The sequence below is a fragment of the Gardnerella coleohominis genome, assembly GCF_002896555.1.
GTDB classification, from domain to species: Bacteria; Actinomycetota; Actinomycetes; order Actinomycetales; family Bifidobacteriaceae; genus Bifidobacterium; species Bifidobacterium vaginale_F.
The window spans coordinates 403700-458962 of the sequence record NZ_MNLH01000001.1 but is presented as its reverse complement, the minus strand read 5'-3'; the positions used below and the strand labels follow the sequence as shown (position 1 = coordinate 458962).

43 protein-coding genes (1 of these 43 running past the window's edge) are annotated in these 55263 nt (G+C 41.1%); 11 read left to right on the top strand and 32 right to left on the bottom strand.

The genetic code is table 11. The features are described 5' to 3' along the window. The first annotated feature begins 1150 nt into the window (after positions 1 to 1150). Together BFS05_RS01795 and BFS05_RS01790 are read left to right on the top strand one after the other, a co-directional pair. Complete coding sequence (locus tag BFS05_RS01795) at positions 1151 to 1516, top strand: hypothetical protein (protein ID WP_146026724.1); 366 nt, start codon at positions 1151 to 1153, stop codon at positions 1514 to 1516. A gap of 180 nt (positions 1517 to 1696) precedes the next feature. Then, positions 1697 to 2716, top strand: coding sequence for a hypothetical protein (locus tag BFS05_RS01790; protein ID WP_103084323.1), 1020 nt, complete (start codon positions 1697 to 1699; stop codon positions 2714 to 2716). A gap of 113 nt (positions 2717 to 2829) precedes the next feature. Here BFS05_RS01790 and BFS05_RS01785 read toward each other — a convergent pair whose 3' ends face one another. The 3 genes from BFS05_RS01785 to BFS05_RS01775 form a co-directional block, all read right to left on the bottom strand. Beyond that, positions 2830 to 3867, bottom strand: a complete 1038-nt coding sequence (locus BFS05_RS01785) for a class C sortase (RefSeq protein ID WP_103084322.1) — start codon at positions 3865 to 3867, stop codon at positions 2830 to 2832. A gap of 642 nt (positions 3868 to 4509) precedes the next feature. Then, positions 4510 to 6495 (bottom strand): SpaH/EbpB family LPXTG-anchored major pilin, encoded by a 1986-nt coding sequence (locus BFS05_RS01780; RefSeq protein ID WP_103084321.1) that lies wholly within the window; start codon positions 6493 to 6495, stop codon positions 4510 to 4512. Positions 6496 to 6737: 242 nt separating this feature from the next. Beyond that, positions 6738 to 9242, bottom strand: a complete 2505-nt coding sequence (locus BFS05_RS01775; RefSeq protein ID WP_103084320.1) for a hypothetical protein — start codon at positions 9240 to 9242, stop codon at positions 6738 to 6740. Positions 9243 to 10340: 1098 nt separating this feature from the next. Between BFS05_RS01775 and BFS05_RS01765 the strand changes: the two genes are divergently transcribed. Together BFS05_RS01765 and rpiA are read left to right on the top strand one after the other, a co-directional pair. Further along, positions 10341 to 11414: a ribonuclease H family protein gene (locus tag BFS05_RS01765; protein ID WP_103084318.1), complete on the top strand. Its 1074-nt coding sequence runs from the start codon at positions 10341 to 10343 to the stop codon at positions 11412 to 11414. Positions 11415 to 11621: 207 nt separating this feature from the next. After that, a complete protein-coding gene (gene rpiA / locus BFS05_RS01760; RefSeq protein ID WP_004105437.1) occupies positions 11622 to 12320 on the top strand; it encodes a ribose-5-phosphate isomerase RpiA in 699 nt (232 codons plus the stop codon). A gap of 344 nt (positions 12321 to 12664) precedes the next feature. Here the strand turns inward: rpiA and BFS05_RS01755 are convergent, their stop codons facing one another. Continuing rightward, positions 12665 to 12754, bottom strand: a complete 90-nt coding sequence (locus BFS05_RS01755) for a 30S ribosomal protein bS22 (protein WP_004268639.1) — start codon at positions 12752 to 12754, stop codon at positions 12665 to 12667. 259 nt (positions 12755 to 13013) lie between these two features. Beyond that, positions 13014 to 13628, bottom strand: a complete 615-nt coding sequence (locus BFS05_RS01750; protein WP_103084317.1) for a hypothetical protein — start codon at positions 13626 to 13628, stop codon at positions 13014 to 13016. Between the two features lie 87 nt (positions 13629 to 13715). Here BFS05_RS01750 and radA point away from each other — a divergent pair, with 87 nt between their 5' ends. Beyond that, positions 13716 to 15239, top strand: a complete 1524-nt coding sequence (gene radA / locus BFS05_RS01745) for a DNA repair protein RadA (protein ID WP_103084316.1) — start codon at positions 13716 to 13718, stop codon at positions 15237 to 15239. A gap of 161 nt (positions 15240 to 15400) precedes the next feature. Here radA and BFS05_RS01740 read toward each other — a convergent pair whose 3' ends face one another. The 5 genes from BFS05_RS01740 to nusA all read right to left on the bottom strand — a co-directional run bounded on the left by BFS05_RS01740 (position 15401) and on the right by nusA (position 23805). Then, complete coding sequence (locus BFS05_RS01740) at positions 15401 to 16771, bottom strand: riboflavin kinase (protein WP_103084315.1); 1371 nt, start codon at positions 16769 to 16771, stop codon at positions 15401 to 15403. A gap of 76 nt (positions 16772 to 16847) precedes the next feature. Beyond that, complete coding sequence (locus tag BFS05_RS07190; protein ID WP_103084314.1) at positions 16848 to 18350, bottom strand: tRNA pseudouridine synthase B; 1503 nt, start codon at positions 18348 to 18350, stop codon at positions 16848 to 16850. A gap of 319 nt (positions 18351 to 18669) precedes the next feature. Continuing rightward, positions 18670 to 19254 carry a 30S ribosome-binding factor RbfA gene (rbfA, locus tag BFS05_RS01730; protein ID WP_103084313.1) on the bottom strand — a complete coding sequence of 195 codons (585 nt, stop codon included), beginning with the start codon at positions 19252 to 19254 and terminating at the stop codon, positions 18670 to 18672. A gap of 2 nt (positions 19255 to 19256) precedes the next feature. Then, complete coding sequence (gene infB, locus BFS05_RS01725) at positions 19257 to 22475, bottom strand: translation initiation factor IF-2 (protein WP_103084312.1); 3219 nt, start codon at positions 22473 to 22475, stop codon at positions 19257 to 19259. 286 nt (positions 22476 to 22761) lie between these two features. Continuing rightward, positions 22762 to 23805 (bottom strand): transcription termination factor NusA, encoded by a 1044-nt coding sequence (gene nusA, locus BFS05_RS01720; RefSeq protein WP_103084311.1) that lies wholly within the window; start codon positions 23803 to 23805, stop codon positions 22762 to 22764. 289 nt (positions 23806 to 24094) lie between these two features. Here nusA and BFS05_RS01715 point away from each other — a divergent pair, with 289 nt between their 5' ends. Further along, complete coding sequence (locus BFS05_RS01715) at positions 24095 to 25513, top strand: hypothetical protein (protein ID WP_103084310.1); 1419 nt, start codon at positions 24095 to 24097, stop codon at positions 25511 to 25513. 291 nt (positions 25514 to 25804) lie between these two features. On the opposite strand, the gene BFS05_RS01710 is transcribed toward BFS05_RS01715, so the two are convergent. From BFS05_RS01710 to BFS05_RS01645, 12 genes are all read right to left on the bottom strand, one after another. Beyond that, a complete protein-coding gene (locus BFS05_RS01710) occupies positions 25805 to 26626 on the bottom strand; it encodes a nucleoside phosphorylase (protein ID WP_103084309.1) in 822 nt (273 codons plus the stop codon). 397 nt (positions 26627 to 27023) lie between these two features. Then, complete coding sequence (locus tag BFS05_RS01700; RefSeq protein ID WP_103084307.1) at positions 27024 to 27863, bottom strand: nucleotidyl transferase AbiEii/AbiGii toxin family protein; 840 nt, start codon at positions 27861 to 27863, stop codon at positions 27024 to 27026. After that, on the bottom strand, positions 27864 to 28469 hold the full coding sequence (locus BFS05_RS01695; RefSeq protein WP_103084306.1) for a type IV toxin-antitoxin system AbiEi family antitoxin domain-containing protein: 606 nt from the start codon (positions 28467 to 28469) through the stop codon (positions 27864 to 27866). A 392-nt stretch (positions 28470 to 28861) separates the two neighbouring features. Further along, positions 28862 to 30124, bottom strand: coding sequence for an ATP-binding protein (locus BFS05_RS01690; protein WP_180978555.1), 1263 nt, complete (start codon positions 30122 to 30124; stop codon positions 28862 to 28864). A gap of 528 nt (positions 30125 to 30652) precedes the next feature. Continuing rightward, complete coding sequence (locus BFS05_RS01685) at positions 30653 to 31858, bottom strand: hypothetical protein (protein ID WP_103084305.1); 1206 nt, start codon at positions 31856 to 31858, stop codon at positions 30653 to 30655. Between the two features lie 12 nt (positions 31859 to 31870). Beyond that, entirely contained in the window at positions 31871 to 33979 is a 2109-nt protein-coding gene (locus tag BFS05_RS01680; protein ID WP_103084304.1) for a hypothetical protein, read from the bottom strand. 449 nt (positions 33980 to 34428) lie between these two features. Further along, positions 34429 to 36249 carry an ABC transporter ATP-binding protein gene (locus BFS05_RS01675; RefSeq protein ID WP_103084303.1) on the bottom strand — a complete coding sequence of 607 codons (1821 nt, stop codon included), beginning with the start codon at positions 36247 to 36249 and terminating at the stop codon, positions 34429 to 34431. A gap of 170 nt (positions 36250 to 36419) precedes the next feature. Next, positions 36420 to 36842: a GNAT family N-acetyltransferase gene (locus BFS05_RS01670; protein ID WP_103084302.1), complete on the bottom strand. Its 423-nt coding sequence runs from the start codon at positions 36840 to 36842 to the stop codon at positions 36420 to 36422. Between the two features lie 92 nt (positions 36843 to 36934). Beyond that, the gene (locus tag BFS05_RS01665; protein ID WP_103084301.1) at positions 36935 to 38239 is read right to left on the bottom strand and encodes an MFS transporter; all 1305 of its coding nucleotides are present in this window, start codon (positions 38237 to 38239) and stop codon (positions 36935 to 36937) included. A gap of 400 nt (positions 38240 to 38639) precedes the next feature. Further along, on the bottom strand, positions 38640 to 39593 hold the full coding sequence (locus BFS05_RS01660; protein ID WP_180978554.1) for a hypothetical protein: 954 nt from the start codon (positions 39591 to 39593) through the stop codon (positions 38640 to 38642). Positions 39594 to 39603: 10 nt separating this feature from the next. Then, on the bottom strand, positions 39604 to 40110 hold the full coding sequence (locus BFS05_RS01655) for a GNAT family N-acetyltransferase (RefSeq protein ID WP_103084300.1): 507 nt from the start codon (positions 40108 to 40110) through the stop codon (positions 39604 to 39606). Between the two features lie 410 nt (positions 40111 to 40520). Then, positions 40521 to 41492, bottom strand: coding sequence for a DUF6788 family protein (locus BFS05_RS01645; RefSeq protein WP_103084299.1), 972 nt, complete (start codon positions 41490 to 41492; stop codon positions 40521 to 40523). A 242-nt stretch (positions 41493 to 41734) separates the two neighbouring features. Between BFS05_RS01645 and BFS05_RS01640 the strand changes: the two genes are divergently transcribed. Next, positions 41735 to 41983 (top strand): prevent-host-death protein, encoded by a 249-nt coding sequence (locus tag BFS05_RS01640; RefSeq protein ID WP_004128496.1) that lies wholly within the window; start codon positions 41735 to 41737, stop codon positions 41981 to 41983. Next, positions 41980 to 42123 carry a hypothetical protein gene (locus tag BFS05_RS01635; protein ID WP_258004179.1) on the top strand — a complete coding sequence of 48 codons (144 nt, stop codon included), beginning with the start codon at positions 41980 to 41982 and terminating at the stop codon, positions 42121 to 42123. The genes BFS05_RS01640 and BFS05_RS01635 overlap by 4 nt, the downstream gene beginning before the upstream one ends. Before the next feature lie 63 nt (positions 42124 to 42186). Here BFS05_RS01635 and BFS05_RS01630 read toward each other — a convergent pair whose 3' ends face one another. Continuing rightward, positions 42187 to 42789, bottom strand: a complete 603-nt coding sequence (locus tag BFS05_RS01630; RefSeq protein WP_103084298.1) for a hypothetical protein — start codon at positions 42787 to 42789, stop codon at positions 42187 to 42189. 469 nt (positions 42790 to 43258) lie between these two features. On the opposite strand from BFS05_RS01630, the gene BFS05_RS01625 reads away from it, so the two are divergent. Then, on the top strand, positions 43259 to 44533 hold the full coding sequence (locus BFS05_RS01625; RefSeq protein ID WP_219726413.1) for an ATP-binding protein: 1275 nt from the start codon (positions 43259 to 43261) through the stop codon (positions 44531 to 44533). Positions 44534 to 45004: 471 nt separating this feature from the next. Here the strand turns inward: BFS05_RS01625 and BFS05_RS01620 are convergent, their stop codons facing one another. Beyond that, complete coding sequence (locus BFS05_RS01620; protein ID WP_103084296.1) at positions 45005 to 46342, bottom strand: ATP-binding protein; 1338 nt, start codon at positions 46340 to 46342, stop codon at positions 45005 to 45007. Positions 46343 to 46909: 567 nt separating this feature from the next. Between BFS05_RS01620 and BFS05_RS01615 the strand changes: the two genes are divergently transcribed. Continuing rightward, entirely contained in the window at positions 46910 to 47215 is a 306-nt protein-coding gene (locus tag BFS05_RS01615; protein ID WP_103084295.1) for a type II toxin-antitoxin system RelB/DinJ family antitoxin, read from the top strand. Continuing rightward, on the top strand, positions 47212 to 47544 hold the full coding sequence (locus tag BFS05_RS01610; protein WP_103084294.1) for a type II toxin-antitoxin system RelE/ParE family toxin: 333 nt from the start codon (positions 47212 to 47214) through the stop codon (positions 47542 to 47544). The genes BFS05_RS01615 and BFS05_RS01610 overlap by 4 nt, the downstream gene beginning before the upstream one ends. Before the next feature lie 523 nt (positions 47545 to 48067). Here BFS05_RS01610 and BFS05_RS01605 read toward each other — a convergent pair. The 8 genes from BFS05_RS01605 to BFS05_RS01565 form a co-directional block, all read right to left on the bottom strand. Next, on the bottom strand, positions 48068 to 49195 hold the full coding sequence (locus BFS05_RS01605) for a hypothetical protein (protein WP_258004178.1): 1128 nt from the start codon (positions 49193 to 49195) through the stop codon (positions 48068 to 48070). A 740-nt stretch (positions 49196 to 49935) separates the two neighbouring features. Next, a complete protein-coding gene (locus BFS05_RS01595; RefSeq protein ID WP_258004177.1) occupies positions 49936 to 50418 on the bottom strand; it encodes a Fic family protein in 483 nt (160 codons plus the stop codon). A 223-nt stretch (positions 50419 to 50641) separates the two neighbouring features. Then, entirely contained in the window at positions 50642 to 50905 is a 264-nt protein-coding gene (locus tag BFS05_RS01590) for an integrase (protein WP_103084292.1), read from the bottom strand. A gap of 136 nt (positions 50906 to 51041) precedes the next feature. Next, complete coding sequence (locus BFS05_RS01585) at positions 51042 to 51629, bottom strand: DUF7010 family protein (protein ID WP_103084291.1); 588 nt, start codon at positions 51627 to 51629, stop codon at positions 51042 to 51044. Between the two features lie 377 nt (positions 51630 to 52006). Further along, complete coding sequence (locus tag BFS05_RS01580; protein ID WP_103084356.1) at positions 52007 to 52492, bottom strand: NUDIX hydrolase; 486 nt, start codon at positions 52490 to 52492, stop codon at positions 52007 to 52009. Positions 52493 to 52797: 305 nt separating this feature from the next. Next, positions 52798 to 54375 (bottom strand): recombinase family protein, encoded by a 1578-nt coding sequence (locus BFS05_RS01575; protein ID WP_103084290.1) that lies wholly within the window; start codon positions 54373 to 54375, stop codon positions 52798 to 52800. 1 nt (position 54376) lies between these two features. Further along, positions 54377 to 54787, bottom strand: coding sequence for a serine integrase family protein (locus BFS05_RS01570; RefSeq protein ID WP_103084289.1), 411 nt, complete (start codon positions 54785 to 54787; stop codon positions 54377 to 54379). Continuing rightward, a protein-coding gene (locus BFS05_RS01565; protein WP_103084288.1) for a recombinase family protein crosses the window boundary here: on the bottom strand, positions 54757 to 55263 show its 3' end. It continues 1089 nt past the right edge of the window; the window shows 507 of its 1596 coding nt (coding positions 1090–1596); the start codon falls outside the window, past its right edge — the gene reads right to left on this strand; the stop codon is at positions 54757 to 54759. The genes BFS05_RS01570 and BFS05_RS01565 overlap by 31 nt, the downstream gene beginning before the upstream one ends.

Sequence of the window (55263 nt, the reverse complement as noted above, 5' to 3'; positions counted from 1 at the left end):
ATCTGACGGCGTGAACTACGGGATGCTGGGTGGGGGTATGTTTGAGGTGCTGTTTGGCGGATGGATGTTTGATGCGATGTTTGGCGGAGGTATGTTTGGCGTACTATTGGGTTGTCTGAAGTTTGAGATGATGTCGAGAGCGATGTCAAGTTAGATGAAGTTTGAGATGATGTCGAGAGTGATGTTGCGCACTCTGCTTGAGGCGAGGCGGATACGCTTAAATCTTGGGATACGCGAGAGAAAAAACTAGCAACGAACGACGCGAATACGCGGAACTTAGCTGGTAGCATTCTCTCACCTTTCTAACTCACCATTGCGCAAAATACGCAGTCTAATCCAACTAACGTGACAACTACAGATAGTGAGCATAACATACCTGTATCCCCTATATGAAATTGCACTTACTGGTAAAAGGCCTCTAATGCCTATACCCCCACAATAGCGAGAAATCTCAAGTAATCTATGCGAATTTTGTACATCTTGAAAAAATTTGCCAAATAACCAATATAATTTTAAAAAATATGAAACAACGCTGTTTTTTCAGAAGATTTTTAACAAATTAAATGTTTATTTTCTATGCTTGTCATGTCTTAAATATATGAAAAAAATACGATATATTGTTATAATGTATTTACAATTCCACTATATATTGTGATTATTATCACACTAGTACACGCCGAAAAAACTTCATTTTTGCACAGCATCTATCACTCATCAACTGAGCCTAAGTAAACAAAAGCAAGAACCTACTCTTGCATTTGTTTACTTCTCCCCGACTTTGTTTACCAACACGCACACTAAGTAAACAAAACCAAGAACACTACCCCGAAATTGTTTACTTATCAGGCATATAAGTCCACAAAACTAAGCGCGACGAAAAACAAAATCGCCACAAAACCATAAACAAAATCCGATGCAAAAATACGCGAAATAAGCATGGAATATATAGGAATCGCGTAGTAGCATTTATAAAATAATCCACTGATCAATTAATAGAGAGCAAAGAGAGAACAAAATGAATAATGATTATTTGGGAATCATTGCAGTCATTATTATCGTCGTAATGTTTATTCTCGCAGGTTTATATAGGGCATACAAATTTAACGAGCTCAAATCAGAAGGTAAGATTATAAAACGCAAGAATAATTTCATGAAATACACAGAAGTATTCATATTAAAAGCTATGCCATTTGAAGATATTTGCGATGCAATCGTGAACGCTGAATACTACGGCACAGCCAAAGTCTATGGAAGTACTCTACTTGGTTCTATTACGGTTGAAGGCAATAATTGGCTTGGGGCATTTTCGCCGGTTGACTTAGACGAGCCTATTTACAACGATGGTAAATTAATGCAGGCTTATCAGTTTGCGTTCTTGCAATGGAACCCTAGAGGATCAAATAGCTTTGATATGAATATTGCTTTGACGGCCTTGGAGAAGACGCTGTTGCACTTGGATCCAATGACGCAGGTGGCAATAAAGCGCAACTCAGTGAACACAAAAACGGAATTCTAAAATTCACAAATCCAAAAATTCTAAGATTCCTAAATTTCAAGATTCTAAGATTCCTAAAATCAACGAATCCTAAAATTCTCCGAATACTTATATAAGCAGAATACTTAAATTCACAAATAATGAAATTCACAAATCATAAAATCGTCGAATCATTAAATAATAAAATTTAAGGAGCTTCAAATGAATGATAATCAAGGACTGGGCGTAATTGCTGTTATTGGATTAGTTATAGCTCTTATTGCCATAAGGTATATTCTCTCGTATTTGGTTAATTTTCTATTCAACAAAGGTAGCGATGTTATTTCGAATGGAATAGCACAAGTTCGCGGCGAGATGGAGCTTTCCGATTTCGAATATCTCGCAAACTGGTATGCCGACATGTACGACGTAAGATACGTTGACGCTGAAAATGGCGATAACGCGTATAATCCGAATCAGCCTTACGTGAATCCAAATAATACGAATCCGACTTATGTTGATCCTAACTACGTGGATCCGAACAACACAATCACAAGCGGTACGAACGCTGACACAAACTCAAACGCGGACACAAACGCAAATAATGCAAATCCGACTTACGTGGATCCAAACTATGTAGATCCAAATTATGTAGACCCAAGCGCGAACACAAACGACGCAAATAACGCAAATACGCCTTACGTGGATCCGAATTACGTAGACCCTAACTATGTAGACCCGAACTACATGAATCAGAATAACCAGAATTGGAACAGCCAAAACTACGAATATTCAAATCAGAACTACAATAACTACAATAACTACAATTATTCAAACGATCAAAACTACGCAAATCAAGGTTACGTGGATCCGAATTATGTAGACCCTAATTACGCAGGCGAAAATTACACGAATCAAGGTTACGTGGATCCTAACTACGTTGATCCATACTATCAGAATCCGAACTACACAAATGCAAATGCACAATATGTAGACCCAAATTATGTGGATCCAAACTATCAGAATCCAAACTACACAAATGCACAATATGTGGATCCGAACTACGTAGACCCAAACTATCAGAATCCGACTTATGTAGACCCGAATTACGTAGATCCGAATAGTCAGAATTATAACTATCCGAATAACCAGAACTACTCAAATTATCCGGATAACAACCCAAACTATCCGAACTATCCGAACAATTACCCAAATAATCCGAATTACCCAAATTACAACTAGTATTATTGCATAAAATACAGTTTGAAAATGGAACATGGGTGCAACCGCGCATACACACCTGAGCGCAGCCGCATCACAACATTCGATTGCACACAACCGCGCTATAGCCAGCGTTAGTTTAAATGCCTTCCATGCGGCGCAATATTCTTACGATGCATGCGGACCGCGGCAATAATCATCGTGGCAAGGATTACGAAACACCCTATAAGCGCGAGCACGAACATCGTCATCCAAAGCGGCCACTGCAACTTGTCCCCCGGAGCAGAAACAGGATCCGGTAGCACGCGATACCCAGTAACAAGCAGCCTCTGCGTATTCACACCATACGGAGTACACGTAAGCAGCGTCGCCAAATCGCGCCCCTTCTCACGTTGAAGCAACCTAATATCATGCGGATCAACCACGCTAATGCGGAACACCTTGTAACGCAGCGTCCCCCCCTGAACGTCAAAGTAGAAGAAATCACCCTTCTTCAACTCCACTAAATCATCAAACATGGTCGCATTAGGCAAACCAGTATGCGCTGTAACCACCGAGTGACGAGTTTTACCACCAACCGGCAAATCCGTGCCATACAAGTGCCCAGCGCCATATGCCAAAACCTCCTGCGAACTACCGTGATAAATCGGCAGCTTAACGCCAATTTTCGGGATTTTTACGATACCCATAATCCCCATCGGCTCATCCAACTGCTTCGCATAATCCTTATACTCCGGCGTCTTCATATAATCCGTCGTGCCATCATACGGATCAGCCGTAATAATCGACTTATGGCGCGCATTATAACGACGAGCCGCGTTCAAAATCTTCTCTCTAGCACTCGCAGTCTGCTTACGACTCAGCCGATCATAAGCCACAGAAACTTCCTTCGACACCTTGTTATTCCACAACGTTGACACAACCGGGTACGTGAAGCACAAAATTGCTGCAATCGCGAGAATAATTGGCTCGAGCGTGCGACGTAGTTTGGATTTGGGTTTTTTGGCTGGTTTTGCTGCGGGTTTTGTTGCAGATGAGGCTGCGGTTGACTCGGGAACTTGGGTTGGAGTTGATGCGGTTTCAGTAGTTGCGTCTATTGCTTGAGCTGCAGATTTTGCTTTGTTCTGCTTGAAGAAAGCATATACTTTCGTAACAACATCGTTTAATTTCATGCTTCCTCATTTCGTTGGTTTATATAGTTTAGATTTAAAGTTCGGGTTGGGATGGTGTGACGAATAAGGATTACTAACGCGACGACCTGCTTGAGCGTTTAAAGCTTCTGTCTAATGTTGCTGAGCTCTCGGAGTTTCTATCATCGCAGGCGCTTTGACTGAGCTTGAAATTGCATAAGGCATTTCAAACTCCTTCAAAGCGTGATTTGGCTCAAATGTAAAGTCCAGTGGACTTTACATGCCAAATCAGCCGAACGGCAATTAGCCGTGAGGAATAGTGCGCTTTCAACGCAAGCGAGGCATGACTCTGGCTGTGAGGGATAAGGGTTACTTGTCTCGCAGACGTTACGCTCTCGTGAGGTACATGGTTTTTATGCTTGTGCTACTAGTGTTTGGACTCTTAATTAAGTTTTGATTCCTAATAGGATTGGATTATGTGGAAATTTATTTAGAATCGCTCCACTCTTATATTGCTCGACCAAGCAATCCTTATCCCTCACTGCTACTTGGTAGCACGCATAAGAAAGTGCATGTGCAAAAATCTCAAATCTCTGCCACACAAATATGAGTCTAGGATTTAGTTAAGTAAACCCTAGACTCACACTTTGCTATTAGACTACAAGACCAGCTTTAAAAAGCGGATCAAGCGTTCTGCTGCTGTTCTTCTTCCTTGCGATTGCGCACGTACATAATCACGCTCGCAACAATAAGAACCATGCCCACGACAGCGAAAATCAGCACGCCGTAAGCACCTGTTGCAGGAAGATTGAACCAGAAGCTCTTGCCGTTGTCGCCACCCTTAAGTGGGAAGTCCTCAAACGGCTCAGTCGTAGTCTTATCTTTCTCAACAGTCACAGCGTGGACTACAGGAGAAAGCGCATAACCCGTAGGAGCTTTAACCTCAACAAGATAAACCGGCTCACCAGCGCGAGTCTTGTACGGAGTCGCGAAGTTACCGCTATCATTTGTTGTAGCAGTCTGTACGCCAGTAGTAGCAGCGCCAGCAGCAGGTTGTGCACCAGCTGCAGCAGTACCACCAATAGTTGAAGCAGCCTTGCACTCTTTAACATTGTCTGCTTTCTTGGTAGGATCTGTTAATTTTTTAGCACAAGCATCAGCCTTATCTTTATCAGCAAAAATCCTGAACTCAGCATTTTCAAGCGGCTTCTCTTCATTACCTTCCTTATAGAACTTACGCACCTGAAGGTAGCCAAAATCAATAGTCGCTTTAGAATGCTCATTATCAGGAATGATTGGCGGCAGGTCGCTCTCATTACTCTCATGAGCCTGGAAGAAGCCGGACTTGTTTACAATCTCGTTCTTGCCGTTTTGCTCTGTTGAAGTTGAATCCGTAGGAGGGTTGCCACCTTGGTAATCAGCATTAAGATCAAACTCAAGATCAACCGTAACCTTAGGTGCTTCTTCGTTTTCCTTAACATTATTCAAAGCATTAGCAATCTTACCTAAGCCAGCATCTGTAAATGTCACAAGAATACGAGTGTGACCAGTAACAAGATCCTTACCTTCAGCAGTAGAACTATCAGTTACTAAAGTAACTTTGTAATCTTTCTCTTCAGTGGCAGTAGATTTGTCAAGAGTTGTTGTGCCAATCTTCACAGTCTTCACAGCATCAGCAAGAGTTGGATCAGTTGTTGCGCCAGCAGCCTTTTTCACTGTCAAAGCAGCGGTTGGAGCATCATCGAAGACCTTATAACCCTGAAGATTAGCAGCAGTCAACTTACCATCTTTAGGCTTAGCTTTGTTCACTTCTGCAGTAATCGTAAATGGCACTTTATCCTTAACGCTAGCGAACTTAGTCTTATCGTAAACCTTCTGAATAGTAGTCGAGAGATCCTTGTTCTTCGGCTTCACAACAGGATTGTAGTTATACGAAACAGTCGTAGTAGTCTTACCACCATGCTCTGTTGTAGTGTACTCTGGCAAAGGAAGCGTCATATAGAAGGATTGCAAATCAGAAACACCATAGCCCTTAGGTGCGCTAGTTTCCTCAACCTTATACAAGCCAAGATCAATAGGAGCATCCTTAGTACCAAACTTGGCTATACCATTTTCACCAGTGGTCTGCGTAGCGCTATTAGCATCAAGCTTGACTTCTGCACCATCACCACTATCTGTAATAGTGTGATCATTCAACTTAGTAACAAGCTTTGCAATCTTCTGCCAAGACTCAAAAGACTTAAGATCCAAAGGAACATCTACTTTAGTTATTGCACCTTGCTCGCCTTTTTGCTCTTCTTTAATTTCAGTTACCTTAGTCAATTTGAAAGTAGCATCTTTAAGCGGATTAAAACCAGCAGTGCAAGAAACCGCTTTTCCCTGAGGAACATGCTTCCCACCACCTCTAGTAGAAGTAGCAGAAGTAGTAGAAGAAGGAGTAGAAGGAGTTTTAGCGTCCTTATCCTTCACGCACTTAAGAATGGTTATAGTACCCTTACCTGGAGCACCCTTCTCCCACGGAGCCGGAGCAGGTCTAGCCGGTGGTCCCTGTAACTGATTAGGACTACCCCATGCAACGCCAGCCATTGTTACAGCGCCGGCGACGCACAGCGTGCCAGCCATCGCAAGCGACGCCACCGCCGCCACGAATTTATTAGTGAACTTTTTCATGTTCACCCCTTTCATTGCTTTTTACAGCAAGTAGAAAATTGATTTGCATTTATCATGCTCATACGAGTAAAGTTTTAAAATTTTTGGCATTTACCTTGTGTTATCACGCTCCCGAATCCCGAAAGACTGCGCGATAAAACAATACGCAATAAAACAATGCGCGAAACAGGAATGCTTTATGCGCAAATGCGTACGTAATCGCCTTATGCGCAGCACGGCGAGTAAATGCATATACAATTGCTTTATACGTGATTGCATAAGCCTCGCCACCTTCCCAAAATTAATTTGCGACCGCGCTCACTTTGACTTACCACAAAGCCAGCAGCCAGCAGATTCACCAACAGCGATGCAAGAATACCAAGCTGCAAATTCCAACTCTGACCGCCCGTTTGCGGCAAAGTAAAATTACTCACCGAATCAATATTGAACATAAAAGCAGCAAAATCCTTGTTTTCTTTAAACGCCGTAGGCTTAGCAAAAGTTAGCGCAGATTTTATTGAATCAGGAGTTAAGCTGTCAGATTTAGTATTTTTTATTGCATCATCAAACGTTTTAAGTGCATCAGGCTTTAGCGCGTACACAACGCACTGGTAATTGCCAACCTCAGTCGGCTTTATGCTCACTTCCATATCAGTTCGCGCAGCCACATTCGTTTTAGGATCAGCAGACGCGCAAGTCTTCTCGCCTTCTTTATCAGAGTGGCACGTATTTTGATTATCATCCTCAGGCACACTCAGCCCAAGCTCGGCAAGATTGCTACTCCAAGTAGTTTCAGAAGATTGCGACGGTTTAGAAAGATTATTAGCTTGCGAACCAGCGTCAGTATTAGCGCTATTCGAGCCAGTACCGCTATTACCTCCATTTGAGCCACTTCCAGCAGAACCACTTTCAGTCGAGCCAGTACTACCAGTCGAAGCAGTGCCACTTCCACCAGCAGCATTATTCTTCTTCTCGCCTTTGCACAGCACGCGCAACGTAATCTTATTCTTGCTATCCGCCGCAGAAGTAGCATCAATAAACGGCTTAAGCTCCATACCGAGCATCGCAGAAATCTTGTTATTGTCGCTCGTCAACGCATTAGAGCCCTTAAAAGGATAAACATTAAGCGCAAGCTTATCATCATTTCCAAACTGGATTGTTATCTTCTTATAATCCCAATCGATAGTTTTTGTAATATCGTTGCTATTAGTCCACATACCACTATTATCAGCCATATTGCTTTCTGGATCAGCAAACAACTTCGCAAGCATAGATCCGTCATTTTTAATTTTACTAACAAACTCGTCTGCAACCGTAGAATTTGACCCATGTTTATCATGATTCATGTTGTAAATTAACTTAGTATCCTTAATAGCAAACACTTTGCACTCAAAAGTTCCATCACCGCTCGGCTTGCCACTAATCAAGCTTTGAGAGCGCTCAGTATAGCTATCATTTTCATACACAGTTTTATCAGGTCTGTCCTGATTTTCCTTATGCTTAAACTGAGTTTGCGTACCTAGACTCAAACCATTAACACTGTCTACCGTATAATCAGTACTGCCACTTTTATGGCAAATCATATGGTGATAAATAAAACCAGGCTCTTTTGCGGATTGAGAATCAATAAAAATAGGTATAATTCCGCTATATTTGCCATCTTCGCCTGATTTAAAAGTTATTCCAGTTTTATCGTCTATTTCTGAACGCGGTGAAGTTGGATCAGAATTCTCATGATTGTAAACATTAAGTGTTAAATCACCACTATCAGATCTGGCAATTTTTACACTTATATTAACAATTTTTTTATCTCTATCAGTGCGGTATATAACAATTTTAAATTTATGATCACCGCGATTCCATTTGCCTGGGCGCAAAGTCACAGAACCGTCAAAGTCTTTTTTATCGTTACTAGTATCCTTAACTTTAGTGGCACCATTATCTTTTTCAAAATTCGCCCAACTTGGTGCAGGATATTCACCATCTTTTTCTAACTTAAACCACAAGCCGTCTTCTAGCTTAAAGGTTGGATTTCTCCCAGGTCTTAATTTGAACTCTGGAGTAATAGTTCTAGTTCCACCACGCTTTATTAAAATAGTCTTACCATTATCGACAGTAGGACTACCAATATCGTAGCTAATACTGTAGCATTTACCTAATTCTTTACACTCCTTCGGTTTTCTCGTACTTCTTTCAGTGCCGTTAGCATTAGCTTTCGCAGAATTAACATCTTTCTTTTGGACATCTTTAGCGTTTTTCTTTACATCAGAATCAGTCGACTTAGCCTTATCAACACCATTGTTACCAGCATTCGGCTGCTTTTCAACAGACTTCGATTCCTTATTATTAGTTAAAGTGCTTGAAGAGCCAGTATCTTTCTTATCAGGCTCAGTATTAATAGATTTGCTCTGCTTAGGATTCTGCTTCTCATCCTCACTCTTAGCAGAATCAGACTTAGCACCACCAGTACTCTCAGTAACAGTAGTATTTGAGCCAGCGCTTAAAGCAGAAGTTGGAGCAATCACAAAAGTAGCAAGCAACGTTGCAGATGCTACAAATAACGAAAGTAACGCTCGACTCGTGCACGAACCACACGCTTTTCGAGACGCATTTTTGGATGATTTTACGAACGCGTTTTTGGACGCGTTTGAGCGCAAAGCGGCGCAAGAAGCCTTTTTAGACTCTCTTGCAACGCCAGAGTCAATGTGACGAGCAACAAAATCTCTAATCGCCCGCCAAACTTTTAATAAAACCTTCTGAATATTCATAAATATTCCAACATTCCTTTAACTACTCTATATATACGCTCCCTGGCCTCGCACAATAAATAAAGGATAAAGGTAATGTCTTTACTGCAAGCACAGCCATGAAAACTGTTAAACAGTACGATCAAAACCCCATGTAATGTACAGCTGTAAGCATACCCCCCCCCCATGGTGAAATTCAAGCAAAATCCATGAATTTGACAATCTTTTTGAAAACCACTATTTTCTATGAAAATAATCATGAAATACGTTAAAAATATTCAAAACAACACACATTTTTAGAATATTTTACCGTGGACGATTTTACTTCTGTAATCTCCAGGCGTGTCGCAAACCACAATATAACAACACTCAACCATCCCCCAGCTACTAAATACAGTGATTTATTGCGTATCCACGCACCTCTATCCATTAGCCATTAACTCAGAAAATGAAACTGCACCAGTGTCCAAAGGCAAGCAAAATCCGACCCTCGCGCAGTTTTATTTCTGCATGAGTGTCCCCAAAGTGCAGCGTACTGTACTTCTATTAGTTAGGCAGAGATTTGAGATTTTTCGCCCTGAATGAGATGAACCTCAGCACGAAGTGGTGATTCATCGAATGAAGAAGAAAAATTGAAAAATCTCGGTGATTAACCGAAGATTAAAAGACTAAACATGCCAAGAGCTGTCGAAGTTTCTCTTAGAGCAATGTAAAAATCTTGCGATGAGAGAAACTCCGAGAGCTCAGCAACACTGCATAGGAAAATTATAAAATTCTGTACTGTACGAGAGCGTAACGTCTATCCTCACGGCTAATTGCCGCTCGGCTGAGCTTGCGTTGAAAGCGCACTGTGCTTTCAACCTTGAGCAAGCTCACGCTCCGAATTGCTTTTGCACACTACGTTCTAAGTGCAAAAGCAGGTCGTCGCGCTAGTAATCCTCATCCCTCACCGCCTGAATCATATCCTCGCTTGCGTTGAAAGCGCACTGTGCTTTCAACCCTGAGCAAGCTCGGCGCTCCGAGTTGCCTTCGCGCGCTAAATCGCAACGCTCAGGCAGGTCGTAACGCGCATCGCGATACTATAGAATTGCACGTATAGATACTTTCGAAAGGTTCGCCATGATTGTTGTTTCTACTGATGGTTCCGCGCTCGGAAACCCAAACGGCTCAATGGGTTGGGCTTGGGCAGATCACACCGATGCGTCTGGCAACGCACCCGAACACCATCACACTGGAAACGCAGATGCCGGCGGAGCCACTAACGGCACGAATCAAATCGGCGAATTATGCGCGGTTCTGGAAGCTTTGCGAGCGCATCCCGGAAGCGAGCCGCTAACAATCGAAAGCGATTCGCAATACGCCATAAACTGCGCGACTACGTGGATTCACGGCTGGAAGAAGAACGGTTGGAAGAACTCCAAAAACGAGCCTGTGAAAAATGCCGAGCTGATTCGCGCAATCGACGCGGAAATTACTAAGCGCGAAGGTGCCGTAAAATTCGTGTGGGTTAAGGGGCACGCTGGAAACGCCGGCAACGAGAAGGTTGATACTTTGGCGCATGGGTACGCTGAGGATTGTCGCGATGGTTTGAAGGTCGGCTATTTGCCTTTAGAAGGCTGGAAGTCGCTGCTTTCTTCTTCTTACGCGAGTGGAACTGATATCCCCGACGACGCGCATCTTCTTCTCGATAATAAAATTTCGAGCGCGGAATATCACAAAAATCGCACTGTAGGATCGGATACGAATCCTGATTTTCTTTTAACTAATAAAAATACAGAGGATAGCGATACTGCAGAAAGCGATAATACAGCTATCGATACTACAGATAAATCGCCTATCGAAAATAAAGATAGCTCGCCTATCGAAAATAAACGCGATAGCGAAACTACAGACTCTACGGATAGCGAAACTACAGCTATCGCACGAACACAATCCCCCGAAACACAGTCGTCTGAAACACAATCCCCCGAAACGAAATCTACACAAACACAATCCCAAGAAATTCTAAAATCCATACCAGGGCTAAGCGTATCGGGCGTACTTCAATTCACTCCACCGCCAAATACCAGCCCAACTTTTAACGGTGAGGCGCGTTATATATCCGGCACCATAAACGTAAGCGGATACGTGCAGCCCGACGGCACGCTACGATTGGACCCTACATCTTTTTATATCCGCACAACTTCCAAATAGATAAGACGAACGGCGAACTAACAAAGAACTAACAGAGAACTAACCTAAAACTAGCAGCAAGAACCCAAATATCTAAAAATCAGCCTAGAGACTAATATTATACGTGTACATGATGTGTACGCGAGCGCATATAACATGCCTCTCCCGCAATAGCGATGGAAGTTCATCGGCGAACTCGGGAATAACAAAAACAAGAAAGCAGGAATAATGGATAAAGCACAACAAGACGCGCTTAAAAAGGCAGCAGGCATTGAGGCCGCAAAGATTGTAAAGAATGGAATGATGGTTGGTCTTGGCACCGGCTCTACAGTGCGCTTCTTGGTTGACGAGCTTGGCCGCAGAGTTAAGGAAGAAGGCTTGAGCTTCACGGGAGTCACCACTTCTCGTCGCACGCAAGAGCAGGCAGAAGGCTACGGCATTAAGATTCTCGACATTAACGAAGTGGATCACATTGACGTTACAATCGATGGTTCTGACGAAGTTGACAAGAATTTCAACGGTATTAAGGGCGGCGGCGCGGCACTTCTTTGGGAAAAGATTGTGGCTATTAACTCCGACCGCATTGTGTGGATTGTTGACGCAAGCAAGGTAGTTGATACGATTGGCAAGTTCCCACTTCCTGTTGAGGTGATTCCGTTTGGCTCCGCGCAGGTGATTCGTAAGTTCGAAAAGCGCGGATATAAGCCAGTTTTGCGTCTTGATGCGGATGGCAAGGAAGTGCGCACCGACGAGAACAACTTCGTGGTTGATTTGCATATGGAGCGCATTGAGCATCCGCAGGAGTTGGCGAAGGATTTGATTGAGACTGTTGGCGTTGTGGAGCACGGCCTGTTCTTGAACATGGTTGACACCGTGATTGTTGGCGATCCAAACGGTCCGCGCACTCTTACGAACCCAAATAAGTAACGCAAAAACCTTACGAATAGAGTCCGCAAACGCGGGCTCTATTTTTTATTACTGCACGAGTGTCCAGAAAAAGGGGTACATATCAGGTACCTAAGTAAACAAAACCAAGAACACCTCCCCGATTTTGTTTACCAACACGCACTCTAAGTAAACAAAACCAAGAACACCTCCTCGAATTTGTTTACTTACACACCACATAAGTAAACAAAACCAAGAACACCTCCCCGAATTTGTTTACTTATGGAGAGTATTAAAGCGAAAACAAAAAAGCGCCGGAAATCCGACGCTTCAAAAAGTCTTACGTGCCTAAACGTTCAGACACGCATCAACGCATAGCAAGAAAATTACTTGCGCTGGTGACGAGTCTTACGCAGCAGTTTGCGGTGCTTCTTCTTGCTCATCCGCTTGCGGCGCTTCTTGATGACAGAACCCATCTGAAGCCTCCATTCCTATGTAAAGTGTGCAACTTGCCTAATGTTACACCGTTTTGACGACTTTCGCACACTATATCAAATAATTCCCAAATACAACACGCGCAAAACGCTAAAACATAGCTAAACAACGGCTAAAACACAGCTAAGTAACATTTAATCTGCATCTAAACTTAGCCCATCAAAACGCTTAGCTAATCACATCTTAGCCCATCAAAACGCTTAGCAAATCAAAACGCTTAGCTAATCAAAGCTTAGCGCATCACATCGGGAAACTACGATAGAATCGCTCAACCGACTGCTTAGAACCAGATGCCTGGAACACAGCAGTATCATTTTGCCAAATAACAGTTGCCTGATTCTTATCCTCTTCCGAAGTGCGCACAATATAGCTACCGGTAGTTTTGCCTGAAACTTGAATCTTTCCCGAAGCCAAATCATCGCCCTTCAAGCCTGAAGCCAAAACCTCGTACTGCTTATTTGCCGCATCCTTAGTCGGCCATTGCGCAACAATAACCGAAATATCAGCGCCAGATTCGCCCGTAGAATACTTAACGGTGTATTCCTCTAATGGCGCCGCAGAAGTCCACGTAGCACTCGCCGAAGCATCCACCCTTGCAAAGTCAAGGACGCTATCCGGCATTGCTTTCAAAAGCGCAGTAGCGTTAGTAGGAAGCTTTTTTGCCGGAATAGATGGAGTTTTTGGCAACGCAACAGCATGATTTGAACGCTGAGTAGACGAATGATTCAAAGCCCATCCTGGCCACACAAAAGCCGAAAGAAACGCGAGGATAACAATACAACCAGCAGATGCTAAAACAATAAACAATCCACGGTGAGAATGAGGAGTAATACTCGAATTGCTACTATATGACATGTCTGTATTATCGCACAGTGCGATGACGGCAATTCGCGATAAACCGCTAGCCCAAAAAATGTCTAGAAAGCCATATAGCGTCTAAGCATGGCTGCAAAATCTACTACTAATTATCTCTGCTCTGAATGCGGTTGGAGCGGATTAAAATGGTATGGCCGCTGCCCGGAGTGCGGAGAATGGGGCACAGTTAACGAGTTTCACGAAGCGCGAGTTAGCGGATTATCTCGTACAACACGCGAAGCGCGGGCAATTGCACCAGCGCGAGCAACTGCATCCGCAAAATCTACGTCAACATCATACGTAGCATCGGCATTAGCGAAATCCAGAACAACAATAGCATCAACAACAGCGGCATCAACAGCCACAGCCACACCAGCATCATCAGCATCCACATCAGCATCCGCGCAGCCAATCACGCAAATTCACGCAGACGATAGCATGCGCATTCCAAGCGGATTTTCTGAATTCGATCGCGTTTTAGGCGGAGGATTAGTTCCAGGCTCAGTCACGTTAATAGCAGGAGAACCAGGAATAGGAAAATCCACTTTACTCCTCGAAACCGCTGGGAAAGTAGCTAAAAGATCGCAAGAAACAAAATCAAACCCAGTCTTATACATTTCTGGAGAAGAATCAGCCGCACAAGTTAAACTCAGAGCATCTAGGATTAACGCGCTAAACGACTACTTACTTTTAGCGTCAACAACTAATCTCGACACCGTGCTTTCGCTTATAGAACAATATCAGCCAACGTTAGCAATAGTGGATTCCGCGCAAACAATCGTTTCCCAAGACGTAGACGGAATTACGGGCGGTTCCACGCAGGTTCGCGAAGTGGCGAGCGCACTGATTGACGTTGCAAAAGCGTACGAAATTCCAGTGCTTTTAGTAGGACACGTAACTAAGGATGGATCAATCGCAGGCCCTCGAACTTTGGAGCACTTGGTTGACACGGTTTGCCAGTTTGAAGGCGATAGTCAGACTGCTTTGCGCATGCTTAGAGCTGTTAAAAATCGTTTTGGACCGACAGACGAAGTTGGATGTTTCGATATGAGCGGCGAAGGTATTGAGGAAGTACCGGATCCTTCTGGACTGTTTTTGTCTTCCCAAGAAGCGCAAACTGAGGGAACTTGCGTAACGATGACTTTAGAAGGACACCGAAGCTTGCCTATAGAAATACAAGCGCTCGTAACTAATTCTGCACTGCCGACGCCTAGAAGAGCTGTTTCTGGAGCGGATAGCAACAGGATTGCTATGCTTACCGCAGTACTTTATAGGCACGGACACATAAACCTCTTGTCGCAGGATTTATATGTTTCCACGATTGCAGGTGCAGTGGCAAAAGAACCGGCTTGCGATCTTGCAATTGTTGCCGCTCTTGCTAGTGCTGCTAAAACTAAAGCTGTTAAAAGTAACACTTGCGCTATTGGAGAAATCAGCTTAAACGGACAAGTCCGCACAGCTCCAAGAATGGAACCAAGACTTCGTGAAGCCGCGAGACTTGGATATAAGCGAGCCATAATCTGCCCTATGCGTAAGAAGATAAGCGTACCGGGATTAGATATAATCGAGGTACATACAGTACGTGAAGCATTGCAAGCGCTCGGGTTGTGAGAAGTCTGAGATACGAATATCAGACTTCAGAAAACTCCATAAAACCAAGCAACCCTTCTTGCTTTTGTTTACCAACACGCCCAATAAGTAAACAAAACAAAGAACACTTACACGAATTTGTTTACTTAGAACGCATGTAAGTACACAAAATCAAGAACACTTCAGAATACTTCAGAATCAGCATCTGTAATAGCGCGAACGTTCTCAACGTCACGCTTAATCGTATCCTTCAACTCGTCAACAGAGCTAAAAGTATGCTGAGGGCGCAAGAAATTAGTGAATTCTAAGCATACTCGATGCCCATACAAGTCTTTCCACTCATCAGTTAAAGCATACGCCTCTACAGTATGTTCTTGAGGATTGGAACTATTGGAACTATTGGAATTATTGGAATTATTGGAATTATCGTAATTATTTGAATCATTCGACGAATCTCCAGCACCATCACCATTACCAGAACCAGCCCCATCTCCACCGGCGAAAGTAGGCTTAGATCCGATTGAAATAGCTGCCGGCCAACGCCACGGAGAACGCGCACCTAAATGCAATTCATCGCGACGAAGCAAGCTGGTAGTAGGAATAATATCTGAAGAATCATTCTCCTCAGTATCAGATCCGCCAACGCTACGCACAGCATCCGAATCTAAATCAATAAGCCAGCCAGCATAAACGCCATCAGCTGGAATATATCCTTCAATCGACTCACCTAAATTAGCTGTCGGATATCCAAGCTCACGACCGCGCTCATTTCCGTGAACAACAGTTCCCTCAACTCTATGCGGCTGACTTAAAACCTCACGAGCATCCTTCACTCGACCAGTCGCAAGCATCCAACGAACATTCGTAGAACTCCATGCGCGAACTTTTTTATTTGGAATTCCCTTGCTCCACGCGCGATATTCAGCCTTATTCATGCCTTCCGAAGGATCATGCGGCTCGCCATCTTCTTTAGGCTCTTCGCGCACAATAGGATCTGGAACGCGAACTTCTCCTGGACCGCAATCGTCAACAACAATCAACTCAAAAACGCCAGTCGCACTCGCAAGTTCTCCAATCGTATGAATATTACCAGCACGACGAGCTCCAAGCTCAGCATCCTTCCCAAGAACTAATGCGCGCATGCCAAGCTTTCCAACAAGTTGCCCTAAGAAGAATCTATAAGACTTAGCCGCGAAAGCTAGACTGTATCGAACTATAAGCACATGGTCAACGCCCAAATCAGACATAACACGCAAACGCTGACGTATACTGCTTAAAGCTTGATCATCAGCTGGGATATCGCTAGAAGAATCGCCAAAGTCATCATATTTGTCTGGATTTTTGTGAACAGTACTAGGACGAGGATTGAACATGATAACAACGGAAAAAGCGCCATTGCGATGAGCAATATCCACGGTTCTGCTGATTATTTCGCGATGCCCGCGGTGCATGCCATCAAATGCACCAATTGTAACAACTGACTTTTTTTCGGCGCTTAAGGTTGGCCAATTAATCATGCCGTTTGCATCTGGTCTAATATCTATGACCTTCATCATATTCCTGCTATCAAGTCCAATCTTTTACTCATCATGACTCTTACAAAATCCACATACAAAGTCACGACTATTTTCACTCAGCTTCTAGTTTACCAGCCTTCTGCTCTGCCGGAAATACCACAACAGGCTTGATTTTCCCACAATTGTCATTTTCCGCTGGTTCTACGATTGCAACAACGTCAACAACTACAGATTTTGAGTCAGAAGATCCGTTATATGCGTAAATATTACCAGATTTATTAGTAGAAGACTCACAAATATCGGATTTATTACTATTTTCGCTAATAGTTTTATCGACTTCCTCTACTGTATAAGTTAAAGCCGGATATTTTACTGCAGTTTGATTATTAGCTTCAGCCTGATTATTAGCTTCAGTCTGAGTCTGCTCGCAAGCCTGTGCATTAGCCTGAGTCTGCTCGCAAGCCTGCTCGCACAAGTCCAAATCCTGAGATTCATACTGCAAATATGGCTTCGAGAACAGCTCTAAATTAGGAACTTCGGCATCTTCAGGCAACTCGATAAAACGCCCAAAACGCAAATCTTCCGCTTGCGATTTATTAATGCAAACAATAGGAATCACGTATTTGGCGACCTGCAACATAGTTAAGCAATAGTGAGATATGCAAGGCGCACTTGAACATTTGTCAACAGAACCAGTCGCACCTGAACACGACGCACTTGAACATTTCGCACCGAAATCTTCCAAAGGAGCAGCCTTCAAGCGAGTTTGCAATACGCCATTTTTATCCGTAAACTCTTTAGATTTAGCGCAAAGCTTAAGAACTCGAGGATCGTCGACAGAGAAATAGCCAATATTAGTACGTCGTAATTGAACTAAATGACCGCCAACTCCAAGAATACGACCCAAATCGCGAGCCAACGCACGAATATACGTTCCACTAGAGCAAGTAATATTCGCGTGCACGTCAATCACCTTCGCTCCGCTTACGCCTTCAGCGACTTTTGCATCTAGAACAGAAAAATCATGAATAAAAATCTTCCTAGATTCTAAATGCACTTCCTGCCCCTCACGAGACAACTCATAAGCGCGTTTTCCGTTAACCTTAACAGCGGAATACGAAGTAGGAACTTGCATAATACTTCCAAGAAAATGCTTGGAAATTACGGATTGCAATTCTTCAATAAACGACGCACTATCAAACGACTCATAGTCAACCGAAGCGCCATCAACCGAAGCGCCATCAACCGAAGCTCTGCCAAAATACTTGCTTCTAAACGACACGCCCGATGCAGCTTCAGAAGATGCAAGATCATCCTCGAAAACTTCATTCGAGATAACATCTCCATCAGCATCATCGGTGGTAGTCGCCTCACCAAGACGAATAACCGTTTCGTAAGTCTTATTATGCCCAAGCAGATAATTAAGCAAACGAGTTGCACTCCCGAAACCGACAATCAACAAACCTGTTGCCATTGGATCAAGAGTTCCAGCGTGGCCTACACGCTTAGTGTGCAAAATGTAACGAACGCAATCAACTACGTCATGGCTTGTAACGCCTTGAGGCTTATCAACAAAAATAAAACCAGACTTTGGCATTTTCTCTCTCTTTAACATTTTTACGGCTTAATAAACTTAACCGACAGCGCGCCCTAAACGGTTAAACAACTCCAGCGTCTTAAACGATTTATATCACTTAAGACTCATGTCCATCTCGCTTAAGACGCCACTGTCAATAAGTTAATTAGTAAGAATCGGAAAAATTTCACGAATCTTAAGTTTTAGAAGAATCATACTACTTAAAGCGATAAAAATCATCACCTAAATCAGAAAATTTTTCAGATTAATCCTAAAACCCGGATTTATCTGCTAAATCATCCGACAAATCATCCGACAAATCATCCACAAAATCGGATTAAGATTCTTCTAAATCATCCTATAACGATTCGTCCTCAGATTCGTCCTCAGAAGTAGCGTCATCCTCTAAAGATTCATCCTCTTCAGAATCCTTATCCTCTAAAGATTCGTCCACAGAATATTCATCTTCAGAATATTCATCATCCTCAGATGATTCCAAAGAGTCAACTTCTCGCGGCTTCTTATACGGATCGACATCCCCAGCATATTGAGCATTTTCACGCGCTTTAGCTAATTCTTCATCTCGTTTTCTAGCAGCAACAAGAATATCCTCAATTTCATGCGCTTCAGTTGGCACTTCGTCATAAATAAACTGCAATTGCGGCGTCAAACGCAAGCCAGCTTTAGCACCAACAAGCGAGCGAAGTCTACCGTGAGCCTGCTGCAAAGCCTGGGCTGCACGCTGACGCTCACCCTGTTCTTTTCCTTCGTGACCAAGTTGCGTCCAATAAACTTTCGCAATCTGCAAATCGTTCGTAACGCGCACTTCCGTAATAGTCACGCTAGAAAGACGCTTATCGTGCAAATGCGATTCCATATTAGACGCAATAACACGCTGGATTAACGCCGCTATTTTCGCAGCCCTAGGATTTGTTCCTGCCATAATTACTTACGCTCAATCTGCTTCATCTCAAAGGTTTCGATTATATCGCCAAGCTCAATGTCATTGAAGCTACCGAGATTAATACCGGCTTCGTAACCCTCTTTGACAGATTGAACATCGTCTTTGAATCGACGCAAGCTGGAGATTTCAAGATCGTTGACAGTAGCAACGCCATCGCGCAAAATACGGCACTTCGTACCGCGCTTGACTTCGCCGTCTTGAACCATAACACCAGCAATATTGCCGAACTTAGACGAGCGGAAGATTTCGCGAATCTCAGAGTGAGAAGTAACAACCTCTTCAAATTCAGGCTTAAGCATACCCTTCAAAGCAGCTTCGATATCTTCGATTGCCTTGTAAATAACCGAGTAGTACTTAACTTCCACGCCTTCGCGTTCAGCCAAATCAGCAACCTGACGGTTTGGACGCACGTTGAAGCCAATAATCACAGCCTTATCAACAGTTGCCAAGTTCACATCGTTCTGAGTAATTGCACCAACACCGCGGTGAATAACCTGGATTCCAACTTCCTCAGAAACCTCAATCTTCATCAAGGAATCTTCCAAAGCCTCAACAGAACCAGAAGAATCGCCCTTAATAACGATGTTCAGCATATCAACTTCAGACTTAGCGAACTGTTCCTTAAGGCTTTCAAGAGACACAACCTTGCGACGCTTAGCAAGCTGAGCTGCACGTTCTGTAGCCGCACGCTTCTCAGCAATCTGACGAGCAGAACGATCATCCGAAGTAACCAAGAACAAGTCGCCAGCGGTTGGAACTGAAGTCAAACCAAGCACCTGAACAGGAGTGGAAGGAGCCGCATCCTGCAAGTGATTGCCGTTTTCGTCTAGCATTGCGCGCACACGGCCGTAAGAAGTGCCGGCAACAATAGAATCGCCAACGTGAAGAGTACCCTGCTGCACAAGAACAGTAGCAACAGCACCACGACCCTTATCAAGTCGAGCTTCGATAGTTGCACCGCGAGCGTCCATATTTGGATTTGCCTTAGGATCAAGCTCAGCGTCAGCAGTCAACAACACAGCTTCAAGAAGCTTATCGACGTTCGTGCCCTGCTTTGCGGAAATATCCACAAACATTGTGTTGCCACCGTATTCTTCAGCCACCAAACCGTATTCAGTGAGCTGGCCACGCACCTTTTCAGGATTAGCGCCTTCAACATCAATCTTGTTAACGGCCACAACAATCGGCACGTGAGCAGCCTGAGCGTGGTTAATAGCTTCAACAGTCTGAGGCATCACGCCGTCGTCTGCTGCAACAACAAGAATTGCAACGTCTGTAAGCTCAGCACCGCGGGCACGCATAGCAGTAAACGCTTCGTGGCCTGGGGTATCAAGGAATGTAATCTTACGAGGCTTACCTTCAAGATTTACCATGACTTGGTAAGCACCAATACGCTGGGTAATGCCGCCGGCCTCGCGCGCAATAACATTCGACTTACGAATAGTATCAAGCAAGCGAGTTTTACCGTGATCAACGTGACCCATAACAGTTACTACAGGCGGACGAGATTGCAAATCGTCATCTTCTTGCAATTCTTCTTCGTCCAAATCAATATCGAATTGCTGCAAAAGCGCCTTATCTTCTTCTTCTGCAGAAACAATACTGATATTCCAGCCGATTTCTTCGCCCAAGATTTGGAATGTTGACTCATCCAAGGACTGCGTAGCTGTTGCCATTTCTCCCAAGTGGAAGAGAACAGTTACCAAAGCTGCTGGATTCACATCAATCTTTTCTGCCAAATCAGAAAGAGTTGCACCCTGACGCAAGCGAATCGTAGCGCCATTACCCGAAGGAATACGAACGCCACCAATCACTGGTGCTTTAAGCTCTTCGTATTCACGACGCTTCGCTAAACGATTCTTACGAGCCTTAGAAGACTTGCCTCCCTGACGTCCGAATGCACCTGCAGCACCAGCACGACCGCGACCGCCTCGCGATGGTCCACCATTTGGCGCTCCAGCAGCAGCTGCTTGGAATCCTGCTGCAGCTTGTGCTCCTGCAAAACGTGCTTCAGAAGAAGCTTGACGAGAATTACCACCCGATGCATGCGAACGATGTGAACCACTCCATTGGCCTTGACGTGCTGAACCGCCTTGACCTCCCTGGCCTCCTTGTCCGCCTTGGCCTTGTTTGCCGCCGCGACCGCGACCGCGACCATTGCCATTACCAGCGCCCTGGACTTGACCGCCCTGACCTGGCTTTCCACCGCGATTGCTTTCGCCTGGACGAGACATTGGATGAGGACGAGGAATATCTCCAGGTGTAGGAGAACGCATACCCTGTTTACGACTAAATGGATTATTACCCGGACGAGGAGCATTTGTGCCAGCCCCATGAGCTTGATGAGGACGAGGACGTGGAGGCATTTGCGAACGATCAGAACGATTATCAGAACGATCGGAACGATTCTCAGAGCGCTCGGAACGATTCGAACGATCTTGACCTTGGCCATTTTGACCTTGCGCTTGGCCACCCTGACCGCCCTGTTTTGCGTTACGCGACTGAGAACGCGAACCATCACGACGATCCGAACGACGATCATTCCCATTAGAGCTGTTAGCACCGTTAGCAGAACCGTTAGTACCGTTAGTTCCGTTAGCAGAACCGTTAGCCCCAGAATTTTGATGAGCGTGAGTGTGAGCTCCTGGCTTAGGAGCAGAGGATTCAGACGAAGCGTGTGCTGCTTGCGCTGATTCGCCACTATACGCATCGGAAGGCTTTTTCTCGCCACTATTGGCATAAGAACTATCCGCAGAATTTTGCGAATTAGCAAAATTATTTACAGCGCTATTGTGACCAGACTTTTCTGAAGACTTATCAGAAAGCTTTTCGGAAGACTTCTCGCCGAACTTTTCAGAATCGGCACCAGCATTTTTAGAATCGCCTTTTGAAGAACTAACCTTTGCGGAATCCATCTTCTCATTCGTAGCTCCATTCGATGCTGAATTCGAAGCATACGAAGATGACGAAGATGAATTAGCGCCAGAACCAGCTACTTTTGTGCCGGCTGACTTAGTTGCGGAACTATTATTACTACCGCCGTCAGAAGCAAATGCTGTCTTCAAACGACGCGCAACAGGAGCTTCAACAGTGGAAGATGCTGATTTTACAAACTCTCCCATGCTCTTCAAACGCTCCAACACGGTTTTACTATCTACACCAAATTCTTTGGCTAGTTCGTACACGCGCTTTTTTACCACTCAGTGTTCTCCTCAGTCTGTGGCAGCGCTAACCCACGCAACCACGTTTATTATTGCGAGTTTTTATGTATTATCGTGCGATATATCATCGTGCGACCATGATTTTGTACCTCGTCTATCACTGGATGAAAGCAAATGCATTCACCCAGCAACCTGCTAAGCCACTTAATAAGCCATTTAAGCCACTTGCCCAGATTTCAGCTAATAGCATACCGGAAACGTTGGATTCGATATCAACCCAACTTTCGATTCGCCTATCAGCTTAATTTTGAATCCGACTATCAGCCTAATTTTCAGCTTGTGCTAACTTAGCAGCCTCAACCTTTTTAGCATGCTCTTCAGCAGATTCGACACCAATCTTCCAACCCGTTAACTTTGCAGCCAAACGAGCATTCTGACCTTCTTTACCGATTGCCAAAGAAAGCTGAGCATCGTGAATATACGCAATAGCAGTCTGACTCTTTTCGCTTACAACAGTTACTTGTGTTGCAACAGCTGGCGAAAGAGCTGCAGCTACAAACTTGGCTGGATCTTCAGACCAGTCAACAATATCTATCTTTTCTTGTCCAAGATTTTCCATAACAGCGCGTACACGAGCACCGCCAGGACCAATCAAAGCACCCTTAGGATTAACTCCGTCTGTATTTGCACGTACAGCAATCTTAGTGCGAGCGCCGGCTTCACGAGCAATAGACATAATCGACACAGCTCCAGAAACAAGTTCAGGAACTTCACGTTCAAACAAACGGCGAACAAGTTCAGGATGCGATCTTGAAACAACAATTTCAGGTCCACGCAAGCCGCGCGCAACATTCACAACGTAAACTCGAATGCGCTCACCGTGACGATAACGCTCACCAGGAACCTGCTCACGACGTGGGAGAATTGCCTCAACATCCCCAACTGCAACATGTATATTCGAAGGATCCTTAGAATCTTGCTGAATAATGCCATTAATCAGCTTGCCTTTTTGACCAGAAAAAGCTCCAAAAACACGGTCATCTTCTGCTTTGCGGAAAATCTGGCTAATAACCTGTCGCGCTGTAGCGGCGGCAAGACGTCCAAAATCATGAGGAGTATCGTCATATTCCTCCCCCAAAGTTGTGGCAGGATGAGGATTCTCTTCCGTAGGAACACCTGGTATTTCATCTCGTGCCCAAACAGTAAAAGTACCAGCGCGTTCATCTAATTCAACGCGAGCATGTTTAGCAGGATGCGAAGTCTTCATATATGCAAGACGTAAAGCCTCGGCGAGTGCCTCGTCCAGCTCTTCGGCATTAATCCCCTGCTGAGCCGCAAGCTGATGCATTCCCGCCAAATCCAATTCCATCGTGCACGTCCTCTCGTATATTTAACTTATAATTCACTTATAATTATTTGTAGTTATGAATTTTCATTTGTATTTATAAATCTTCAATTACGCCATATTTCTATAATCAACACTTTTTCAGTCTAATTACATAAAATCTATACAATTTACGTAATTAAACAGCTTTATTATAAAAACAAGCATAATTTTTAAGTATTTCCATAATTTAAGAGATAATTTTAGACATCATTTGATGTTGAAAATCTAAAAACTCCGCATTGGTCACACTCGTTGCTTATTCTATTAGATTATGCAGACACTTAAAGTTTTGTTAAAGGATTCAATACGCAAAGCAAAAAGTACAGCTAAAACCGTTATTTCAGTAGTCTTTTGCTGCGGAATCGTACTTTCACTATCTGCATGTAATAATGTTCGAATAGATCAAAAGGCACTTGAACAGTCCTCAGCAAAATCCAGCCTTTGCGCGAGCGCCTATCGTATAGCTCAAAAAAATCAAAAATATATAGATGCTAATAGCTCGAGTAATGATACAGAGAACGCTAATAATGCGAGCAGTGATACTGGAAAAACCGATAAAAGCAACGATACCGAAAACTCTGCCAAAAATTCTGCCAATAATTCTGACAACAGCACTGCCAACAACGCTTCCTCAAAAACAGAAAAATCCGCGCAATTAAATTACTCATTGCTCAAACAAACCGCTAAAGCTTGGCAAATAGTCGCAGAACAGTGCCCGAGTAGATTTGCTGAAGGAATAGTAAAAAGCACACAAATAACAGTAAAACTAATACAAAATAACAGCGATTTTGCCAAAGATTTTGCCGAAGAATTTACGAAGGACTTTTCCGAAAACTCATCTAAAGACTTTGCTGAGGACTCGTCTAATAACTCATCCGAAAACTCATCTAAAGAATTTGCAGAGAATCCTGAAAATTCAAAAAATAAATCAGACGATTCAGATTCTAAAAAATCTTACGCTTCACAAACCCCATCCGATCGCTTAACGCGCGTTGCAGACGAAGCGGAAACACACATGTTTGAAGCTATACGAAAATTTGCGCACGATCACGAAAGCTTACGTTTGACGCACGCACCTATCGCGCGAGCAGCACTTGGAGAGGATCAACTTGCTTTTATTTTGCAAACGCTCGCCTCAAATCAAAAAGACCGAGATTTGTTTAAAAAAGGCGAAAACGCGGCAAGCATATCTGATACTTTCATGCATTTTGCCGGAAAAGGCAAGGATATTCGCAAAAAAACATATGATTTCCCATTCGAGTCATTGGATTCGCAAAAAGCAAAAGACACTGCTACTGGAAAGAATCTTAAAGTTGAGGCAATTGTCTATATGGATTGCGCGCGAACAGAACTTGCAGCTTTAAACGAAAATTTTGCATTTACTGGATATGACGCTAAAAGTGAGATTCCAGAAGCAGATTACGACTATGCCAATTCAGACAACTCCTCCAATTCAGATAACTCCTCCAAGAGCGGCAAAACTGCAGATCCCTCTCACAAGTCAGATCCCTCTCACAAGTCAGATCCCTCTCACAAGTCAGATTCCTCATCTATCAATCTGAAAAAGTCTTCTATAAAAGAGGTAAATAACGAATTGCACAATATTCTAGCGAAACTCGTAATCTCAAGGCTTTTGCGCGCTTACTCAATGGGATACCCAACAGACGTATCCGCAATTCTAGCTAAATAATTTCGCGCTCATCCACAGCGCCACTAAGTACACAAAATCGTGGAAACGTTCTTGATTTTGTGGACATAGAGGGTACATAAGTACACAAAATAGGGGAAACGTTCTTGATTTTGTTTACTTATTGGGCGTGTTGGTAAACAAAATCAGGGAAACGTTCTTGATTTTGTGGACTTAGAGGGTACATAAGTACACAAAATCGGGGAAGGGTTCTTGATTTTGTTTACTTATTGGGCATATTGGTAAACAAAATCGGGGAAGGGTTCTTGATTTTGTTTACTTAGATCGCAAAAATCAAATACGCAACGCAGCTTCAATACAAAGCTCAAGCGCATAAGCTTTAGAATCCCCACCCCAATTACGCTCATCGTAATTTTCAACATCGTGCAAAGTATCTGCAGTGTAAAGAATCTCACCCCAGACAATCCCACGCATTTGCGCACAAGCCGCTAAAGCAGAACACTCCATTTCAACAACCGCGCATCCCTCCTGCTTACGATTAGCAACTTTCGTCTTAGTCTCACGGAAAAATCCATCCGTAGTCCACGTTTTAACTTCATGATAAGGCAAATTATGCGCCTGCAAGGTTTGCAAAATAGCACGCCTCGAACTCTCTGAAACATCAACATAACGACTTGGAGGCAAATAATGATAAGAAGTCCCCTCATCCCTTAAAGCTTTATACGGAACCAGAAAAACGTTTTCCGCATAATCAACTAACGATCCGCAAGAACCAGCACTAACAACTTCCCTAACGCCGTAAGAAATCAACCAATCTAAGATCTGAACAGCGGCAGGAGCGCCAACTGGAGCCTGCACTAAGCAGATTTTTTGCGTTTCTTCTACTACTTCGCTGTTTGTATTTTCTCTTACTTTATCCTCTATTTTTTTCTTTACTTTTTCTTCCAAAACATATATCGGATACACTTTAGTTGCAGATTCAAAATTTGTTACAACCGTAGCTTTCTTACTTAAAGCATACTTATCGATTTCATCGCCCAAAAAAGCAAAAACCGCTTTAGATGGTAGCTGAACAGCAATATCATCGTGATTTGGCATTAAAACTGCACTTTTATCGGAATCATACTCTAAAATCGGCAAATCATATTCTGTCATACAATCAGCTCCGTCATGCAAGCCATTCAATTTTACATACCAGCATGCGCATTATCGCACAAAAATCACAAAGTTGCCAATCGAAATGAAGATTTTTGCCATTTACGGCAATTTTCTTCATCGACACAACCCAGAACGTAGCCAAACCCAACAGTCAGACAATTCTAAAGTAGCCAATCGCTGCAAATACCTAAACCCACAAAGTGGCCCTGCCTTCGTCTTTACTAACGAAGACATACCTCGCTTGCATTGAAAGTCCACTGGACTTTCAACCCTAAGCAAGCTCGGCGCTCCGAGTTGCCTTCGCACGCTATATCGCAGTGCTTAGGCAGGTCGTCGCGCAACCACAATGATTTAGAAAAGCCAGCAATTACTTCAAGTATCTTAATGCAAAATTCTATTCAAGCAATTTCAACAATGCATCCAAACTTAGTAACACACTGCTAAAATCGATGTCTTTAGCGTAGGAATATTTACGCTGATATGACAACCACAATAAAGAAAGTCTCTCATCACAAGCAATACTTTCATAAATAGATTTAATATTATCTATAATATTTTCAGTTTTACGATTTTCACAAGTTGCATGAAAAGCACGCTTAAGAATCTCCCTATCTACCTCTCTTTTATGTGAAACAAGTAGCACGTGAATGTCATAAAAATCCCTCATACGCGTATTAAGAATTCCGCGCGATAAAATGGTTTGTAGCTTTTCCGCAAACACTGTTTCAATATTGTAAGAAAGAATAGAAATAGAACGGTCTTCCAACATCAACTTATAGTCATACTTAATTGCGCGTGGTGTAATAGTAGCTCCAGTAGAAACATCAATTTTTATTGGCGTTATCATTCTTCCAATACGCGAATCAAGCGCAAAACGAATACCTGGATATTCCATATCATCCATAATCTTCATTACGCTTTTAATAGTAAAATCAACTCCATCGTCTATGTCTATACGAGATATATCCTCAATCATTTTTTTCGTATTCTCGAGAGACAAATCATAATTTTGAATAGTCGTATCTATATCCATAGTTGATCGCATAGAAATACCAAGCAAAGACGTTACTAAAACACCGCCTTTTACAATAAAATTATTGCGATATTTTGAAACTGACATACGCTCTAAGTAGCGTTCCATCATGTAAAGACGCATCAGCACACGAGGATCTGCGTTATTTTGTTCGGCGAGGTTTTTGATTCTACCTCTTATTTGCGCATCCGTTAAACCCATTTACAGTAACACCTCAAAATACTTGCGAACAACATTGTTTACTTTAAAAAGTTTCGCATATTCCATCAACAAATTAAGATCTTTGTCTGGTCTAGCAATATAGGATTTCAAGATTGTATTAAATTCTTGAATTTCAATTAAATTTCTGCTTCTAAACGCGTCACAGACAGTTCTTTCAAGATTATACATTGGTACTTTATTACCGAGATTATCAGTGACTAAAATCTTTCCAACTTCAAGCAATTCCTTTTTTACGCTATAAACTTTCACATTGCACGACGCTTTCAGCCGATGAGCATTAAAGCCACTGTAAACAGTAATAGTGTGAGTAATTGGCTCCATATCAACTAATCCATGATAAAAGAAAGCTTCGTCGTGAGAAAAAACAGCAGACGGTGAACGCTTATGAATAAGAAGTAACTCATCTACCCACGAGTCTTTAGACGCGTATATTCCACCGCTTAACTGTTCTAGTTCATTATCTTTAACAAATTTATAAAACTTGTATTTTGACAATCCGCAAGATTTTGCTTCTTTTAAAGTAAGCATATTGTTACCATTAGCGTTTAATAATGTAGCGATAATAGCCACCGTCCTTTCGTGCATATATTGTAACTTATATTAGCACGATTGGATGAATTATATTAAATTTCACTATCCTACTACTATCACGATTACTATCACGATTTACGCTAATAGAATTCTGTGATTACAGCACAGCAATACTTTATGACACATTTACGCTGATTTCATATATTATATCAGCGTAAACGTATCAAATACACAAGCAAATCTCAAAGTTACAAATAACAAAATAGCCAAACTGCAAAGTAGCCAAAACACAGATCAGCCAAACCACAAAGTAGCCAAAATCAGACATTCGCGCAGAAACCATACTGCGCCAGTGTCTTAAAACGAACAAAATCAGACACGCGTGCAGAAACAATTTTGCGCTTAATGGCTACTTGCGACATCTCAGCTGTAAAAATCACAAATCCTTACATGTAAATAGTTTCAGGATTAAGAAGGAAATTCAGCAATCCCAATACAAGAACGCCTTCCTCAGTATGCCAAGGCTTTACGCTCCCACCAACAAGAATAATCTTACGGAACGCATCACTAATATTCATCAAAGATTTCTCTTCTTGCAACGTCTTCTCTCTAGTAGGTAACGCAAGTGCAGATTGAATATAAAATCTTTGATCTGCCATATTTACAACAAAATCAACTTCCGTTTGCTTGCGAACCGATTTACCATTTTTATTCACTTCACTAACTTGCACACTACCAACATCCACCTTGTAACCAAGACGTTTTAACTCATTGTAAATAACATTTTCCATTATGTGAGTTTCTTCCATCTGCCTAAAGCCAAGCAACGCATTCCTCACACCAAGATCCGTAAAATAATACTTCACAGGACTACCTATATACTTCCTGCCTTTAATGTCATATCGAATAGCACTCTCTAAAAGGAACGAATCTTCTAAATAAGAGATATATCTCTCAACAGTCGTTCTTGTAGTCGAAACCTGTGAAACAGATTTAAACGTTTGGACGATTTTTCTAGTGCTAGTTAAAGCGCCAATAGAAGAAGCGATTACTCTAGTAACATCATCAAGTTCACTTCTTTTCCGTATTGCATGACGATCAAGAATATCTCTTTTATAAGTGTTTTCAAAAACTGATTGAAGGAACTCGCGTTTTTGCTCATCGCTTTCCATTAAAACAACTTGAGGAAGACCACCAAATCTCCAATATTCTTCCCAAGCATCTCGCTCATCTTTTTCATTAATAGACATGAATTCAGAAAACGAAAGAGGGTAAATTCTAATCTGATCGCTTCTTCCTCTAAATTCTGTAACTATATCCGACGAAAGGAATTTAGAATTACTACCGCTAACGTAAACATCTAGATTACTAATATGCAGAAAACTATTAAGCACATCTACAAAATCGTCCATCATTTGAACTTCATCAATAAACAGATAGTATGTATTATCGTCTTTCAGAAGCTCATCAACATGCGCAAGAATATTATCAGGATTACGCAAGTCTTTATTTCTTCTATCGTCCAATGCTATGCGAATAATATGATTATCTTCTACACCATCCGCAATCAAATGGTCATAAAATAGTTTCATTAAAATATACGTTTTACCGCATCTGCGCATGCCAGATATTACCTTGATAAGACCATTATTTTTCGCCGAATCGAGCTTTTGGATATAATAGTCTCTTTTTATTTCTTTAACAGGCATATTTAGCATCCTTTCAATAAGTATTGTGCAAACGCGCGGAGGCACTGCGATATTGATATGCAAATCTTTTTATTGCTACTATCGTTACACAAATCTTTCCGCAAGCACTGCAACAAGTATGCATAACTAGCCAATCCCAAAGTAGCCAATCGCTGCAATTTTGCACTTAATGGCTACTATTATAATCTGGATAATTTAAACTCTCAATATCCCAAAGTAGCCAATCGCTGCAAATCTGCACTTAATGGCTACTTCGCAAAACAGAGACATTCGCGCCCACGCAGAAACCATACTGCGCCAGTGTCTTAAAACGAGCAAAATCAGACACTAACGCAGCGCAACGACCTGCTTGAGCGCTTAAAGCGTAGCGCGCGAAGGCAACTCGGAGCGCCGAGCTTGCTCAAAGTTGAAAGCACAGTGCGCTTTCAACGCAAAGAACAACTCTTAGGCGTGTAGCAAAAAATCGCACGAAATAGTCAATGAAAAAATAAATCGCCACCTCTGTTAGGTGGTGATTTATTTTAAATATTAGCCTTTGAATTTATCGGCAATATGATCCAGCTCACTTTTATAATCCGGACCGGTCATTTTATGTTCATCGCTCAACGGTCGCTCAACGTTGTGGGCCACAATTCGAAATGGCATCAAGTGCTTATTTTTATCACGCAACATATTTGTATGTTCAATTAACATCTCTCCACCTATGCTTATCATCTTATTGCCATCATCTTCATTAAAGCTTAACAGCCGGCCATAAAACCTAAAGTAATACGGCAGATAAATATAGTCGGAATATACATCAAACTTATTTGGATCAGTCTTTGATGGCACAACAATCTCAGTAATAGCACCAGTCCAATAATTTCCATTGTCATCCCTATTGCTAAGAACCATCGAAGTGCCTATCACACCACCCGGCGTCACTTGAACTTTTGAAAATCCTTGCTTGTACAGCATATACCGCGCCACGCTAATTAAGCTATCGCGGTGTGCTGACTCATTCAGAGTCACCGGATTACCGTTTTTATCAACATAAAGCGAGCTACCATCGCTCCGAGATATGTTTTGAAAATATTTCACCAATAGTAAATCCGGCTCAATTGGTGTTTTTTGCTCCACATCGCACAATGCATCATATTGTCCATCAAAGCGGCTTGCTGCATCGGTCAAAAATGTTTTCTGTCTTTTAGTAGCCCCTTCATGCTCATTAAAGCTCCGCGATACCTCTGGCGAGCCATATTCCTGGCCAGCTTTACAATAACTTACATACGCCGCTTTCATGGCAGCCTCGTCAACGTCGCTATCTACCACGCCGTTTTTAAGAATTGGGCCAAACTGCCCCTTCTCGGCGCTAGTTTCTACCACTATCCGACTGTTGGAAACATAATTTTCCGGCATATTAAGCTCTCGCTCAAAGCCATTCTTGTCAAACTTATCTTTATCGGTATTAGGATTGTAAGCACGCAAACCATTTCCCTCTAAATCTTTGCGTGACCAAGTAGAGTAGTAGCCTTTTTTGGGAATGCCATTTTCATCGCGCCCCTGAAAGAACCAGCTAACTCGGTTCACCACACCACCAACAAACTCACGCGGCCCCTTGAACACCGTAAAGCCAATCAACGCTACCGCTCCAGCCACGCCCGCAGCCAACAAGCGTTTCTGCAGCTTCTCATGCTTCTGCTCTTGCTCTTTGTTCTGCACTTCATTATTGCTATTGCTTGACATTTGTTCCATAATCATCTCATTTTAATTGCCAAACACCGCACGGTCATGCTTTACAAACTCATCATAATTTGACATCGCATCATCATAATCGATACGCCGTCTTGGTTGACCATACCATCTACGATTAACTGGTGCCGTCTTTACCACAAAAGCGCGGTAACGCGTAACATCATCAACACCTTCGGATGAGTGGGCATTGAGGCCATTAAGATAAACCGCCCAATTTCCACTCCCTACGTATTGTTTGTAATGTGGCAGAGCCTCAACATCACCGCGATGGGTATACTCTCCATAGCCCTCGTCTCTAATCTCATTATCGACGAACATGTTACTGCCAATAAGGGTATTGAAGCTGTTACCAACGATTCTACCAATCTCATTATCGTTGATGCCAAACTTTTTCATAACACGCGGCAGCTCGTTGTCCTTCGCGCGCAACGGACGGTCAACATCGTGCAAAATAGCACGGAATGGCAAAATGCCAGTGCTCTTATTGCTTTGGCGCAACACCGAAGCATATAGGGCGTAGTCATCCGTACCACTGTAGTCCGCCACGTGATAATAAATGTCTCTACTTAACACACGGTTAAAGTAGATATCATCCAACACGCCAACCATCACGTCAAACTTGTCTGGCTTGTCTTGGGACGGTATCACAATCTGCACGGCCTCCACATAACCACGGTTATCCAAACGGCAAGTACCCCAAGCGCCAGCCGGACTTGCGTGAACATTGTAGAACCCCTGATCGTACATCATCCAGCGTGCTACGCTCATTATGCTGTCATAATGAGCAGACTTCTTAAACTCAATACTGTCGCCATTTTCGTCCACGTATGGCACATTCGTCTCCCTCTCGTTGCTTTGATACATATCAGCATATCCCACTGATCCTGGGTGACGGGAGTTATACGTTGTGGTAATAGTAGCGCTCATCATCTTATCAATGCTGATACGCCCAGAGTATAAGCTTTCACGCGTATATTTGTTGAAGTTGTCCGTAACGGAGTTCCAGCCCTCAAGATAATTGCGCTGTGCAGTTGTCAGCTTTGGCAGCGTTCCACGTTTATCACTTGCCACACGGTAGTACTCCATTATAGCGTCGTCATCAGCATCACTATTAGAGATTTCGCTGCGGATCACCTTGCCGATTTGACCCTTCTCGGCGGCCGAATCGATTTTGTAACGCGCATTGTAGAAGTTGTAAAAGCCATCGTGATCGTTTACTGGCGCATCTACATCCATACCGACGACATTATGGTTATTGGTGTACCCTGGAGTAGCCACCAACTCGCTACCCACCTTGTACCAATTTTGATCATAAATCTGGTTGAGCGGCAATGCAGAGTAATCAGCTGGACCACCGGCGTCGACCGCATCTGGGTTCTCTTGACGCTTTGGCTCCGTCTTCACATCAGCGCTTGAATGCTTATGCGAGTCAGACTGCGAGCTTGCAGTAGCCGCTCGTTTACTATTATTATGTTTTTGGGGAACGCATAAAGCTACAACTACGCACAACAATATTGATAAACAAACTACTGCTGCAATAATTTTGTTTCGCTTAGTTAATAAACTTTTAAGATTAAAATTCGAAGAATTTACTTTAACTGAAGTAGAATCCGATGAATATGAACTGTCCGCGTTCATTGCATTATATGGAGCAGACTGCTTTACATAATCGGAAGAATACGAACCCGTGCCATTCGAATTTACAGTATAATTGTATGGATATTGAGCCGAAAAATTATTGGCATTTTGATTGTACTGATTATTCACATATTCTCGATTATTATAATATTGCGAATTTTGATATTGCGAATTTTGATATTGATTAGGATATTGTCCATACCAGTTTTGATTCTGAGCATACTGAGATGGCTGATACTGGTTCTGTTGATACTGCTGATTCTGAGATGGCTGATTCTGAGATGGCTGATTCTGAGATGGCTGATTCTGCTGATACCGGTCATTGCCATTGCTATTATTCGCACTATTATTCACGCTATTATTCACAGCAACCGATTCACCTTGATCATGTAAGCCATTATCATTGTTTGGATTTGTCTGATTCTGCTCATTCGATTCATAGTTATCTATATCATTCGAGCCATTCTGATTAAACTGTTCCATCTCTACCTTTTCTCTAAATCTATACAATCTAAATTACACATAAACATTAAATAAATATAGATTTTTCTAAGATTTATTCTGCAAAATTTTAAATCAAAGAAAACACTGCAAGCAACAACGCAATTCCTTAAAATGTAGCGAAAAAGCAGGTCATATCACCACAAAGTAGCCAATCGCTGAAAATAATCAATCACCAAATCAGCAGCCTTCGTTAGCGCTTTGACTGAGTCTGAAATTATTGGAATTTCAAGCTCGGTCAAAGCGTGATTTGGCTTAATTGTGAAGCACGATGTGCTTCACAATTAAGCCAAATCAGCCGAACGGCTACGCCGTGAGGATTAGTGCTTAGGCAGGTCGTCGCGCTTATCCTGCGTGTTTGTAAACAAAATCAAGAACACCTCCCCGAATTTGTTTACTTACTGGAGCTTTGCACAAGCGTTAAAACAACCTCACATAGACACAGTGTAAAGCGAGTAGAAGTAAGCCTTCTGATTCATAAGATCCTCAAAGCTTCCGCGCTCAATAAGCTCGCCGCTTTTCATCACAAGGATCTCATCATATTGCTTAAGCGAATTGGCATCCAAGCGATGAGTTACAACAAGTCGAAGAATTCCTTGCAAATCCAAAATAGACTGCGTTACGTTCACGCTTGTCTCGTTATCCAATGCGCTCGTTGCCTCATCAACCAGCAGAATCTCGGACTTTTTAAGCAAACTTCGCGCAATAGCAATACGCTGCTTTTCACCGCCAGAAAGATGACTACCGTTCTCACCGCACTGATAATCCTTACCTTTAGCAGCAATCAAATCATCCAAACCAGCCAAATGAATCACGCGATCCACTTCCGAATCCGGGAACGGCTTAAAAAGCGTAATATTATCTAAAATCGAAGCATCAAACATAAACACAGACTGCTGCATAAGAGTCGTCTTATCGTAAAGCGAACTCTTGCTCACATTGCTAAGCTCGTGATTATCCAGCTGCACATTACCTTCATAATCCTTGTAATAGCCCATAAGCAGATTAATCAAACTACTCTTACCGGCACCAGAAGGTCCTACTATCGCGTAAGATTTTCCAGCTTGCAAAGTTAGATTTACATTTTTCAAGACTTTATGATCAGCATCATAAGCGTACGAAACATCGCGCAAAACAACGCTTTTAATAGAATCGTCAATGATCTCGCCAGAATCTTCCTTAGCGTTACTCATATAATCAGCCATCTTACCAATAAGCTTCTTAGCGCCCTTCATCTCGCCAAGCATTTGCGGAAGAGTTGCAATAGGCTGAAGCACGCCATTCATCAAATTAGTGAAAGCTAACACCATTCCAGCAGTAATAACACCAATATGAGCGTTAACCATCCAAGCACCAATAAGCATCACGCCAAGCTGAGTCCCAAGACTTGAAATTGTGCCAAGAGCAGAAACAGTAGTCATCGTTTTTTCGCGAAGATTCTTCGTATGCTCAAGCTCCATCGACTGATTCTGATAACGGTTAATAACCTCTTGCTCCGCCTTAAAACTCTTAATAACCGAAACGCCGTTCAAAACATCCTTCGTCAGGGCCGTGTAAGACTCGTTCGACTTAGAAACCTGCTCCTCGCGAGTGGCAATTTCGTTAGCTGTAAGAATCGAGCACGCCATAGGAAGCACGGAAATAATAAGAGAAATAACAGTGAGCAGCGGACTATAGTAAATCATAAGAGCTAGCGAACTTACAAGCATAAGAATGTCTTGAACAAAATCAAAAATCTTCTTCAAATACTTTTCTTGAATACGCTCGCAATCATTAGTAAGTACAGAAAGATACGTGCCGGAATTCGCAAGAGAAAAATCACTATAACTCTTTTTTAAAAGCTTCTTGATAACAGACTCTTTATACTGATTCATTGCTTTTTCAAGAAAGCGAGGGTATGCACTGCGCTTCAACGCGAAAATCAGGGAGATTACCAGCATAAAGGAAACACAAAGCAGCAAAATAGTAGTTAAAGAGTAGGATTCTTTACCTGCCATATAGTCGAAAATAATTTGCAAAATCCAGGAAATAGCAGTAAAAATCATAGACAATGCAATAAAAACTATCATCGAAAGAAAAGCTACAAGCTTGTTTTCCTTGAAAAATAGTTTTACGTAATTTTTTACGTCGGGATGTAGTTTGGATGATTGCTGATTCGCAGGCGATTGCTGATTCGCAGGCGATTGCTGATTTGACGCAGTATTTTGATTTGCGGATGAATTTTGATTTGCCGCGTCGTCAGTTTTTCTCATTCTCGTTACCTCTCACTTCCTTTATATATCTCTTCTATCGCTGCTATTTTGCTATTTCTAGTATTTCTAATATTTATACTATTTTGCTATTTCTACTTTTTGCTATTTCTTTTCTAAAATAATATCGATAAAAATAACTTTCTAAAATAATATCGATAAAAGCAACTGTATCATGTTCTATCTTTTATAAAACCACAGCACTCGATTTCTGAAAGCTCAATAAAACCAGCAGACTTATAAAAAGCAATAGTTTTTTCAGTAGAATCCGTAGTCAACTGAATTTGACGAACATTAGGATAGCAATCCACAATCGCTTTTAACAAAGCAGACCCTATCCCCTGGCGTTGATACTCAGGCAAAACAAGAATATCCTGAATAAGAACAACCGTATACCCGTCACCAACGGCCCTAACAATGCCAACTAGCTCATCATTTTTATACGCAGCTAAAACCTTGAGCGAATTGTTAAAACCATTTTCCAAGGCAGCTAAATCATCTGTGTACGCAGACCAACCAACGGAATCATACAGCTTTGGAATATCTTTGCTATCATACTTTTCGTACTCTTTGATTTGCACATCTGTTAGATTCATTTACAATAACACCTCCGAATACTGTTGGAATCGACGCTAGAATCGACGCTAGAATCAACGTCAAAATCGACGTAAAAATCGACGCTATATCCCTAATCTCTAGAGTAGCTCGTGTTTGGCAACTGCGGCAAAACAGCCAGCAAACCTGCAGTAAAAATCAACGCTAGTATAGGCAAAAGCTGCCATTGGAACGTAGACGAGAATGCAAATCCAATCCAAGATCCGCTAGTAGCACCAATCGCAAATGCGAGTCGCGCCCAACCAGAAAACTTTGCGAGCGAACTACCTTTAAACAGAATCTGACGCGCAACAATAATCGGCTCTACTAGTAACATTCCGCCAATCGCCTCAAGGAAGAACGCAACCCACATCACTGGCAAAAGACTACTAAACATAAGGCAATAAGAAACCAAGCTCACAGCAATACCTAAAATCGCAACTTTTCTTAAACCGAGTTTTTGGGAAGAATGCGCATACAAAACGGACGCAAGCACGCTTCCTACACCAGTGAAAATATACAGTATTGTTAAAGATTTAGAGCCATATTGATTACCAAGACCAAGAAGAATATAAGAAACAGAGCATGCAGGAATAAAAGCAACCAAAAGCGAGCCAGCAAGAAGCATGATTTTACTCTTGAGCGATGGATTCGCAGATTGCTTAGATGTAGATTTGTTAGTCGCATCATTTGCTTGATTTTCTTGCGATTCATTCTCTGCATCTTGCGACGCTTCCTCTACTTCATTAGTCTCATCTGATCCTTCAACTACTTCGCAAGATACTCGCGCAATGTCTTGCTTCATAATAAATCTCGTGGCGCAAGCTGCAAAAGAAGTTACGGACGAGAAAATCAAAACCGCAGGAACCGACCAGCTTGCAATCCACGAACCAAGTGGAGAGCCAAGCAACGTTCCAGTAATACTAGCCAAAACGCTTACAATGCCGCTGTAGTTGACAATCATGCTGTCGTCTCCGCCTGCAGCATCAACCTCGAAAACTTCGCTAGCAATATCAATCACTTGACCAGTAATCAACAATGCGCAAGAAAGAGCCACAAGTGACCACTTCCACGCTAGAGAATTGTAAGGCATAAGAAGCGGCAGCAAACTTAGCACGCCTTCCACACCCTCAGTCATAGCAAGAGCGCGAAAACCGCCAAGCTTATCAACAATCCAACCAGAGCATGGCGAAAGAAAATCGGCAACCGTCATAAAAGTCTTACGAAAACCAATCACCCACGCCGGCAAGCCAAAAATAATAATCGAAGGCAAAACCGAGCCTTCATACGCTTGATTGCCAAGCATAGAAAAACAGAAACCAACCAACGCCCATCGCAATGCTGGACTAATAGAGCTCATACGAATAAAGATATTATCTTTGCTAAAAATTGACTTCACAGCTACCAGCTCTCCCCTAAAACTCTTTCAAAATAATGCAAGCCTACATAACTACTCGCATACAAACTTACACGCAAACTTATACGCAAACTTACATAACTACTCGCCAATCGCTATCAAACTTAAATAATCCACTACAAACTACACAAATCCAATAGCTTTTTGACAAATTTGATAACACTATACTCTCGTTTAAAAAAAAAAGCAAAAATTGCATCTAGAATCTCGAGAAGTAATCTTAAATCCACCGCACGTTAAACCTTTTAACGATAGCCCTCACTAAGCCTTGCTACACAAGAGCAAACTTGCACCAACCTAATCAGCCTTTGACATCAACACAACACTCTCGACGCTCGTAGAGCCTTTTGCTTAAAGAAGAAGAAAACAGTCTTATAAAATCTTATGCTTCTACTGCGGTTCTTTTCCATGGGTGCTGCTTGATAACGAGAATAATATCTGTAAGAACAATACCAACTACTAAGCTCACCCATGCCAAGCTCGGTGTAAGAAGCCAAGCGAGAACACCAAAAATCAGCAGTCGAAGCAGCACAACAATAACCAAGAAAGTCCAACTTTTTGTTAGGTATTTCTGTTGATCAGCATTCAATGCGCCCATCAGAACCATAACCGCAGCCGCCACGCAAGAAAATAGCATATTGCCCAAGAACATGACAAGCAGCGTTCGCCAGCCAGCAATAGTACCAAGCATCCACCATTGCAGCATCAATGCAAGCAAAAATGTGACAACATCGTATACTGCTTCCATCAGCATATTCGCAACAATTAACGAGGAGAATGTTAAAGACACACCTCTAGAAGTGTCTGTTTTACCTGCGCTCGCATGCTGTAATGCAATCTTGTTTCTCACCTCGGCGCGCTTTACGCGCTCTTCTTCAAGCATTTGAACGCCAAGCTCAACCGATTTCTTTGAAGCTTCCTGTAATTGCGCATACGTCATACCTGGCTGCCAAGGCTTTTCAAAAACAAACATCAACACACTAGTAATCGCTGCGCCAATAATGATGCTTAGCAGCGTGATATCGGAAACAAGCAATAAAGCAATACCAGAAGTCGCCAGAAGCCTTAACGCAAAATCGATGATTCCAATAAGCAAATACCCGTCATCCGGTCTACGATGCCTATACCACTGCAGATACGCTGTACTTAGCAGCGAAAACACCACAACACTCAACGCGAGTATGACCACAGTTTCCCAACCTAGTACGCGGTGCCCTACGAACTGCTGTACAAGAAGCGAAATAATAAGAGTGCAAATGCCAGCAACAGTTTCTATAATCACATTATCCCAAAAAGCATGCTTGAAAAGCACTGGACTTACCTTCGTCTCACTCATCATCTTTCCTCTATATATTAATCCAATACCTTCTTGTTGTAACATTTCCCCTTGGTAGGCTATTTTTCACTTTGTTCTCCAAAATTCCACCATTATTTTCTATAACTCGTATCGATCCGATATTGTCATCATCACACGTAATAAGAATTTTATGTAGATTCAAAGTCTCTTTACAATATGTAAGTGCCATAGAAAGCATTTTTGTTCCATAGCCCTTCATACATTCAGATTGCCTAACTTCGTACCCTATGTGACCACCATAGTTAATTAAAAAAGAATTTAATTCATGCCTAATATTAATTTCACCAATAAATTTTTCATTATCTATCAGCCAAAATGTAGTAGCTTTAACATAATTTGCAGGTAAATTTATACCATGTTCATAGTTATAAGAACTCTCTATAATTGTCTCAGGGTTTATAAAACGTCTTTCTGCATTCGGCCTAAAAATTTCATCTTCTTCATTTGCTTCTATATAACTTTGGATATATTTACTATCTGGTCTAATTAGTCGCATACGTGCTCCTTATTCCCAATATGCAATTCTAATAAGAATGCAATTCTATTAAAATTGGAATCCATAATAGTCTGTTTAGCTTTAATAGTATTACTATTAAAAAAAAACCATACATACAAGCTTTATTAAAGAAAAATTTTTTATTTTTCCAATTAGTATAGGGTTTTCACACCCATAAAATTTTTCTCTTCCATAAAGCACAGCTTTTACTAGAAAAATGCATGATACAACCAAATATACAAACAAAAAAGTGGGTGCACATTTTAACTATAAGAATGTACTATTGCAAAAGGTTTACCAATTATTATATCAATGCTAATTTCTTCGTTTACTAGCAAACTATACTCTTTCATAAACAGCAAGATTCACAAAGCCAAAAGAGCCAGAAGAACCAACATAATAGCGCGTGTTTAACGCCTCCAACAATATTCCCTCATAAACGAAGCAATAACCTGCAAATCTTCACCCTCATAATACTCAACAAGCAACTGCTTAAACTCAGGAACCTTATTTTCTGGAATAACCAACAAGCCCCTGCCATGAGAAATCAAATAATGATTCGCAAAAATCACAGAAGCCCTCTTATTCCCATCTAAAAATATCTGCGACTTCATACAATAAACGCATAATTCAATCGCAATATCAATAGGCTCTTTCCTTCCAACTCTACCTTCAACATTCTCACTATCTTCCTCACCTTCAACAATATTCCTTATTTTTTCTTTAACATCTATTTCATTAGGAATAGGCGGAATATAAGTAGATCCACCAATCGCAACAGGAACACCCCTGATACGACCACCGTCTAAGAAAAAACCCTCATTAACAAGCTTCGCTATATGACTTAGCATGTAATAATCAGACCTGCTTAATACAACATCCTCGTCTAAAATAAACTCCCAAGCATGCTTCAAATTCAAGATTTTTTGAACATCACTCGCAGAAACACCAAACACTTTTCCATTATCTATAATCTCTTCAGTCTGAGGAAAAGTAGTAGTAACACCTTCCAAAACCGCCTGATCGTAAATATTCGCCTTTAAGTTAGCCCTTGCAAAAGCAATATTGTTCACCAGATCAGCAGATAACTCACTATTAGAATATCCAGCATTCGCAAGCTGCCTTACTACAGCGCGAAGTTCCTTACGCAATTGCCTAGATTCACTTGCATTGCGAAGAAGAAGATTATACAAATCGTCCGAATACACACCAACATACGTAGACGTCAACTTTCCCGAAACACGCTTTCTGGTGTATAAATATTTACCATCTCCACGATTTTTGATTTCAGGAGTACCATCATACGCAAGCAAACTCAAGCGAGCATTAATATCAGCCTTTTTTCTAAGCAATTCTTGCACATCATCATATTTTGCAGCCATCTTCACACTCCTTTTTCACATAAATTGGGGAACATTTACTTAAATAAAATACCGTTTTGTTCCCCAATAATCAATAATGTAGGGAACTTTTTTACAATTATTACACCGATTTGTTCCCCAAAACATAAACAACTAAATCACATATAGACTATATGTCATTTATAAAATGACTCTCAAAATACTTAGGATTTATTTATCCTAAAATATATGCTATAATTCTCCTAAAAATGGAGGTTATACATATGAATGTAAATACAGACACACTTGTTTCTATTTCCGAAGCAAATCAAAACTTTTCTAAAGTTGCGCGACTTGTTGACACATACGGATCAGCTGTTATTTTAAAAAACAACGCTCCTCGCTACGTAATTTTAGAATTCCCAAAAGCCAAAACTGAAAAAGTTACTGTTCCAGCAGACGATGAAGTTATGGCGTTATCCAACATGTTCATCAAAAAGAATAAAAAAGTCTATGAGGAACTTGCCAAATGAAGTATTTAACACGAGAACAGGTGATTAAACTTCACCAAGCTCTGATTGAAATAAGCGGCGGTTCTTCAGGTATCCGAGATGTAGGAATGCTTGATTCTGCATTAAAGACTCCACTGCAAACATTTAAAATCATTTTTTAGAATATGCCAAACTCTATTTCGTGCTACTAGTCACAGTGACGGACACAAAACACCAAAACAGTATTACTTCACTACAGCTTTCCCATTAAGGCAGTGCACAACGTAGTGAGCACATCCATCTGTTTTGTACCCAAGATCTGCTTTATGCTTATCACAAACTTCAGCCACGCCATTCTCACAATCTACTTCAAGACATGCGCCTTTGGTAATTTCTCCTTCTAAAACACTCGTACCATTTAACGTATCCACCATGCAAGAAGCAACAACCTTAACATTATTCGCCACAGCAGAACCATTAAGACACTTTAGAAAAACATCATTCGCCTGAACATTCCTTGCTTCCACCCTGCCGTTATGAACCTCCGCATAAATCTTGTCAGCTTTAATATCCGTTACTAATACTCGATTAGACTCAGCTTCAATCTCACAAAAATCAACACTCTCCGGCAACGAAATAATTACCTCAGGACTGCCTTTAGCAAGCCAATGCAACCAGTAAAAAGCCGACACTTTTTCTGTTTGAACAAGTTTTATACCATCTTGATTTTCATCAATCCCAAACACGTCTTTTTCACAATTAACACAACTAATACTAAAAGAATCAGCCCTTCTAACCGTTAAGCTAACATCTTTCGTTTTTGCTACAAACTTCCTACTATTCACCACTTGAACAACTCCCTTGTTAAATATCTTGGTTATAGGCCAAAATCAAAAGACCCGACTTGGCCCGCATTGTTAAGAGGCGCGTCGGGTACTGTTATTTACATATGCTACACCAATAAGAGTATTTTATTAAATCTTTCAAACTAGCACAAATTTTTTCTTTCTAACAAGATTATTTAGTCTTACACTCACCTTTATAAACACAAACAAACGTCAGAACGAAAACGCAAACTATCACAGCGCACTAAATATCTTGCCCTTTATGACTTGATGACATGCACTTCGCACACCGCGCTTTCCAATCATCCTCACTGATTCCGCCAAACATCGGAACAGAATTTCGCCAATCGTCGGAACAGAATTGCGCCAATCATCGACACGAAAACCCGCCAATCGTCGGAAAATGATGATAGAATTCATAATTATCAGTAGAAAATACGAGCAGACTTAATTAGAAAACAGGGTGACAAAGTTGAAAAAATATAGGAAAAGAATTGCCGACGATATTTTAAAAAGAAAGCTAGAAGGCAAAGGCGCAGTACTGATTGAAGGGCCGAAATGGTGCGGTAAAACCACTACTGCAGAACAATTTGCAGCAAGCGTTCTATATATGGACGACCCGGAAAAGAAAGAACAGAATATCGCTATGTCGGAACTAAGTCCAAAGCGATTACTGAATGGCGATACTCCAAGATTAATTGACGAATGGCAGCTCGCTCAAAAACTTTGGGATGCAATACGGTTTGAGGTGGATCATCGTAGTAAGCTTGGTCAATTTATACTAACTGGTTCTGCCGTTCCTGCGGATACTACAGAAATTACTCACTCTGGTACTGGGCGCTTCACGTGGCTAACGATGAGACCAATGAGCTTGTATGAATCCGGTGATTCCACTGGCGAAGTTAGCTTGGAGAACCTTTTTTCGGGAACTAAGGATATTGAGGGTGATTCAAACTTAAGTATTGACAGCCTAGCTTTTCTTGTATGCCGTGGAGGATGGCCGCAAGCGGTGGATATGCGTGATGAAATTGCTTTAGATCAAGCTTTTGATTACTATGACGCTGTTGTACACTCCGACATTAATCGCGCCGATGGCGTACAAAAAAATGCTGAAAAAGTTAAGCGCCTTATGCGCTCATACGCAAGAAATCAAGGAGCACAAGTACCAAATACAGTGCTTTCGCGGGATATTTCCACTAACGAAGATACGCCAATTAGCGAGGAAACTGTTGCGTCGTATGTTGATGCGCTTCGCAAAATATTTGTTGTAGAAGATATGCCTGCCTGGAATCCAAATCTAAGATCAAAAACTGCTATTCGTTCATCCGATACACGTTACTATATTGACCCGTCTATCGCTGCAGCGGCTTTGGGAATCGGACCAAACGACTTGATAAATGACTTAAATACTTTCGGTTTTATGTTTGAGACACTTTGCGTCAGAGATTTGCGCATTTTTGCAGATTCTCTAGGCGGCGAGGTTTACCACTACAGAGATAAAGACGGACAGGAATGCGATGCGGTTATTCATTTAAGAAACGGTAAATACGGTCTTATTGAAATTAAACTCGGTGGCAGCAAACTCATTGAAGATGGTGCAAAAAGCCTTAAAGCGATGAAAGATAAAATCGATACCGATAAAATGAACGCGCCATCTTTCCTTATGGTTTTAACTGGAACAGGCGACTTTGCGTATTGCCGTAAAGACGGTGTTTATGTGGTTCCTATCGGCTGCTTAAAAAACTAATAGGAAGCCTTGCTCTGACAATAATGCGCTAAACCTTTTAACGATAGCCCTCGCTAAGCCTTGCTAGACAAAGCCTAAAACGCAGCAATTAGACTGCAAGCACAGTAAAAATCATCAAAACGATATCTTGAAACAGTCACGATTTGTAAAGGAGCGCCACTGATTCTGTATGGATTGAGAGAACTCCAAGTATAGCTACACTTTTTTGAGTGCACACTATTGATACTGGGTGCACTTTTTAACGATAGGAGCGAGCTATCGTTAAAAAGTTTAAGATTGGCTTGATAGCTTGATTTTTGGGAATGAAATCAGCCTAGAAGCCCACCCCCTAGGCTGGATTTGTAACGCTTCGTCGATTGACACTCTTTTAACTTTTGCACTAGTTTATTTCTATATCTTCTAATCGCTCACTTTTTTAATTATCTTCATTTCTTAATTATCTTTCTTTCTCAATCGTTCTCTTTTTCTTTCTTAATTATTCTCTTTCAGCGCAAGTTCTATAAGCTTATCCGTGTAATCAGCCATAAATAACGGAATATTCAACATATCATCATCTAGTTTGAGATTATTCAGCGAGAATCGTATGCGTAATTTCGTTTGATTAGGGAATAATTCTTTAAACTTTTTCAAACTTCTACTATTAATATTTGCTTCAGATTTAACCTCAATAGGGAAAATATCATTTTCTCGTTGAATAAGAAAATCCACTTCATACGGCGGATTCGTTTGAGACCAGTATCTAGGCATCACTTCAAATTGAGTAAGTAGCGCTTGCAAAACATAATTTTCTGTTAAAGCACCCTTAAACTCAGTAAACAGCCTATTACCTTCCGCAAACGCAGTAGGAGCAAGTTGAGATAATCGCCTTAACAAGCCAACATCTGCCAAATAAATCTTAAAAGCAGATACATCATCATAAGCAGCAATAGGTAAACTCTGCGCAGTATTTCTATAAACTTTATACACCAATTGTGCCGATACTAGCCATTGCAAAGCATCTTCATATTCTCTTGCTCGCGCACCATTTTTAACAACTTTATACAAGAATTTTTTGTTTTCACGCGCAAGTTGAGACGGAATAGAATTCCAAATCATTGATATTTTAGGAAACTCACTAACACTAGGATGTTTAGCAAAATCTCGTTCATAAGCTGTTATAATCTCAAACAACGTTTCTTGCATTGCGTTTACATCTCGCGCTTTAGTCCACATTAAAACTGATTCAGGCATTCCCCCTGTAACATAATACATTTTTAATTTCTCGTATAGAGGATTAAAAAATGCGTCTGGAATCGGCTCTATTTTATCGATTTGTTCAATATACTTCGCTAGATTTCCATCTCCATTAGCAAGCAAAAACTCCGTGAAAGTCATTGGATTTATTTGCATAAAATTAACTTTTCCAACTGGGAATGAAGATGGTTTTGCAAGCGTTATTCCAAGTAATGATCCAGCACAAGCAACATGATACTGCGGAGCGTTTTCGCAAAAATATTTCATCGAGTTTATTACTTCTGGACAGTCCTGAACCTCGTCAAATATAATCAGCGTGTTTTCTGCTTCGATTTTTTGACCACTTGCAAGCATGAGGTTTTGTAAAATTCGCTCCACGCTTTTAGTGGTTTCAAAGAATTGCTTATATTCTTTGTTTTCGTCGAAGTTAAAATAAGCAATATTTTTGTAGTAAAGCTTACCAAATTCTTTTAATATCCAAGTTTTACCAACTTGACGCACGCCTTTTAATATCAATGGTTTACGGTACGGCGAGTTCTTCCATGCTAAAAGTTTGCTCATAATCAGCCTTTTCATGATTACTCACCTTTCACTTGACGTTACGCTATTAAATATTGCAACCGTATTATTGTTTTGTCGCGTTGCTTTTTCTACGCGTAGTTGCACTGTTGTTCTGTTATATTTTGCGTTATCTTTTATCGTATATCACATTATTATATATGTTTTGGTGCATTTAATCACATTATTATACGTATTTTAGTGTTTTTTATCACATAATTATACGCATTTAGCAACACTCAGCATAAAATAAAATAAAATAATCAATCAAATTTTTACTAAATCATGCATATGCCTATGCTCATTTACCATTGTCATCATCACATGTCATCAAAACGATATCTTGAAACAGTCACGATTTGTAAAGAAGCGCCACTGATTCTGTATGGATTGAGAGAACTCCTAGTATAGCTACACTTTTTTGAGTGCACACTATGGATACTGGGTGCACTTTTTAACGATAGGAAAGGCTATCGTTAAAGAGTTTAAGATGGTTTATCTCACTGAAATAAATATATTGCTTTCAATTGCTTGCGTATGCTTGCAACTATTTTGTAAAATAAGCGCATAAAGGACGGTAACATAATGACAAACACGAACGTTGTATATGCAAGAATCGATACAAATCTTAAAGAAAACGCTGAAAGTATCTTGAATCAGCTTGGAATAACTCCATCTTCAGCAATCCAAATGCTTTACAGCCAGATTGTTTTACAAAAAGGCATGCCATTTGAACTTCGCTTGCCAACTAATAAGCCTACTGCTTTAGGCAGCTTAACAAGAGCCGAGTTGGATAAAGAATTACAAAAAGGCATCGACTCTATTTCAACTGGCAAACAATACAGTGCAGATGAAGTAGACCAATTCTTCGCTAAGGAATACGGCGTATGAGCACAACCTATAGCGTCATTTATTCTCCGCAAGCGTTCCTTGATCTCACTGAGCTATACGAATACATTCGCTTTAATTTACAAGTTCCTAAAACGGCGGAAAAACAAGTCAACCGCATTAAGCATGCTATACGTTCTCTTGAGACTATGCCTATGCGATATCAGCTTGTTGAGTGGGAGCCGTGGTTATCTATGGAAATACGAAGAGTTCCAGTCGACAACTACACTGTTTTCTACCAAGTAGACAAAAACCAAATGAATGTAACAGTTATTCGCATATTCTACTCAGGCAGAAATATAGAAAATATTGCTAACGACCCAAACAATTAATACGCGATTTGTGCTAGAAAAGTACGGGTAATGTATCTACACTTTTTTGAGTGCACACTATGAATACTGGGTGCACTTTTTAACGATAGGAAAGGCTATCGTTAAAAAGTTTAGATTAGGGTTAATTCCCAAAAAGTGTGTACAGAATTTCTGGTTTTTATTCTTATTTGAGGCGTGTTAGGTGTAGTACATGCTTAAAAAGCATGTATGCAGAACAGGTCTTGCAATAATCATGTTTGTGGTGTATGCGGTAACTGCCTAGTTAGTAGATATAAATAGTGAGAAAGAAATGTCGTAATAGCAGCTATTATCGAATCCTAACAGTACTTGGCAAACGGTGTCCTATTGACAAATTCATAGATGATTACGCGAAAGATGAGCGCAATACGCTAACTACACGCCGACTAATAGACACACTTTTGGGCCGATTACCCTTAGTTTCCCCTACACGCACGACAGAATAAATCGGGCTTGACACTGCAAAATCATTCACAAGCATCAAGCCCAATACGTCAATTGCCGATCATTGCAACCATTTTGGATTCACAGCTGGAATTCCCGGATATAAACTCGTATTTTTCTGAGCTGTCAAATAGAGAAAATCTTTATTAACTTTTATTTTTTTCAATAATTTTCCAGTCTTCCTATCAAATCGTTCGATAACGAAATCTTTCAAATCAGAGGTATCGATAATCGATGGTATACGAACTATTTCATGGTTTCCTACCAGCAAACGATAGTTGACGCCAGCTGACGACTCTTGACGCGTAGCTTTATCTAACAATCGGCGAAGAACACCTGTTTGCGTATCAAGAGTAAACACTCGTCCATTCTCGGTATCAACAATATGAAGAAGCTTTTCATCGTATGCCTGTGCGTTTATGTAGCCAGCAATCTCATAAGAGACTGTGGTCGGACCATACAACACTTGACCTTTGCTGTTCTTCAATGGAATTGTTGTTATTTTACCAGTTTTCACATCCCATCGCACAAGAAAATGTTCCTGAATAGCTTTAACATCATCAGCAGAATCGCTGTGTTCTACTGCCATATCCTTTGTGCGAGCAGACGATGGACCATACGAATATAAGAAAGTAATCACACCATTGTTGCATCGTGGGCTATAAGCAGCATCAATTACTCCTGTAGATTCATTTTCTCCTTGGTATAATTGCTCACCCACCATGTCTTTTTCATGGTGCCGCGATACCTCATTTAGGCCAACATTTGCTTCATTGACCATGCGATACAATACAACTTCATGCTTGTCTGTTTGAGCAATTGCATACGCTTGATTGCCACAGGTAGAACAAGTTTTAATAAATAGGCTCTCTGAAAATCGTATTGTTTGCTGCTTACTCTCACCTTTAGAAGTCGTAGAAAGAATCTTATATGTTGTTTTACCTCTATGCTTCATCATGCTTTCGTCATACAGATCAACAAAACCGCCATTAGCAAGAGAAAATGCAAAATTCTGACGTTGCACCTTTTCTATAGAGTTTACTGTAGGTTTTTTAGCGTTCACTGGTATGAAATAACTATCATGGGAATCTGTATAGTGAAGCGCCTCAGTATTCCAAATTGGCGTTTGGCCTTCTATATTGCTCACCGTATGCAGCTTAAAACTGCCATCTTCATAAACAATTGACATAAATGCGCTGCCATTGGGAACAAGAGATGTCTGAGGGTTATGCAGCGGGATTGCAACAACCGCATGCTGCAACCGAAGATTTTCAAATTTCTCCGAATGAGCAGATATTGTATATTCTGTCGATAAAGCCCAATGAAAGAGACCTATAGTAACGGCTGCAATTACAGCAATTATACCTATGACCCCGAAAATCCAGACTACTACTCTATGAGTTTTATTCCCAGTTGTGCTTATTATATTTTTCACAATATTTCTTTCTCTATAAGAAGGCATACTATGCATCTTTACAATAGTAAAACACCTTGCTCTTATGGTATGCTTCTATGAAAAAATATGCAATACTCTTTTACGTGCCATCGCCATCCATATGCCAGGAGATCGTCGAATCCGCCATCCGCAAGTCAATGTATTGAATCAACGCTTCGATTTGGCACGACTGCTTCATCTTGGTGTCGAGTGTGTAGACAGATTCGTGCTCGTTCGCTGGAATTGGTCAAAGCATGTTTTTGCTCGGAAACACACCGATTTTTGCCATTATACGTTCTCGGAAAAGTTCAAAGGACATGCTACTACCTATGATATGCAAATCCGTAGATTTGACGTTCGTTTCAAGACTCGCTCTGAGGAAATAAGTACGAAATCCCATCGTCTCGACATACCTATTCGTGAAACCAAAACTATACATTGAATGTCCGTTTTCCTCTATTCGATATATGGTTTCTGTCTCCAATGGTCGCTTTTTAATCTTCAATGTTCACTTTTTTATATTTCTGGTTCCTGCTGTTTGGCTTATCTGGTATCGTCATTTCTATTTTTCCTGCACTAAGCAAAGGAACAAGATACCTTTCTCTGAAATTCTTGCTATCCGTAAGGCCAAGGTAATCCATCATCTCACGCTTACTTCGCGGTGTACTGCAAAAATCAATTAATCTCAATAACCTTTGTTCCAGATCTTGGGGGGTGACTTGATGGGTATCTTGAGGGACGACTTGTGGGGTACCTTGGGTAATCGGCCCGACCTTGGCAGTTGCCGCCTCAGAAAGAGGAATCACTGTCGTAAAAACATCTGCCTCTGTAAAGACAGGCTCTCCACCAGAATACATCTTCGTGTATTTATAGCTGTTGCGCATACCGCTTCCCAGTTCGTCAGCAAGACCGATCTCACGGAACACTTTTGCTATCGGCGGATTCTTTGCAAATGGCTTGAATGTTTTCAGATTCAAGTTTCCGTGCCCATGCGGATTGAGAGAACTCCTAGTATAGCTACACTTTTTTGAGTGCACACTATGGATATTGGGTGCACTTTTTAACGATAGGAAAAGCTATCGTTAAAAGGTTTAAGATTGGCTTAATAGCTTAATTATTAAGCATAAAAAAAACAACCTAGAGAGGATTACCCCTAGGCTGACTTTTGTAACATTTCAAACGCTCACATTCTTTTGGCTTTTACGATGCCCTTTCAATATCCACACTAATCTCTGATTTAAAAGTTACGCTGAACTTGTCCTCGTAAACTTTTATTTTCTTGATGTACTTTCTTACTAGCTTCTCGTCATACTCACTAATATCGTGACGTTCACTTTTCAGAAAATCTTCCATTTCTCTGATTCGTATTTTAGCATCTTCTTGACCTGCTTTTTCTATAAGAAGCTGCTGTTTCTTAACTTTAAGCTCATCAATCTCGTTGACAGTTTTCGTATATAGTTTCATTACGTGTTGGATACAATGAAACCTTAGCTTTGAACTCTGAAACTTTAGCCTTGAAACTCTGAAACCTTTTTAGGCATCAAAAAAGACGGTATTACTACCGCCATTATTTACACATAACGTATTTAGATTTAGATTTCTATTTCATAGAAACTTGATCCTTGCTAAGCTCTACAAACTGGGATTTGTTGTAGTTATCTCCCATTTTCTTTAATTCCATATGTAATACACAAACAAATACTATCTCAATAATACATGCCGCAACAGCAACCGTTGTCCCGTTTAATGCACATCCTAAAATCAAGGAAATCATCGGAATGGAAATTGCAGCAACTGTGTATCCCTTTGATTGATACAACCATGAATACGGCAGTAAATGTGCTCCAAACACCATAGCGTATACCATAATCATCTTTCCCGGAACCGCACTAAACACCCACATAACGATTAATAAATAAATCATTTGATTTAAGGTGAAAATGAAGCCTAATTGTCCAAGTGGATTTTGTTTTGAAAAGATATCCACCTTTATAAGTTTACCAATGAGCCAAGCAAGCGGTAATAATGGGCATGAACAGCAAAATACCAATAAATTTTTCATATCCATATTGATATCTAAAACTGACACAAGTACTATCAGAAGCCATATAATCACCGATGCCATGATAAATGGCAATCCTTTTTTCTGCTTTATGATGATATCATTCCTCAATTCATCTAAGCTCATTGATTTCTCCTTCAAATGCTAATTTACACAATCTGATATTCCACGTCGTGGCAGTGTAAAGGGACTACGGTAATCAATCCAAAACATAAGTGTTTCAAGTATCAAGGTTTGAGACTCCGCTTTAGACTTCTGATTTTCTTCTCCCTCTCCACCGAATTCAATGATCATTGCTACGACATCAACGCGTATTCTGTGCCTTTCGAGACTCCGATAAGCGTAATTGTATCATGATCTATGTTTTCATAATCTATGTAAGAGAGTACATCTTCGAACTGCTCTAATGGTATCCTGGCTAATGTTTTCGACTGATTGTTCTGTCCGAACATAAACAGAAATAATGTTTATGTAACGATCTCTTGCCATAATAGTGGGATTCATTAATATCTTTCATCTGAAATTATATGCTCTATTCCACTATGCTCCGATTTAAGATATTCTTTCATAAATGTAGGGTAAGCCTTGCACTTATCAAGCTCATCTATAGGTAACCAATGCATTGTCTCTTTAGCACCTGACTCTGTAGTACTATGGCTCGTAAAATCTTTTTTGCCCAGGGACTTCATCATGTAGTAGAGTGTAATCTCATGGAAGTCTACTCCATCTAAGCTAGAGCTACCGATGAATAAGTTCTCGTGTATGACGGCAAGGTGATCGACCTCGTAATTAAGACCTGTCTCTTCAAATACTTCTCTCTTTACGGCTTCTTCTGATGTCTCACCCATGTGAACCGCTCCGCCAACTGAGTAGTAATAGTCGTCCTCATCATTTCCTGCAAATAGCACACAACCTTCTTCTACTATGATGGCTGCTGCTCTATATCTAAATGCTTTTTTATCGTTAATAAATCCGCAATTATGCTCCATAACTTTTTCCACTATAATTTTCCTCTTTTCTATTCTTTTGATCCATTTGATTTTGTTTAATTTTATTCTCTTGTCAACAACGCCACAGTCTCGACTTGGATTGAGAGAACAGGTAGTATAGCTACACTTTTTTGAGTGCACACTATTGATAGTGGGTGCACTTTTTAACGATAGAAAAAGCTATCGTTAAAAGGTTTAAGATTGGCTTAATAACTTGATTTTAGCATAAAAACAAAAACAGCCTAGAGAGGATTCCCCCTAGGCTGAGTTTTGTAACATTTCAAATGCTCACATTCTTTTGGCTTTTACGATGCCCTTTCAATATCCACACTAATCTCTGATTTAAAAGTTATGCTGAACTTGTCCTCGTAAACTTTTATTTTCTTGATGTACTTTCTTACCAGCTTCTCGTCATATTCACTAATATCGTGACGCTCATTTTTCAGAAAATCTTCCATTTCTCTGATTCGTCTTTTAGCATCTTCTTGACCTGCTTTTTCTATAAGAAGCTGCTGTTTCTTACCTTTAAGCTCATCAATCTCATCAGCTATTTTCGTGTAGTCTTTTTTAGCTTTAAGCAAGGTTAGTAGTGTCGCTTGTTTGTCTGCGATTTTTTTATCAACCGTTTCAATCTCGCTTAAGTTGTTGCCCGCGATAATTTCTCTAATATTGTTATTCAACGTATCCAATACTTCATCCGGTATACTAAACACCTTGTTTATGGCTTTCACTATGGCAGATTGCAGTTCGTTCTCTTTTACTGTCGGAGCATCGCAAGCACTAGGACCGTTTTCCACTCTGGTGCAACAACGCCAGACAACAGAATGCACTCCTCGATTGTTCCAAGCAATTCTTCTGTAAATATCCCCGCATTTAGAACAAACACATAGGCTGGATAAAGCGTACTTGCTGGAATAGACTCTTCTTTTTTTGTTCTCCTCACCGCTAAACATGTTGGCTCGTCTTACCATTTCTTCTTGAACTTTAAAGAAAATATCTCTTGGAATAATAGGCGTGTGGCTATCTTTGACATAATACTGTGGTTCTGTTCCATCATTTTTTATACGAACATGGTTGATAAAATCTGTCGTGATGGTTTTTTGTAAAAGTGCATCACCAATATATTTTTCGTTTTGCAAGATGCCTTTAATATTAGATAAATTCCATTTTAAATGCCCGGCACCGTTTTTAATGCCGTCTTTTTCAAGGCCCTCCGCTATGTCTCTAAGACTTGCTCCTTCTAAATATTCTCTATAAATCCTTCTTACGACTTTTGCTTCCTGTTCAAGAATTACAAGATTCCCCTCATCATCTTTTGTGTATCCTAAAAACCAGTTATGGTTGATTTGCACTTTGCCTTCCTGGTAGCGAAACTTAAGTCCAAGCTTCACATTCTGAGAAAGCGACGCGGATTCCTGTTGAGCTAAAGAAGCCATGATAGTAAGCAATAGTTCTCCGCTTGCTTCCATGGTGTTGATGTTTTCTTTTTCAAAAATGATCGGAATGTTTTTGTCTTTCAACTGTCTAACAAACTTTAAACAGTCGATAGTGTTTCTCGCAAAACGGCTAATCGACTTAGTGATAACCATGTCTACTTTGCCACTCATGCAATCGTGGATCATGTCATTGAAACCGACACGTTTTTTCGTGCTAGTTCCTGAAATACCGTCATCAGCGTAGATGCCGGCAAACTCCCAGAGAGGATTTCTTGAAATATAATCCGTATAATGCTGAACTTGCGTGTCATAACTTGTTGCCTGTTCTTCACTGTCAGTACTAACACGACAATACGCTACTACTCTTAACCTCGGCTTATCTTCATGCTTATCTACCGTATTCCCCGCTATTTTTCTTGGTGGAATAATTGTAACGTTGGCATTCATTTTACACCTCCTTGATTTGACTGTACGCGTATACTGCTTGACGATAAGGATCATCATATTTCTTTTCTACCTTTTCTAACTGGTAGCTTGTAATAAGCCGAATTTCCTTTATTGGCTTAGGCTCTTTATAACGATGATTCCTGATAGCATTCTCATGCCTTATTTGTTGCACTTGTCTAAACATATCCTCATCGATAATCTGAGGATAAAACTCTGTTCCTAAATACAATTTCTTGCTAAGAATTTTGCCCGTGACTGGCCAATCCCTTTTTATACCTGATTTTTTAGCAGCTTGAGAAATATTTTTAAATTCAAGATAGAAACAAAAAAACTCTCTTACTTCTTGAGCTTTTACTTCATCTATAACCGCTTTACCGTCTACTATTCTGTAACCATATGGGATGCGTGCCATGTTTCTTTCACCTCTTCTTCTAATTCCAATCCACATTTCAAAATAAAAAGAAATCTTGTTCTGCTTTTAACTACGACATCGTCTACAAAATCCAGAAAATCCTCATCCTTAAACTCGCTAAATACTTCTGTGACACTTACGAACCGTTGAAGTTTTTGCACCTCGTTTAAGTGCGTTAAGTTACCGTTTAAACTGTTGGAAAGCTTAAGTTTTTCCTTAAGACAAGTATCCATTTCCGTTTTAAGCTGATTGCTTTCCAGATAGTAGGAATCCATCTCAATATAGCCACCGGCTAAAAGCTTACTGAGTACTTGCTCTTGTTCTTGCAATTTAGCTATTTTTTCTTCGAGTTCGATAACCTTGTTCAAACCGTCTTTATTATTCACACCTCTCAAACTTTCTACGAGAGGAGTCAACATTTGAACGTATCCTGCTTTTAACTTGTTTAACATTTGCAGGAAGGAAATTTTAAGATA

What these genes read in the sequence shown, in the direction of transcription:
- BFS05_RS01795 (WP_146026724.1), top strand. Translation starts at nt 1,151, where the DNA reads ATGAAATACACAGAAGTATTCATATTAAAAGCTATGCCATTTGAAGAT.
- BFS05_RS01790 (WP_103084323.1), top strand. Translation starts at nt 1,697, where the DNA reads ATGAATGATAATCAAGGACTGGGCGTAATTGCTGTTATTGGATTAGTT.
- BFS05_RS01785 (WP_103084322.1), bottom strand. Translation starts at nt 3,867, where the DNA reads ATGAAATTAAACGATGTTGTTACGAAAGTATATGCTTTCTTCAAGCAG.
- BFS05_RS01780 (WP_103084321.1), bottom strand. Translation starts at nt 6,495, where the DNA reads ATGAAAAAGTTCACTAATAAATTCGTGGCGGCGGTGGCGTCGCTTGCG.
- BFS05_RS01775 (WP_103084320.1), bottom strand. Translation starts at nt 9,242, where the DNA reads ATGAATATTCAGAAGGTTTTATTAAAAGTTTGGCGGGCGATTAGAGAT.
- BFS05_RS01765 (WP_103084318.1), top strand. Translation starts at nt 10,341, where the DNA reads ATGATTGTTGTTTCTACTGATGGTTCCGCGCTCGGAAACCCAAACGGC.
- rpiA (WP_004105437.1), top strand. Translation starts at nt 11,622, where the DNA reads ATGGATAAAGCACAACAAGACGCGCTTAAAAAGGCAGCAGGCATTGAG.
- BFS05_RS01755 (WP_004268639.1), bottom strand. Translation starts at nt 12,754, where the DNA reads ATGGGTTCTGTCATCAAGAAGCGCCGCAAGCGGATGAGCAAGAAGAAG.
- BFS05_RS01750 (WP_103084317.1), bottom strand. Translation starts at nt 13,628, where the DNA reads ATGTCATATAGTAGCAATTCGAGTATTACTCCTCATTCTCACCGTGGA.
- radA (WP_103084316.1), top strand. Translation starts at nt 13,716, where the DNA reads ATGGCTGCAAAATCTACTACTAATTATCTCTGCTCTGAATGCGGTTGG.
- BFS05_RS01740 (WP_103084315.1), bottom strand. Translation starts at nt 16,771, where the DNA reads ATGAAGGTCATAGATATTAGACCAGATGCAAACGGCATGATTAATTGG.
- BFS05_RS07190 (WP_103084314.1), bottom strand. Translation starts at nt 18,350, where the DNA reads ATGTTAAAGAGAGAGAAAATGCCAAAGTCTGGTTTTATTTTTGTTGAT.
- rbfA (WP_103084313.1), bottom strand. Translation starts at nt 19,254, where the DNA reads ATGGCAGGAACAAATCCTAGGGCTGCGAAAATAGCGGCGTTAATCCAG.
- nusA (WP_103084311.1), bottom strand. Translation starts at nt 23,805, where the DNA reads ATGGAATTGGATTTGGCGGGAATGCATCAGCTTGCGGCTCAGCAGGGG.
- BFS05_RS01715 (WP_103084310.1), top strand. Translation starts at nt 24,095, where the DNA reads ATGCAGACACTTAAAGTTTTGTTAAAGGATTCAATACGCAAAGCAAAA.
- BFS05_RS01710 (WP_103084309.1), bottom strand. Translation starts at nt 26,626, where the DNA reads ATGACAGAATATGATTTGCCGATTTTAGAGTATGATTCCGATAAAAGT.
- BFS05_RS01700 (WP_103084307.1), bottom strand. Translation starts at nt 27,863, where the DNA reads ATGGGTTTAACGGATGCGCAAATAAGAGGTAGAATCAAAAACCTCGCC.
- BFS05_RS01695 (WP_103084306.1), bottom strand. Translation starts at nt 28,469, where the DNA reads ATGCACGAAAGGACGGTGGCTATTATCGCTACATTATTAAACGCTAAT.
- BFS05_RS01690 (WP_180978555.1), bottom strand. Translation starts at nt 30,124, where the DNA reads ATGCCTGTTAAAGAAATAAAAAGAGACTATTATATCCAAAAGCTCGAT.
- BFS05_RS01685 (WP_103084305.1), bottom strand. Translation starts at nt 31,858, where the DNA reads ATGGAACAAATGTCAAGCAATAGCAATAATGAAGTGCAGAACAAAGAG.
- BFS05_RS01680 (WP_103084304.1), bottom strand. Translation starts at nt 33,979, where the DNA reads ATGGAACAGTTTAATCAGAATGGCTCGAATGATATAGATAACTATGAA.
- BFS05_RS01675 (WP_103084303.1), bottom strand. Translation starts at nt 36,249, where the DNA reads ATGAGAAAAACTGACGACGCGGCAAATCAAAATTCATCCGCAAATCAA.
- BFS05_RS01670 (WP_103084302.1), bottom strand. Translation starts at nt 36,842, where the DNA reads ATGAATCTAACAGATGTGCAAATCAAAGAGTACGAAAAGTATGATAGC.
- BFS05_RS01660 (WP_180978554.1), bottom strand. Translation starts at nt 39,593, where the DNA reads ATGAGTGAGACGAAGGTAAGTCCAGTGCTTTTCAAGCATGCTTTTTGG.
- BFS05_RS01655 (WP_103084300.1), bottom strand. Translation starts at nt 40,110, where the DNA reads ATGCGACTAATTAGACCAGATAGTAAATATATCCAAAGTTATATAGAA.
- BFS05_RS01645 (WP_103084299.1), bottom strand. Translation starts at nt 41,492, where the DNA reads ATGGCTGCAAAATATGATGATGTGCAAGAATTGCTTAGAAAAAAGGCT.
- BFS05_RS01640 (WP_004128496.1), top strand. Translation starts at nt 41,735, where the DNA reads ATGAATGTAAATACAGACACACTTGTTTCTATTTCCGAAGCAAATCAA.
- BFS05_RS01635 (WP_258004179.1), top strand. Translation starts at nt 41,980, where the DNA reads ATGAAGTATTTAACACGAGAACAGGTGATTAAACTTCACCAAGCTCTG.
- BFS05_RS01620 (WP_103084296.1), bottom strand. Translation starts at nt 46,342, where the DNA reads ATGAAAAGGCTGATTATGAGCAAACTTTTAGCATGGAAGAACTCGCCG.
- BFS05_RS01615 (WP_103084295.1), top strand. Translation starts at nt 46,910, where the DNA reads ATGACAAACACGAACGTTGTATATGCAAGAATCGATACAAATCTTAAA.
- BFS05_RS01610 (WP_103084294.1), top strand. Translation starts at nt 47,212, where the DNA reads ATGAGCACAACCTATAGCGTCATTTATTCTCCGCAAGCGTTCCTTGAT.
- BFS05_RS01605 (WP_258004178.1), bottom strand. Translation starts at nt 49,195, where the DNA reads ATGTCAATTGTTTATGAAGATGGCAGTTTTAAGCTGCATACGGTGAGC.
- BFS05_RS01590 (WP_103084292.1), bottom strand. Translation starts at nt 50,905, where the DNA reads ATGAAACTATATACGAAAACTGTCAACGAGATTGATGAGCTTAAAGTT.
- BFS05_RS01585 (WP_103084291.1), bottom strand. Translation starts at nt 51,629, where the DNA reads ATGAGCTTAGATGAATTGAGGAATGATATCATCATAAAGCAGAAAAAA.
- BFS05_RS01580 (WP_103084356.1), bottom strand. Translation starts at nt 52,492, where the DNA reads ATGGAGCATAATTGCGGATTTATTAACGATAAAAAAGCATTTAGATAT.
- BFS05_RS01575 (WP_103084290.1), bottom strand. Translation starts at nt 54,375, where the DNA reads ATGAATGCCAACGTTACAATTATTCCACCAAGAAAAATAGCGGGGAAT.
- BFS05_RS01570 (WP_103084289.1), bottom strand. Translation starts at nt 54,787, where the DNA reads ATGGCACGCATCCCATATGGTTACAGAATAGTAGACGGTAAAGCGGTT.